This is a genomic window from Chitinophaga filiformis, assembly GCF_021646545.1.
GTDB classification, from domain to species: Bacteria; Bacteroidota; Bacteroidia; order Chitinophagales; family Chitinophagaceae; genus Chitinophaga; species Chitinophaga filiformis_A.
Genome location: NZ_JAKIRP010000006.1, coordinates 1 through 57671, shown reverse-complemented (window position 1 = coordinate 57671; position 57671 = coordinate 1). Strand labels below are relative to the sequence as shown.

General features: G+C 44.9%; 42 protein-coding genes and 1 tRNA gene (1 of these 43 running past the window's edge). 23 read left to right on the top strand and 20 right to left on the bottom strand.

Annotated features, from left to right (window positions below):
- Window positions 1–1674, bottom strand: the 5' portion of a protein-coding gene (locus L3C95_RS16635; RefSeq protein WP_236389206.1) for an amidohydrolase family protein. Its footprint begins 84 nt before the window's first position; the window shows 1674 of its 1758 coding nt (coding positions 1–1674); its start codon is at window positions 1672–1674; the stop codon falls past the left edge of the window.
- Between the two features lie 62 nt (window positions 1675–1736).
- Here L3C95_RS16635 and L3C95_RS16630 point away from each other — a divergent pair, with 62 nt between their 5' ends.
- Both L3C95_RS16630 and L3C95_RS16625 read left to right on the top strand, forming a co-directional pair.
- Window positions 1737–2522, top strand: coding sequence for a patatin-like phospholipase family protein (locus L3C95_RS16630; protein WP_236389205.1), 786 nt, complete (start codon window positions 1737–1739; stop codon window positions 2520–2522).
- Between the two features lie 132 nt (window positions 2523–2654).
- On the top strand, window positions 2655–3422 hold the full coding sequence (locus L3C95_RS16625) for a basic secretory family protein (protein ID WP_236389204.1): 768 nt from the start codon (window positions 2655–2657) through the stop codon (window positions 3420–3422).
- Between the two features lie 151 nt (window positions 3423–3573).
- On the opposite strand, the gene L3C95_RS16620 is transcribed toward L3C95_RS16625, so the two are convergent.
- Entirely contained in the window at window positions 3574–4302 is a 729-nt protein-coding gene (locus L3C95_RS16620) for a hypothetical protein (RefSeq protein WP_236389202.1), read from the bottom strand.
- A gap of 91 nt (window positions 4303–4393) precedes the next feature.
- Here L3C95_RS16620 and L3C95_RS16615 point away from each other — a divergent pair, with 91 nt between their 5' ends.
- The gene (locus L3C95_RS16615) at window positions 4394–6211 is read left to right on the top strand and encodes a glycoside hydrolase family 15 protein (protein ID WP_236389201.1); all 1818 of its coding nucleotides are present in this window, start codon (window positions 4394–4396) and stop codon (window positions 6209–6211) included.
- A 3-nt stretch (window positions 6212–6214) separates the two neighbouring features.
- Here L3C95_RS16615 and L3C95_RS16610 read toward each other — a convergent pair whose 3' ends face one another.
- Window positions 6215–7741 carry a biopolymer transporter TolR gene (locus tag L3C95_RS16610; RefSeq protein WP_236389200.1) on the bottom strand — a complete coding sequence of 509 codons (1527 nt, stop codon included), beginning with the start codon at window positions 7739–7741 and terminating at the stop codon, window positions 6215–6217.
- 150 nt (window positions 7742–7891) lie between these two features.
- The gene (locus tag L3C95_RS16605) at window positions 7892–8818 is read right to left on the bottom strand and encodes a S1C family serine protease (RefSeq protein ID WP_236389199.1); all 927 of its coding nucleotides are present in this window, start codon (window positions 8816–8818) and stop codon (window positions 7892–7894) included.
- A 225-nt stretch (window positions 8819–9043) separates the two neighbouring features.
- On the opposite strand from L3C95_RS16605, the gene L3C95_RS16600 reads away from it, so the two are divergent.
- The 3 genes from L3C95_RS16600 to L3C95_RS16590 all read left to right on the top strand — a co-directional run bounded on the left by L3C95_RS16600 (window position 9044) and on the right by L3C95_RS16590 (window position 11443).
- Window positions 9044–9622 (top strand): Crp/Fnr family transcriptional regulator, encoded by a 579-nt coding sequence (locus L3C95_RS16600; RefSeq protein WP_236389198.1) that lies wholly within the window; start codon window positions 9044–9046, stop codon window positions 9620–9622.
- A 141-nt stretch (window positions 9623–9763) separates the two neighbouring features.
- Window positions 9764–10621, top strand: coding sequence for an SDR family oxidoreductase (locus L3C95_RS16595; protein ID WP_236389197.1), 858 nt, complete (start codon window positions 9764–9766; stop codon window positions 10619–10621).
- A gap of 396 nt (window positions 10622–11017) precedes the next feature.
- Window positions 11018–11443, top strand: coding sequence for a MerC domain-containing protein (locus tag L3C95_RS16590; protein ID WP_236389196.1), 426 nt, complete (start codon window positions 11018–11020; stop codon window positions 11441–11443).
- Between the two features lie 19 nt (window positions 11444–11462).
- On the opposite strand, the gene L3C95_RS16585 is transcribed toward L3C95_RS16590, so the two are convergent.
- Window positions 11463–13502, bottom strand: coding sequence for a gliding motility-associated C-terminal domain-containing protein (locus L3C95_RS16585; protein ID WP_236389194.1), 2040 nt, complete (start codon window positions 13500–13502; stop codon window positions 11463–11465).
- A gap of 146 nt (window positions 13503–13648) precedes the next feature.
- On the opposite strand from L3C95_RS16585, the gene L3C95_RS16580 reads away from it, so the two are divergent.
- Window positions 13649–13733, top strand: a tRNA-Ser gene (locus L3C95_RS16580).
- Between the two features lie 528 nt (window positions 13734–14261).
- On the opposite strand, the gene L3C95_RS16575 is transcribed toward L3C95_RS16580, so the two are convergent.
- The 4 genes from L3C95_RS16575 to L3C95_RS16560 all read right to left on the bottom strand — a co-directional run bounded on the left by L3C95_RS16575 (window position 14262) and on the right by L3C95_RS16560 (window position 18190).
- Window positions 14262–14570: an RNA recognition motif domain-containing protein gene (locus L3C95_RS16575; protein ID WP_149695632.1), complete on the bottom strand. Its 309-nt coding sequence runs from the start codon at window positions 14568–14570 to the stop codon at window positions 14262–14264.
- 530 nt (window positions 14571–15100) lie between these two features.
- Window positions 15101–15991, bottom strand: coding sequence for a helix-turn-helix domain-containing protein (locus L3C95_RS16570; protein WP_236389192.1), 891 nt, complete (start codon window positions 15989–15991; stop codon window positions 15101–15103).
- A gap of 9 nt (window positions 15992–16000) precedes the next feature.
- Window positions 16001–17005 carry an aldo/keto reductase gene (locus L3C95_RS16565; protein ID WP_236389190.1) on the bottom strand — a complete coding sequence of 335 codons (1005 nt, stop codon included), beginning with the start codon at window positions 17003–17005 and terminating at the stop codon, window positions 16001–16003.
- 219 nt (window positions 17006–17224) lie between these two features.
- Complete coding sequence (locus L3C95_RS16560; RefSeq protein ID WP_236389189.1) at window positions 17225–18190, bottom strand: alpha/beta hydrolase family esterase; 966 nt, start codon at window positions 18188–18190, stop codon at window positions 17225–17227.
- A 102-nt stretch (window positions 18191–18292) separates the two neighbouring features.
- On the opposite strand from L3C95_RS16560, the gene L3C95_RS16555 reads away from it, so the two are divergent.
- The 3 genes from L3C95_RS16555 (at window position 18293) to L3C95_RS16545 (ending at window position 20792) form a co-directional block, all read left to right on the top strand.
- The gene (locus L3C95_RS16555; RefSeq protein ID WP_236389188.1) at window positions 18293–18673 is read left to right on the top strand and encodes a winged helix-turn-helix transcriptional regulator; all 381 of its coding nucleotides are present in this window, start codon (window positions 18293–18295) and stop codon (window positions 18671–18673) included.
- A 325-nt stretch (window positions 18674–18998) separates the two neighbouring features.
- The gene (locus L3C95_RS16550) at window positions 18999–19505 is read left to right on the top strand and encodes a hypothetical protein (RefSeq protein ID WP_236389187.1); all 507 of its coding nucleotides are present in this window, start codon (window positions 18999–19001) and stop codon (window positions 19503–19505) included.
- Window positions 19506–19823: 318 nt separating this feature from the next.
- Window positions 19824–20792 (top strand): YihY/virulence factor BrkB family protein, encoded by a 969-nt coding sequence (locus L3C95_RS16545; protein ID WP_236389186.1) that lies wholly within the window; start codon window positions 19824–19826, stop codon window positions 20790–20792.
- 195 nt (window positions 20793–20987) lie between these two features.
- Here L3C95_RS16545 and L3C95_RS16540 read toward each other — a convergent pair whose 3' ends face one another.
- Entirely contained in the window at window positions 20988–21452 is a 465-nt protein-coding gene (locus L3C95_RS16540; protein ID WP_236389185.1) for a hypothetical protein, read from the bottom strand.
- Between the two features lie 457 nt (window positions 21453–21909).
- Here L3C95_RS16540 and L3C95_RS16535 point away from each other — a divergent pair, with 457 nt between their 5' ends.
- Window positions 21910–23925, top strand: coding sequence for a M13 family metallopeptidase (locus tag L3C95_RS16535; protein WP_236389183.1), 2016 nt, complete (start codon window positions 21910–21912; stop codon window positions 23923–23925).
- A gap of 93 nt (window positions 23926–24018) precedes the next feature.
- Here L3C95_RS16535 and L3C95_RS16530 read toward each other — a convergent pair whose 3' ends face one another.
- The 4 genes from L3C95_RS16530 to L3C95_RS16515 form a co-directional block, all read right to left on the bottom strand.
- Complete coding sequence (locus tag L3C95_RS16530; RefSeq protein WP_236389182.1) at window positions 24019–27177, bottom strand: RICIN domain-containing protein; 3159 nt, start codon at window positions 27175–27177, stop codon at window positions 24019–24021.
- A gap of 115 nt (window positions 27178–27292) precedes the next feature.
- Window positions 27293–28903: a RagB/SusD family nutrient uptake outer membrane protein gene (locus tag L3C95_RS16525; protein ID WP_236389181.1), complete on the bottom strand. Its 1611-nt coding sequence runs from the start codon at window positions 28901–28903 to the stop codon at window positions 27293–27295.
- A gap of 11 nt (window positions 28904–28914) precedes the next feature.
- A complete protein-coding gene (locus tag L3C95_RS16520; RefSeq protein WP_236389180.1) occupies window positions 28915–32073 on the bottom strand; it encodes a SusC/RagA family TonB-linked outer membrane protein in 3159 nt (1052 codons plus the stop codon).
- Between the two features lie 626 nt (window positions 32074–32699).
- Entirely contained in the window at window positions 32700–33401 is a 702-nt protein-coding gene (locus tag L3C95_RS16515) for a pectate lyase (protein WP_236389179.1), read from the bottom strand.
- 966 nt (window positions 33402–34367) lie between these two features.
- Between L3C95_RS16515 and L3C95_RS16510 the strand changes: the two genes are divergently transcribed.
- The 5 genes from L3C95_RS16510 to L3C95_RS16490 all read left to right on the top strand — a co-directional run bounded on the left by L3C95_RS16510 (window position 34368) and on the right by L3C95_RS16490 (window position 40625).
- On the top strand, window positions 34368–35255 hold the full coding sequence (locus tag L3C95_RS16510) for a hypothetical protein (protein ID WP_236389178.1): 888 nt from the start codon (window positions 34368–34370) through the stop codon (window positions 35253–35255).
- Window position 35256: 1 nt separating this feature from the next.
- Window positions 35257–35835: a hypothetical protein gene (locus L3C95_RS16505; RefSeq protein WP_236389177.1), complete on the top strand. Its 579-nt coding sequence runs from the start codon at window positions 35257–35259 to the stop codon at window positions 35833–35835.
- A 14-nt stretch (window positions 35836–35849) separates the two neighbouring features.
- On the top strand, window positions 35850–37181 hold the full coding sequence (locus tag L3C95_RS16500) for a hypothetical protein (RefSeq protein ID WP_236389175.1): 1332 nt from the start codon (window positions 35850–35852) through the stop codon (window positions 37179–37181).
- A 34-nt stretch (window positions 37182–37215) separates the two neighbouring features.
- Window positions 37216–38007: a hypothetical protein gene (locus L3C95_RS16495; RefSeq protein ID WP_236389173.1), complete on the top strand. Its 792-nt coding sequence runs from the start codon at window positions 37216–37218 to the stop codon at window positions 38005–38007.
- Window positions 38008–38168: 161 nt separating this feature from the next.
- Window positions 38169–40625 carry an SEL1-like repeat protein gene (locus tag L3C95_RS16490; RefSeq protein ID WP_236389172.1) on the top strand — a complete coding sequence of 819 codons (2457 nt, stop codon included), beginning with the start codon at window positions 38169–38171 and terminating at the stop codon, window positions 40623–40625.
- On the opposite strand, the gene L3C95_RS16485 is transcribed toward L3C95_RS16490, so the two are convergent.
- Window positions 40626–42968, bottom strand: a complete 2343-nt coding sequence (locus L3C95_RS16485; RefSeq protein ID WP_236389170.1) for a TonB-dependent receptor — start codon at window positions 42966–42968, stop codon at window positions 40626–40628.
- A gap of 420 nt (window positions 42969–43388) precedes the next feature.
- On the opposite strand from L3C95_RS16485, the gene L3C95_RS16480 reads away from it, so the two are divergent.
- The 5 genes from L3C95_RS16480 to L3C95_RS16460 all read left to right on the top strand — a co-directional run bounded on the left by L3C95_RS16480 (window position 43389) and on the right by L3C95_RS16460 (window position 49708).
- Complete coding sequence (locus L3C95_RS16480) at window positions 43389–43880, top strand: lysozyme (RefSeq protein ID WP_236389169.1); 492 nt, start codon at window positions 43389–43391, stop codon at window positions 43878–43880.
- A gap of 175 nt (window positions 43881–44055) precedes the next feature.
- Window positions 44056–46434, top strand: coding sequence for an ABC transporter permease (locus tag L3C95_RS16475; RefSeq protein WP_236389167.1), 2379 nt, complete (start codon window positions 44056–44058; stop codon window positions 46432–46434).
- A 636-nt stretch (window positions 46435–47070) separates the two neighbouring features.
- A complete protein-coding gene (locus tag L3C95_RS16470) occupies window positions 47071–47946 on the top strand; it encodes a helix-turn-helix domain-containing protein (protein WP_236389165.1) in 876 nt (291 codons plus the stop codon).
- A gap of 276 nt (window positions 47947–48222) precedes the next feature.
- Entirely contained in the window at window positions 48223–48708 is a 486-nt protein-coding gene (locus tag L3C95_RS16465) for a hypothetical protein (RefSeq protein WP_236389164.1), read from the top strand.
- A 58-nt stretch (window positions 48709–48766) separates the two neighbouring features.
- Window positions 48767–49708: a hypothetical protein gene (locus L3C95_RS16460; protein WP_236389162.1), complete on the top strand. Its 942-nt coding sequence runs from the start codon at window positions 48767–48769 to the stop codon at window positions 49706–49708.
- Here the strand turns inward: L3C95_RS16460 and L3C95_RS16455 are convergent.
- The 4 genes from L3C95_RS16455 to L3C95_RS16440 form a co-directional block, all read right to left on the bottom strand.
- Complete coding sequence (locus L3C95_RS16455) at window positions 49705–50544, bottom strand: SGNH/GDSL hydrolase family protein (RefSeq protein WP_236389161.1); 840 nt, start codon at window positions 50542–50544, stop codon at window positions 49705–49707. The two genes, L3C95_RS16460 and L3C95_RS16455, sit on opposite strands and share 4 nt — an antisense overlap.
- 91 nt (window positions 50545–50635) lie before the next feature.
- Complete coding sequence (locus L3C95_RS16450; RefSeq protein WP_236389160.1) at window positions 50636–51172, bottom strand: adenylyl-sulfate kinase; 537 nt, start codon at window positions 51170–51172, stop codon at window positions 50636–50638.
- A gap of 160 nt (window positions 51173–51332) precedes the next feature.
- Entirely contained in the window at window positions 51333–52295 is a 963-nt protein-coding gene (locus L3C95_RS16445; protein ID WP_236389159.1) for a hypothetical protein, read from the bottom strand.
- On the bottom strand, window positions 52295–52969 hold the full coding sequence (locus L3C95_RS16440; protein ID WP_236389157.1) for an aspartyl/asparaginyl beta-hydroxylase domain-containing protein: 675 nt from the start codon (window positions 52967–52969) through the stop codon (window positions 52295–52297). Before L3C95_RS16440 ends, L3C95_RS16445 begins: the two co-directional genes overlap by 1 nt.
- 144 nt (window positions 52970–53113) lie before the next feature.
- Here L3C95_RS16440 and L3C95_RS16435 point away from each other — a divergent pair, with 144 nt between their 5' ends.
- Together L3C95_RS16435 and L3C95_RS16430 are read left to right on the top strand one after the other, a co-directional pair.
- Window positions 53114–54040, top strand: coding sequence for a helix-turn-helix domain-containing protein (locus L3C95_RS16435; protein WP_236389156.1), 927 nt, complete (start codon window positions 53114–53116; stop codon window positions 54038–54040).
- Between the two features lie 91 nt (window positions 54041–54131).
- A complete protein-coding gene (locus L3C95_RS16430; RefSeq protein ID WP_236389154.1) occupies window positions 54132–55343 on the top strand; it encodes an MFS transporter in 1212 nt (403 codons plus the stop codon).
- 165 nt (window positions 55344–55508) lie between these two features.
- On the opposite strand, the gene L3C95_RS16425 is transcribed toward L3C95_RS16430, so the two are convergent.
- Complete coding sequence (locus L3C95_RS16425) at window positions 55509–57074, bottom strand: glycoside hydrolase family 28 protein (RefSeq protein WP_236389153.1); 1566 nt, start codon at window positions 57072–57074, stop codon at window positions 55509–55511.
- Window positions 57075–57671: the final 597 nt, after the last annotated feature.

Here is a 57671-nt window from a genome sequence, read left to right as displayed (position 1 = left end):
TGTTACTCTTTCCTGATCTATTACTGTATTGCCCATCACCATCCTGTTCACCAGCTGGCAATGTAATTCCTTTGCTTTATCAAACATGGCCGCATACCGTTGCCGCATCTGTTCTTTTCCCTGCATCAGTAGTTTACCGCTTGCCTGGTCGTAGATGGCTATACTATCGCTGTACGGCGCCAGAAAGGCCTCAATATTACGGGCGTTATAGGCATTGAGCTGTTCCTGCGCCAGTACTGCCGGTGTGCGTACGAACAGTTCCTTCGGCTGCAATTGTATGCCACGGTGTATAACGGTCTGTATATCCGTCAGTGCGTTCAAATCCTGTGTAGGATCTTTTTCCAGGATCAGCAGGTCTGCGATCTTTCCTTTCCCGATGCTGCCATAATCCTTGTCTTTTCCGAAGCCCTTTGCCGCATTGATGGTTGCGGAACGGATGATCTCCCGGTTACTCAATCCCGACTGTTGCATTGTCTTTAGTTCGGTGAAAAAGGAGGATGCATGCAGGGTGCCGATATTACCTGCATCAGTGCCTGCTACTACATTCACGCCGGCCTGTTGCGCCAGTTGCAGGTTAATACGCATGACAGTATCTTCTCTTGCAGGGATGATATGACGGGTGCGCAAACTCTTATATTCAAAACCTACAACGCTTTTGTCGATATGCTGCAAATCTGTCAATGTACCTAGTATAAATGGATCTCCATAGGCCAGATCATGCGCGGGGAAATCAAACTGTTGTGTAAAAGCCCGCTTATAACCATGTCTCACGGTGAGGGTAGGAATGTACACCGTTTGTTTGCTTTTCAGCAACTGAAGCATTTCATTGTCCAGCACTTTATCATTCACACTATGTACCAGGATGTCTGCTCCGGCGGTAACAGCCAGTTTAGCGGTTTCATATTCAGTTGCATGAACAGCTACTTTTAATCCGTGCGCATGACTTTCCTCAATCGTTGCCTTCACAATATGTAAGGTACTTTCGGCAGGCATGCCCGGCACCACAATGTACCAGATCTTGATGAAGTCTGGTTTATAGGGCAATTGCTTCTGTACCAGTTCCCGGGCTTCTTCCGGCGTGGTCACTTTCACAATAGGAGGATCTTTTTTGTCCAGGTTGGGTGGAAGATAGGTAGACACCAGGGGACCTGTTACCCAGGCATTGGTAGCCTTTGGATCGGCATTTACCTTGTTGCGGATGGCAAAATTGCTGAATGGTCCGCCAACATCTACCACAGTGGTAATACCACATGCCAGGTAGCGGGCCATCATATCATTCAGATGTTCTTTAGCCCACTGCTGGTCCTTCTCATAAGGATATACAGCCGTGAGGTTCAATCCATCGGGCCGGGTATACAGGCCGCCGGTCTGAAAGAAATGGATATGCGCATCCGTCATACCAGGCATCACATACTTGCCGGTGGCATCTATGACAGTGCCGCCGGCGGGTACCTTCAGTTTTTTTGAAGGTCCGGTGGCTAGTATGCGGTCATGCTCAATGACGATGGTCTGATCTGCCAGTGTCTTATTGCTGTTGACGTCTATCAGGTTAGCATGTGTGATGAATAGGGTAGGAGTTGCATTATTCGCAGGTGATGTGGCCGCGGATTGTGTGTAACCCGGCAGCGCATATATGACGAACGCAGCTGCCAATAACAGCGGGAATTTTTTCATCGGGTTAAATTTGATCGGTGCTAAAGATAGTAGATTTTACTTTCTTTATATATATTAGCCATATGAATCAGGAGTTGAGAGTCCCTATACTGCGCCCTTTTGTCCTTTCTGGTGGTGGCGCCCGTGGTTATGCCCATATTGGTGTATTAAAAGCGTTTGAAGAACAGCATATCTTTCCCGAAGTGATAGCCGCTACCAGTGCCGGCTCGATAGCTGCAGCCTTTATCTGTGACGGGTATACTACAGATGAGGTCAGGGAGATCTTTCTGCATACAAAGATGGGACTGACGGTTGACTGGAAGAACCTGAAAAACGGATTCCTGTCGTTGAAACTACTGGAGAAGGTGCTGACGCAGACATTACGACATAATACCTTTGAATCATTGCCCATTCCCTTATATGTTACTGCCACTAACTTTTCTACCGGGCAGCAGACCGTCTTTAGCAGCGGTCCGCTGATACCGGCAATTCTGGCGGCTTCAAGTATTCCGATGTTGTTCCCGCCGGTGATGATTGACGGTGTTCCTTATGTGGATGGCGGTATTTCCGGAAACCTGCCGGTGGAGCCTTTAATAGCGAAGTATAAATCTATTATTGGCGTGCATGTCAATCCGCTTACGCCTTACAATCCAGCAAGCGGCATCCGGGCCAACATAGAAAGAACCCTGCATATGGCTATTCACGAGCCGGTATTGAAAAATCAACTGCTGTGCAGCCGCTTCATTGAGCCACAGGAACTGGGACGGTTTGGCATGTTCGATTTTAAACGTTTCGATGCTATTTATACCGTCGGACTGGAATACGCCCGTCAGGTGCTAAAGGAAAGCCCAGAGCCGGTTGACGCTTAAAGCGTTGTTTGTCATTCAGATAATGTTAGCGGGAAATATGAGGAAGGTACAGACGTACGAAAATGAAGCTTATTGCGTTTAATTGCAAGAGATCACTGTTTATCTGCCTCCTATTGTAAACCCACTCACAAAATGAGACACTCGCTAAATTATTCCATGATTATTGGTACCCTTGGTATCTTTTTAATGTCTTCCTGTAGCAAATCTGAACTCGTAACTCCCGACCAGCACAAGGACGCCATCAATGAAACAGTCAGCATCGCCGGAGATGTGACAGCAGCTGCTACTACGCCCGTAGGCACCGTTGTGTACACCAGTAATGGTTACAAGGTGACCATCACCAACAAGGACGCTACTTTCGATGATGCTGTACGTCAGAAATTTGTAGACATCTTTTTCAGTGTTTATCCGCAGTTGGTGAACAGGTTCAATACCGGCGCCACCAAATCGGTTACTTTCGTGATAGAGCCAGCTTACAATGGCGTGGCTTACACTTCGGGTACTACCGTTACCTACAGTTCCGCATGGTTCCATAATCATCCGCAGGATGTAGATGTTGTAACGCATGAGATCATGCACGTGGTACAGGCATATACCGGCGGTGCTCCCGGTTGGCTGACTGAGGGTATTGCCGATTATGTCCGTTATAAGTATGGTGTGAATAACGGCCCTGCCGGATGGTCATTGCCTAACTGGTCATCTTCCCAGTCATATACTGATGCCTACCGTGTTACCGCACGGTTCCTGGCATGGCTGGAACTGCGTGTACGCAGCACGATCGTAACAGATCTGAACACTGCATTACGTAACAGGACTTACACAGCCAATACCTGGGTAAGCCTGACCACTAAAACTGTTGACCAGCTGTGGGCAGATTATTCTGCTAATCCTGCATTGTAGCAGTCCATTCATTACTTTCCGGCATTGCCATAATTGAATAATAACCAGGAGGGGATGAACAGTGATCTGCGTACATGCAATGCCGGATAAAGAAGCTGTATCGTGTCAAATGATGCAGCTTCTTTACATTCAACTATCTGATAAAGACAGGTTAATCAAAAAAAGGATCGGGCGCTCTTCTGTCAATATGAAAGGCCTGGTCAAGGTAATAGAGCACTGTTTCCGGCGCTTTGGCCGTGCGTACCAATTCCCGGAGCGGTGTTACTATCTTCGGATATTCATCGATAAATTCCAGTCCCTCCACCGGTGCTAAATGAAATGATTGCATTAGTAACCGGAACCGTTCCAGCTCTGCGCCCCAGTAGCGGATATATTTACTTTCACTGATGCTGAGTTCTATGAGTATGTCCTTTATCTGAAAGAGTATTCCGGCTTCCAGCTGGCAGTCCTGCGTAAGCTCTTCCCGGTATTTTTCCAGTTCATTCAGCACAAACTGTTTCTGTAACAGGGGTGTGGTGACCTGGTCCTCTTCATATATACCATACACGCAGCTTACCTTATCCGGCAGCGTGGCTGCCAGGGCCTGGAATAAAGTCCATAAACGGCTGTTATTAATATTGATCATCGCCTGAAAGCGGTACGGCAGACGGGGATTCTCATTAAGGGTAAGGGCATACCCTTCCACAATCTTTGCCTTTCTTCTCTTGAAGAGGATCTCGTCGATGTCCGGCCGGTAATCTATTTCCTCATCTGAGGGAATACGTACGGTAATGGGCAGTTCTAGCATACTGTAAAGATAAGGTAACAGGAGCTGGGCGACGGTGGATTTCCCCGGGAGCTTTCCGTAGTAACGGGAATCGTATGTTGCTGGCTTGATCATAACGAATCATTCGCGGCAATCGGCTCCGTCAGGTGCCGGGGGGCAACCCCGGTAAGCCATATGTCCGGCATGGTTCATGATAAATACCAGTATGAAGCATCAGGAAAGACCATATCAACGCATTGAAAATTATGGTATTATCGGTAACCTGGAGACTGTTGCCCTGGTTTCCCTGACAGGGTCGATTGACTTCATGTGTTTTCCCCGGTTTGATTCTCCCACCATCTTTGCCGCTCTGCTGGATTCCACCAAAGGTGGTTATTTTTCGGTTGAGCCAGAACTGAAAGATTATACCTCCAAACAATTGTATATACCCGGTACTGCTATCCTGCTGACCCGTTATTTCTCCGACCAGGGTATTGCTGAGCTGACCGATTATATGCCCATTGCCGATGTGAAGAAGGACACTGATTGTACGATCGTCCGCCAGATCAAAACCATCCGGGGTAACATCACATTTAAGGTGAATTGCGTACCCCGTTTTGATTATGCCGCAGCCAGGCATGAAGCTGTACTGAGGAAGCGGAAGAACGAGATCATTTTTACCCCTGTCAACGACGGGAATGTACAACTCCGCCTGATAGCAGATATCCCCTTACAGCTGAAGCATAAGAACGGATATGCAGAATTTACCCTCCGGGAATCGGAAGTAGCGCATATCATATTACAGGCAGTTAAAAAAGACAATAAGGAGCCTTTAGAGGGAGTTGAATACTATACGGATGTCTACCATCAAACAATCGTAAAATGGCGGGAATGGGTAGGCAAATCGACTTATAAGGGACATTATGGGGAGTTGATACAACGGTCGGCCATTACACTGAAGTTACTGACCTCCACAAAATTCGGTTCGGCAGTGGCGGCGCCTACGTTCGGCATTCCGGAAACTATATCCGGCAACCGTAACTGGGACTACCGCTTCAACTGGATCAGGGATGCCGCCTTTACTATGTATGCCTTCCTGAAACTGGGCTTTTTTGATGAAGCGACTTCCTTTATGAACTGGATATTCAACCTGTGTACGGAAAGCAGCCTGCAATTACTGTACAACATTGACGGCAGTAAAGCCGGGAGTGAGCAGGTACTGAAGCACCTGGACGGATATAAGGGCTCTAAACCGGTGCGTATTGGCAATGCTGCCGCCACTCAGCGTCAGACGGACATTTACGGAGAACTGATCGATACGATCTACATCTACAATAAGTCTTACGAGCCCATTACCTTCGAATTCTGGGCGCTGATTAGGAAACAGGTGGAATGTGTGATCAGCGACTGGAAAACGGCCGATCATGGCATATGGGAAATCAGGAACGAAAAACGGGAATTCCTGCATTCCCGTTTAATGTGCTGGGTAGCCATGGACAGGGCTATTAAGATCGCACAACACCGGTCATTCCCCTATCCGGAAACAGAATGGCAGACCGTTCGTGACGAGATCTATAACGACATTTACCATAACTTCTGGAATGAAGAGCTGGAGGCATGGGTGCAATACAAAGGCGCCAAAACAGTAGATGCCAGCGCGCTGCTGATGCCATTGACCCATTTCATCACGCCACTGGAACCGAGGTGGCTTTCCACTATGAAAGCAATTGACAAACACCTGCGCCTGGATGTACTGATCTACCGTTACCGCAACCACCTGGAAAAGATCGACGGACTGGATGGGGAAGAGGGCACTTTCAATATGTGCTCATTCTGGTATATAGAAGCCCTTGCCAAATGCGGGGAACTGGATCTTGCAATGGAGAGTTTCGAAAAAATGATAGGCTATGCCAATCACCTGGGCCTTTTCAGTGAGGAACTGGGAAAAAAGGGCGAGCACCTGGGGAACTTTCCCCAGGCATTCACGCACCTTGCTTTGATTAGTGCTGCCGTTGAGCTCAACAAGCAGATGAGTCGTGTGTAAAGATCATTTTCCTGAAGGAAATATGGGAAACAGCAAATTGGTGTTGCTGATAAATGCGATCCGCTTACTATCGGGCGACCATGATGGCGTATTGATCGTGCCCTGTCCGCCGTACAGGTAGGCAATCACTTTAGCAGGGCCACCAGCTGCAGGCATCAACCGTAAATAAACATGTTTATAGAACGGATGGTCTGACGGTTCTACTTCTTCTTTCAGGAAGGAAAGGAATACGATCCATTTGCCATCCGGAGAAATATGCGGGAACCAGTTATTAAAATCATCATCAGTGATCTGTGTCTGTTCCGAACCATCAGCTTTCATCCGCCACAGCTGCATCAATCCGCTGCGCACAGCGTTGAAGTAAATGTACTTCCCATCAGGTGTATATTCAGGGCCATCGTCCAGTCCGGGGGCAGTGGTCAATCTGACTTCCTCTCCACCAGCAGCGGGCACACGGTAAATATCAAACTCTCCATTGCGTTGCCCTGTAAATACCAGGTACTTTCCATCCGGCGACCATCCATGCATATAGGAAGGACCCACCTTGTTGATGCGCTTAGGATTACCTCCGGTGCGTGGTACCACATAACCGATGGACGCACCGTTTTCTCCATCTCCACTACTGATGGCCAACATCTTTCCATCAAAGGATAATACGTGATCATTGTTGTTCTTTTTCGCATCTCCGGTATTGATCAGGGAAGGGGTTTTCTTCTCCAGGTCAAACTGGTATAGTAGTCCGTCGGCATTATAGATGAGCGATCGGCCATCTTTGTTCCAATTGGGCGCCTGTATGGAACCGGGAACCTGGTATACAATGGTGCTGTTCTGTGTGGCGATATCCAGTATTTCCAGCATGCTGCCGATGTACTGGCGGTAAGGCACCAGTGTGTCAGGTGCAGGCACCGTTATGCGTACATTGCTGAATACTGCTTTTTCAACCACATCCGCATTGTGTGAGCAGACGAACAGGCCTGCATATACTTCATCTCCCAGTGCGAGGTTATCGAGCTTTTCACTGATGAATGTTTGTCCGTTCCTTGCTACGGATAATGTAAATGTATTACCCCTCCGCTCCAGCTGCAAAACATCGGCAGCAGTCAGTGTAGATTTTATTTCTTCCGTATTAGCTCCTGAAGTACGTCTGAATTGCAGAGAGGTTAACCCGTCTCCATGTACAACGCCATTCACATGGGGTGCGCTGGTATCCAGTGAGCTGCGTATCATCAGTCCCCATTTGCGGTGAGCTGCTGTACCCTTGCCGATGAACCGGGCATTGGTACGGAGAATAAAATCGCCCTTCATCTTTTTCCAGACAAAGTGAAATTCGTCACTACCGAACCACATATTTGTACCTGCACCGCTGATGGTGTATTGCTGTGTCTTCGGATCGTATTGCGTAGTACCCCTGTGTTTCACCTTTCCGACATCTGTTTGTCCGTCGAAAATACCGGCTGTCTGCGCAGAGAGCCTGGCGAACTGGCTGAATGCCAGCAGGCTAATGGTGAATAACAGCAATTTCTTACCCATATGTAAATAGTATAACGTGATCAACTGAAGGCAGGTTTGCCGTGGAATCTTATGCTGTCTAATTTACAGATGTTTCCGCGGGAATGAAAGATTTGCGCTGGCAGAGGATGCTATTAATTTACATAGTAAGAGTGCCGGATATTATTCTGCTCAATCCCCTCTTTCTACAGGTGTTATACGCAGTTCATGCTTTTCATTGTTCCGTATCACGTTGATGTACTGGAACTGGCCTATTTTATCGGACGTCATCATTTTAAAGAACTGGTCGGCCGTTTCCACCGGCTGGTCATTGAACTGGTAGATAATGTCTCCGTTGAGAATACCTGCTTTAGCGGCAGGACTATTGCGTTCCACTTTGGAGATAAACAAAGCCTGTTTGTTTTTCAGCTGATGGATGGTACGTAGTCTGGGTACAAGATCGATCTGTTGCATGGCAACACCGATATAGGCTCTTTTGACCTTACCGTAACGGATCAGCTGGTTGGCAATGGCCTTGGCAGTATTAATGCTGATCGCAAAACAAAGGCCCTGCGCTCCTCGGATAACAGCTGTATTTACACCGATGACCTCTCCGTCGCTGTTAATGAGTGGACCGCCGGAATTACCGGGATTCAACGCTGCATCTGTTTGTATCATGGCGTCCATCATCATGCCGTCCTGTCCCTGCAGCGATCGGCCTAAAGCGCTGATCACACCTGCAGTGACGGTATGTTGGAACCCCAGCGGATTGCCGATAGCAATTACCATCTGACCGATCTTAAGTTCGTCAGAGTCGCCCAGTTTGACGGGAGAAAACTCCCGGGCATCAATTTTTAAAAGCGCCAGGTCGGTAGCAGGGTCCTGGCCGGCCAGGATCGCTGGGTATACACGGCCGTCTTGCAGCATTACTTTCAGGCTATCGGCGCCGTTTACAACGTGACTGTTGGTGAACAGATAACCATCGGAAGAGAAGAGGAATCCGGAGCCGGTTCCGGATACTGCTTCCTGGTTACCGCTGGCGTTAAGCCTTTCTATTTTGACAACTGCGGGACTTGCCTTTTCCACAGCGTCAATTATAACTTGAGAATATGCATCCATAATAAAATTGTATCGATTTTTTTAGATTCATCAAATATCTTACCTCGCATGAATCTGGACAGACTGGCAGGGGCGGGTGGACTAAATCTGTCAGAAAGGTTGCTCGCTGTTAATCAGACTGCCAATAAGCGCATGTGAATGTCTAAGGCTAAACTGTATCTCATGTTTATAGATGGGTGAGTGCTCCCGGTCAAAATGTTATCTTTGCGGATATTTAAGCCATCAATGTTCGACGCATTTATACAATACCTGAGGGACAAGATTACACTTTCGGAAGAAGAAGTGGAGATGATCCGCTCTGTAGGTATTTTAAAGAAACTTCGCAAACGCCAGTTCCTGTTACAGGAGGGAGATGTATGGAGATACAACGCATTCGTCGCCAAAGGCTTGTTAAAAACGTTCTCGATTGATAGCAAGGGGCAGGAGCATATTATGAACTTCTCACCTGAAAACTACTGGACGGGCGACCGTGAAAGCCTTATGAATGAAACGCCTTCCCGCTTTAATATTGATGCCATCGAAGACGCTGAAGTGATACTGATAGCCAAGGAGAACTTTGAAACGCTTTGCCAGAAAATACCTCAGCTGAATAACCTGGTGAATGCCATTTTACAAAAGAGTTTCATTGTATCCCAAAGTCGTATCCATGCCAATATCAGCTTATCTGCCGAAGAAAAATATCAAAACTTCCTGGACAAATTTCCTTTCATAGCCAGCCGTGTACCGCAACATATGATCGCTTCGTATATAGGCATCACCCCCGAGACGCTTACGCGCATAAGAAGGAATGCTGCAAAGAAATGAAATCATTTCAAACGCTGAATCAATGAAAACCGCCGCTTAATTCCATTGACATTTGTTTGCTTTTTTTTCGTGTTTTTGTCAATGGAGACAGCCTGCGGCCTGTGGTAATTTTGTTTCATCAATTAATTAAATTCTTAAACGATGAGCAAAATAATCTTCATTACAGGAACAAGCACTGGTTTTGGAAAACTTACCACTATTACGTTAGCAAATGCAGGATATACCGTCATTGCTGGTATGCGCGATATCAAAGGGAAAAACGCAGGCGTTGCCAAAGAATTGGCTGCAACACCCAATGTAGATGTGACAGAGATCGACGTAACCGATGATGTGTCTGTGGCGAAGGCATTTCAGCAGACACTTGGCAAATATGGAAAGATTGATGTATTGGTAAACAATGCTGCCGTAGCAGGCTTCGGCGTGTTTGAGGCATACAGCATTGACCAGATGCGCCAGATGTTTGAAGTGAATTTCTATGGCGTGGTTAGGACTTATCAGGCGGTATTGCCAGCAATGCGTAAAGCCAAAAGTGGTCTGATCATCAATATTACATCCGGTGCAAGTGGCCATGCCTTGCCTTTTATGGTGCCCTACTTCGCATCAAAATTTGGCGTGGAAACCATCACTGAGGGCTTACAGGATGAACTGAAACAATTCGGTATTGAAAATGTCTCCATTCAGCCAGGTGTTTATCCTACCGAAATGAACAACGGTAGTAAAGCCGGCGTACATGCAGACAAAACAGCGATTGCGAAGGAATATGACCCGTTGGCAACAGAACAATTCAATGCGCTTGGTGCAGCTTTATTTGGCAAGATGGAAGCGTTTAACATGGATCCCCAAACCATCGCTGACGGTATCCTGGAACTGATAAAAATGAAGGCAGGTACCCGTCCTCTGCGTTTCCCGCTTGATGCCGTAGCCCAGGGTACTGACATTGAATTTATCAATGCCCGCTCGGAAATAAAGGCCAAATGGCTGGCTAAATATAACGGGTAATGGCCAGTAGTATATACATGGGTATATATGTAAATGTAACCTGTCCCTGATGAGGGGTGGTTCAAACCGGGATGTAACTAGCATATGACCAGGATTAACCTCCGATTATCTTCCGATCAAATCGGAGGATAATCGGAGGTTAATCCTGGTCATATGCTAGTTACATCCTGGTCACATACTCCGGAAAATGACAAACGTAATAAAACTCATCTGTTGGGTACGGTCCCCGGCCCCTTTTTCAGTAAATCCTGCCTGAGAAAACCTGGTGTTTTTATCCAGTCAGTAATTATTTCCAAATACTTTTTGCATCGTTGTTTCATTTATCTATTTTTGTTCCCCGGAAATGCAATGCGTATTTCCGTTGGAAAGGAATTTTTGACAGAAAAGAGGGAAACCATGGAGAAAATTGACAGAATTGCCGGAACAAAACCCGCTTACCAGGTAAAATGGGATGCCATCGGCATAGGAGCATCACTGGCCTGCGCTGTTCATTGTGTGTTGTTGCCTGTTATTTTTACAACCTTCAGCCTGTTTGGGGTAGAGATACTGAAGAATGTCTTTCTGGAGGTTTTGACGGTACTGGTCTCCATGACTGCCGGAGGATGGGCCATTTGGAAGGGATATATGCGCCTGCACAGGCAAAAGGCTGTCCTGGTATATTTTCTGGCAGGTCTTTTACTGATGATTGCAGGCAATTTTGCGGGGGCTGTACCGCTGGAGATGGGCCTTAAGATCATCGGGGCTATCCTGTTGATCACCGCACACATCAGGAACTGGAGAGGCTGCCGGGAATGCGAAACCCATACTTCAGCAATAGCATAACATAAAAACCGTACTGCTACTAACGCAGCAGCACGGCGGTTCCTTTACGGAAGACTTTTTTACCGGTATCTTTTATAGTATAGCGGAGCATCCACACATAACTGCCAACATCGGCTGGTTTTCCTTTTACGGTACCATCCCATTTCTTTGTCCAGTCGGTGGTCTGGAATACCAGTTGTCCCAGTCTGTTATATACGGAAAACTCGAGGTCCACAGCCTTATAAGCGCTCAGCGGATAGAGATAGTCGTTCATCCCGTCATGGTTAGGGGAGAAGGCGGTGGGCACATCAATATAACAGCTCGTCACTGCTTTGATGATATGGTCCACGGTATCCATACAGTGCAGGTTGTCTTCTACGATCAGCCTGATCCGGTAATCCTGTTCCTTGCGAATAGGAAAATATTGTTGCGGTACTGCATCTGGGCCGGTGCTGATAACGCCATTGCCATAATCCCACAGGTAGGAGATAAGATTTCCATAGCTCTCATTTTTCGGAGAGGTGATATCCAGTGGGCAATAAGGTCCCGGATCTACACTAAACAATGCTGCCATTGTCCGTTCCAGGTTGATATCCCTGTCAACAGAGTCTGTGCAGGTGCCATTGGACACAAACAGGAACACATGTTTGACCCCAAAATCGCCGAATATCTTAGTCACGTTTTGCGTATAGCGGTTGTCTGTACTGTCAAAGGTCCAGCGCCAGTAGTTCACATCATTGGCGCCATTATGGGTCAGGCTCAGGGTGCTTATCTTACAATTCCTGTTCAGGCCAAAGTCAAAATCAGCAGAAACGGTATCGACTGTATGAAAGGTTACTGTTTGTCTGAGGGGTACCGGCTGTCCACATTCTCCCAATATTGGAGTGCCGTCGCTGCTGGTAGTGAGCGTGATAGTATAAGATCCTTCTGTCACCAATGGCTGTGCCAGTTGAATGATCAGTGTATCGGTGAGATTATTCACATTACAATTGCCGGTGGCACCGCGGATGACTGCCTGCGGCGTTCCGGTTATAGTAAAATTACTACCGTTGGGCGCAATTGAACTACAACGTACTGGCACTGACAATACAATCTTGAGCTGGTCCGGCGCACAACCTACCGGCGCTATGCCCCGCATTTCCACCGGAGGGGGGACGTCAATGTGGAAGTCGGCACTTTCTCCTTCTGCCAGGCTGTTGCCGCATACATCCAGGACGGTATTACCATCTGTGCCAATCCTTATAGCGATGGTGTAATCGCCGGGCGCTAAGGGTGCGCTTAGCTGCACCAGTAGTGAATCGGTGTCAAAGCCATTGGAGCAATTAGCACCGCTTGCCGCCGTGATGGTACCTGTTCCTCTTGTAAAGGCGAACTCCGTACCCTGAGTAGTTAATGTATTACAAAGTATTTTCTTGGTCAGCTTTATACCGACGGTACTGTTTAAGCAATTGTAAGTAGCTGACTTGATAGCAGGTATTCCCGGGCTGGTGATATCGGCCGTTCCTCCTGTAAACTCCAGGTCGTATCCTGATTGTCCTTCTGACGTAAAGTGACTCAGTAACAACAGGTATTGATGACCTTCTATCAGGTTTGGCATGCTACTCCACAGGGGAACTCCAAGCCCTCCGCATTCTGTCAGGGATGAACCAGCACTGGAAGCACCGGTCACACCACCTTCACCAGACCAGTTCCTGCACACAAAAAGCCTGGGGTCAGTAAATACATCATCGGGTGAACGACCGGTTACATCGAAGAGCTGCCAGTCATAGTCGTCGGACAATACTTTAGGGGTGATCTTAAATCCGAGCGTTCCTGCCTTATAGCAAGTGAATTTATACCAATAGGGGTTAACGTCGGCAAGTCCGCCGTCCTGACCACCAGGACAGGGAGGGCCAACAACGGGGCGTCCGCCGCATTTGGGTACTGACTCCTGACTAAATACTTTGGTGCCACAAACAGGGAATGCAGTGGATGGGTTTTGACCGATCGCTGTGCACGTGCTTTGTTGCGCCTGAATGGTATCAATGTGTATAAACATCAGGCAAATGAGCGGGTACAGGAAAATGAATTTTGAGCGCATGTTTATTCCGTTACTGGGTATCAGTAATACCTAAAAATAGTTTTTTTTTACGAGCAAACCCAACAACACAAAGGATTTTACCAGAATGATATGCGGTATGGAAAAGTTTTTTTTTGAAAATTAAATCAGTTTTATACTTTTGCAGCGGAGAAATGGCAGAGCGGTCGATTGCGGCAGTCTTGAAAACTGTTGACTGTAACAGGTCCGGGGGTTCGAATCCCTCTTTCTCCGCAGAAAATCTAAGCTTTAGCGGAAAAAAATTTAAGCCTTCAGATGATGTCTGAAGGCTTGTTTTTTGCGGCAGTCTTTGATTGAATGATTTTGCATTTGACAATGCAAAAGTCTATAGAAGTATAGTGACTGCGCAGGAACTAAATTGTAAGTTCAATGTGTGGTAAAAAATCACATTATTTCGAAATCCAGCTTAGCGTTTCTTTTGAAACAATGCACTATTCATACAGACCGAGGAACTAGTAAAGGCTAAAGTTTCGAACTCACACAACTAACATGATGATACAAATCTTCATTGTCACCTAATAGAAGGAACCCTGTTGCTGACAGTTCTTGTTATTATATCCCATCCTGGAGGTTTGTTAAGGGTATAATTAGAAAATTAATTGGAAAATTCAGCTTGGGTTGCTACTATTCGGTATATAGAAAAATAAAAGCAACGCTACAAACTACTTAACGTATTCTGCGGCTTTGCTCTTCTGCTCTCTTAACAGATAAAGGTAATAGACGTTTTAAAACATCCGGCTATTAGTATCTGGGTCTAAATCCAGGGCGTGGGCCGGATCTGGAGAAACGATTATTTTCTGGTCTTTCAGGTTTTGGACGAGCCTCATACACCACTATTGTCTGGCCAGCAACTACTGAATTATTCAATTCCTTAATTGCCTGTACTGCATTGGAATCGTCTGGCATTTCAACGAATGCAAAGCCTTTAGAGCGGCCACTGTACTTATCATAAGCCACGTTAATACTATATACAACTCCAAATGGGTCAAATAAAGACCATATCTCATCTTCAGTTGTTCTGTCACTTATATTACCTACAAAAATATTCACAATTATAATTTTAATCAAATATACATACTGATGAAAAACAAGGGATAAGGAAGAAAAAGGAACCCAAACTAAATCAGAAGGGGCCAAATGCAACCTTGCTAAAGGTAGAGCAATAAATTGGGTATTACAGGATTAATTTATAGGGATATTATAAGTGCTTTCGACGCTATTATATTCAGAAACGCCCAAAGACGCGCCATGCACCATTAAATTCGTCAATTTCCGAAATCAAGGATAGCAACTCGACGTAAAAATGCGAGCCCCATTGTAAAATGAACTTATTCTCTCCGGATCTGATAAAAATAAGTTCGAAAGTTGTCCCCGGTAGCCCGCAGAAAATCTAAGTTTTAGCGGAAAAAAATTTAAGCCTTCAGATGATGTCTGAAGGCTTGTTTTTTGCGGCAGTCTTTGATCGAATGATTTTGACTGTAACAGGTCTTACCTGCTTTTACTAATTAACGGCTTAACCTTTATATCTGCCTTTTTTAAATACCCTATATTCTTGTATGCAGTGGGATCCGGGGGCTCGTTTAGTTAAACAAGGTTCGGAACTCCAAGGGTGAAAGGTTGGTCTTCTTCTTGAACAAGGTACTGAATGACTGCGCATGCTCGAAGCCCAATGCATAAGCGATCTCGCTAACAGAAAGGCTGGTTGTAGACAGCATTTCTTTAGCCTTAGCGATCAATTTTTCATGAATATGTTGCTGGGTATTTTGGCCGGTATGGACTCTTAGCAGGTCACTCAAATAATTAGGTGACAGATTCATGCGACCAGCAACATATTTTACGGTAAGCAATTCGCTGAACGTAGCCTGGTTAAAGTGTTCGTCCAATAACTGCTCAAACTTAGCGAGCAGCTGATGATTATTATTTTTTCGGGTAATGAACTGCCTTTCATAAAAGCGTGCCGAATAATTTAATAGCAACTCGATCTGTGTAATGATGATCTCTTGCGTATGTTTATCAATACGGACACACTCTTTATCGATCTTATGTAAAATCGAGATCAGGTCATTCTCTTCATCATCAGAAAGGTGCAGTGCCTCATTTACGGCATAATCAAAAAAGCCATATTTGCTTATCGATGCACTTAGCCGATGCCCCAATAAAAAATCGGGATGAAAGATTAGCAGAAAACCAGAGCCGCATTCCATATGCTGCAAATCAAGATGCTGCACCTGATTGGGCGCTGTAAAGCTTAGCACTCCTTTATCGTAATCATAATGCTGCTGCCCATAGCGGATTTTACCCTTAGCATCACGTTTAAGCGCCACGCAATAGAAACGGTTAACAAAGCCTTTCCAGATATCATCTTCCAGGAAAACGCTTTCTGACAGATCGACAACGCTAACCAGCGGATGCTTAGGTTCCGGTAAAGAGAGCAACCGGTGAAATTGCGACAACGTGTGAATGGCGTTCATTACACAAAATTAATCAATCAGGCCCATACTAAACTCATCATAAGGAGCACCAGTATCTGTTCCCAGTGGCACAATACTTTCCAACTGCTCCATGTCAGTCTGGCTCATTTCGATCTGGGTAGCGGCAATATTTTGCTCTAAATATTTAAGTCGCTTTGTACCGGGAATTGGCACAATACCCTTCTCCATTATCCAGGCCAGTGCCAATTGTGAAGAAGTAATGCCCTTTATGGCAGCCATTGCTTCGATCGCTTTTACCAATTCAATATTCTTTTGGAACTGCTCGCCCTGGAACCTTGGTATAGCACGGCGAAAATCATTCTCGGGTAAATCATCAACGCTTTTGATCTGCCCTGATAGAAAGCCGCGGCCTAAGGGAGAGTAAGCGACAAAACCAATTCCTAATTTATGCAGCGTTTGCAGCACTCCTCTTTCTTCTACTGTCCGTTCAAACAAGGAATATTCACTTTGCACTACCGTAACTGGATGTACAGCATGCGCACGTTTAACCGTTTCAGAAGATACTTCTGACAGACCGATATAGCTGATCTTGCCTTCTTTAACCAGTTCGCTCATGGCTCCTACTGTCTCCTCTATCGGTGTATTTTTGTCAAGGCGGTGCATATAGTAAAGATCAATATGATCGGTGTTCAAATTTTTTAGCGAGCGCTCCACCGCTTTCTTCACATATTCTTTTTTACCATTGATGGCCCAGGTCACCTGATCATCATCATTGATCTCCCAACCGAATTTAGTGGCTACTATATATTGATCGCGCTTATCTTTAATAGCTTTGGCGATCAGCCTTTCATTTTCAAAAGGGCCGTACAGATCTGCAGTATCCAAAAAGTTACAGCCTAGTTCAAGCGAACGATGGATTGTAGCGATTGCCTCCTGTTCATCAGCCGGGCCATACATATGACCATCCTGAAAACCGGTCATTCCCATACAACCTAACCCTATGCCTGGAACAACCAGTCCCTGGCTTCCTAATTTTATATTCTTGATTTCCATGAGGCAAAGATCTACATAGATCATAACCGACATGTATCCAAATCCCCGAATCTGTTCAGCAAATCAAGGATAAGTATTTAGGCGATTTGCTAGAGTCGCCACCAAGGGTGTTTTAACATAAGAAAGAGGCACAAGCTGTCAAAAGGCTCAAATTCATTCCCGACGGGACTGCCTTTCCGGCGGCTAATGCCCACTGACAGAGCGTTTTGAGGTAAACAGCTAAGGGTGGTTAATACCCCAAAAATTGACCGCCTCGCGGGGTGCACTAAAATCTCTATTCACTTTCCCCATAAGTCTCGGAAATTTGGCTAAAGATTGCGGCACGATATGGCCGCCTCCATGTACGGTATATAAGGCAACAAGCTTTTGCTCATCCTGCAACCAGACTTTCCTGTCTGCACTTGTCAGATCATCAGGATTTAAATGTGGCAAGCGGGCAGTTTGTGTTGTCCTTGGTCCGTTGTGGCTTTCAGCAAATGCTTCGGCTGTAGCTAAAGCACTGATGACATTTCCAAGACGCTTCCCGAAAAAGTTAACCTTGCCACCCTCATAGGGAATAATCGGATCTGCGGTACCATTTACCATCAACACGGGTGGCATCGGCGCCCACGGGCTGTCTGTCAGGTTTTCTGGTGTGGGAAGGTTGCTACCCACCGTGGCTATTCCGGCCAGCAAACCGGGCTCTGACATGGCTAACCGGAACGCCATCGTACCGCCATTAGAGTAGCCGAAAACATATACTTGCTGCGGATCTACATGATGGTGAAGCCGGTAACTTTCAATAAGCGATTTAATAAATCCGACGTCATTAATATTCTTCCGTTTTGCAGGAAACGGCGCGTTCTTCCTGATGTCGTTCCAGTTGTGTTTGTAGCCATCAGGGTAAGCCACAGCAAAACCATATTCATCTGCCATCAGGTCAAATTCATACCCTGTCCATGCACGTATTTTTGCACCATCTATACCAGAGCCGTGTAAGACGATAACGAGCGGAACCTTTCTTTTGCTCAACCGGCCGGAGATGTATTTCCAATAAGTACGCTTTTCTGCGCCAATCATCATTTCTTCTCTTGATATCTCTGATAGTAAGCGGGGTGCTTTGGGCGTTGGTGCGTAAGCCCAATATAAAAATAAAGTCAGGCAGGTGATGACCAGAAGGCAGATGATGGCTGTAGCAATTATCATATCTAATGCTTTGGATTTTTAACTATTGGCAAAACTACTTACCTTTAGTTACTAAAATTCAGTAGTTAACAAAAGGTAACTAGTAACCTTTAGGTAAGTTGTATGAAAAACGATGAACAGATTAAGCCGGAAGACCTCAGCTGCGCCGAAAAGTTACAGGCGATGGGCGATTCCCTGTACGTAATTGGTGGCAAATGGAAATTGAGGGTCATCATTGCTCTTTCACAAGGGCACAGCAGGTTCAATGACCTGCAACGAACCATCACCGGAATATCGGGGAAGGTACTTTCGGGTGAATTGAAAGAATTAGAATTGAATGGCTTAGTTAAACGAAAGGTACAAGCCGGCACCATTCCGGTTATCGTTGAATATGAGCTCACGCCATACAGCCAGACCTTAAAAGATGTTGTATACGGGCTTATTAAATGGGGCGTACTACACCGTGAAAAGATTAAGTCGGAAGGTAAGCTTAGCAACGTTTAAAACTTTTTTTTACGGAAAGCCCCGCAGCATTCGTGGTCAAATTTTTTAATTCCTTTCAATAATAATGGTCATTAAGGAATCTATTTCACCTCCTCATAAGCCTGCATGCTAATTGATAAATCCGGTCTAAAGCCCGGGGCAAATTGGTTCGATAATTGTCCCCCCGCTGCCTGCAGAAAACTTAAGGTTAGCTGAAAAAATTTAAGCCTTCAGATGACGTCTGAAGGCTTGTTTTTTGCGGCAGTCTTTGATCGGATGATTTTGACTGTAACAGGTCACGGTGGGCCGAATCACCAGACAGAAGATAATTTTCTATCTTTATTTAATGAAGATCCCTTGCCTGCTTTTATTTCTCTTTCCCGCAATAGTCTTTGGACAGGTTACCACCATTGATACAAATAAAGATGTTTCACACTGGCTTGATTCAATAAAAACGCTACCGCTAACGCAACAGTTATATGCTATAAAACAGAGAGCTATTAGTGATACTAATACGTACGTTTGCTATCGGCAATTTGTTTGCCGTGAGGGATTGAAAGGTCGCTATGTTTATAAAACCCCGGTAATCGGAAATAAAAAAGAGGTAAGTTGTAAACCTTCGTACTGGATAGGCGGATATCCTTTTATGAACGATGACACAAAGAATAAGGATGGCCTTCTAAAATTTCAGCAAGCATTAGAGAAGGTTAAGATTGATACCATATTATCACTCCAGGGGACCGCAGCAGAAGCATTATTGGGCTCAGATGCAGTATGCGGTGCGGTACTAATTGTGGTGAAGGATAAGAGGAGCAGAAAATGGTTAAGCCGCAGCCGATCTGCGAATAAATGAGCTAAACGCAGAAACTTTGAAGACTTGCCCGGATGGGAAATTAAGGCACAATACAATTGGGCAATCTAATATACATGTGGTAAGATTTCCGCAGGCCAAAGCCTAAAACTTGAACATTCAGGAATGGATCAATCTGGAAAATTGCGTAGCTACCGTAGTGATGCATACGCCCATATTATCGGTATTATTTTTGGATATGATATTGACTATTAGCTTGTAACAGCAGTTGTCTATTTGTACAATAGCATGTTTTTATATGTAAGGGCCGCACCCTTACACTCTCACCAGTATTATTAGACATTTCTAACCCCATTTATTATGGCTATTAGAAACTATTTTACAAAGAAATCGTTTAAAGACTATTTTACAATTCTTAAAGCAGCTTTTACTGGTTTTCTCGATGACATGGCACTTAAATTCAGTGCATCACTTGCATATTATACCGTTTTTTCCTTAGCGCCGCTATTGCTCCTGCTCATCTCACTGGCTGGTTTTTTCCTTAGCCGTGATGTGATACAAAGTAAAGTATTTTCAGAAATCAACGGGCTTGTTGGTAATGAAGCGGCCAACCAGATCCAGGATATGATCGATAACCTTAAGACGACTGGAAAATCAACTATCTCGGTAATAATTGGCGTGGTTACTCTTATTATAGGTGCTACTACAGTATTTGGTGAAATTCAGCAATCCATTAATATCATCTGGCAGGTAAAGCCTAAGCCGAAAAAAGGATGGTTAAAATTAATTAGAGATCGCCTGCTATCTGGTTCTATGATCGTTACGCTTGGCTTCTTGCTTTTAGTATCCCTCGTCCTGAATGGTGCACTCGATGCAGTAAGTGAGCGATTAAAAAACTTCGTGCCTGACGTAACCGTAACACTTTTTAATATCATCAGTTATCTGATCAGCTTTATTATTATTTCGACGTTATTTGGTGTAATCTTTAAAGTATTGCCAGACGCTAAAATCGGTTGGAAGGATGTCCGCGCAGGCGCATTTTTTACTGCCATACTATTTATGATCGGAAGGCTGGTAATCGGCATTTATATTGAAAAATCTGCCACGAGTAGTACATATGGGGCGGCAGGCTCCCTGATTGTTATCATGTTATGGGTCTATTACACAGCAGCCATTTTATATTTCGGGGCTGAATTTACCCGCGCATACGCAGATTTTAACGGAAAACGGATAGAGCCATCTGACTATGCGGTGCATGTGGAACAAAAAGAGGAAGAGAAGGATGTAGCTGTGGTGCCTCCTAAGCATGAGATTGGCGATAGCGAATAATTTTATTTCGTTTGGAACAGCAACAAGTAGGCGTCGGGAAAAATGATGGAAACCGCACTATTCTACCTAAATCGCGGGCAAAAAAAGGGCAAATTTGAACCCTGCTTTCTGCAGAAATTAAAAGCCTTCAAATAGGAATTTTTGAAGGCTTTTTGTTTTGTGATAGCATATAACTGTGCTTAGCGTATCAATTTTCTACTGTGGCCTAACCCACAGATGGCTGGAATCAGCGGCTATATCATACACGGTTATTTCACGACTCAAGATGTTGACTGATATAACTTCAGCAGTTGTGAATACTGTTCCTTCTCCGTTATAGGTATCGGCACCTAATCGCACACTTACATAACCACCGTTATCTGTTTTCTCATACCCGTCATACATAAATACAATAGAGCTGTCCTTAACAAAGATCTTCGTCATTTCGTTTGTTGAAAGCTGAATATAACTGCGAATAGTATCTCCCAGCCAGGGAAACTGATTGTTTATCTCAAAAGAAGAGCTATCAACAAGAGTGACTGGCTTTGGCGTCTGATTGGTATCTGAAAGGGAGTCCGGCACTGCTGGTGCTACGGTTGTATCTGAGTGATTACTGATTACATTATTACTATGACAAAATGCAAACAGGGAAATTGACAACACAAAGAAAACTTGTTTCATAGAAATGGGATATATGCATTCTTAAAAAATCAATATATGCAACAAAGAATCAACAGAATTCTGAGCAGCGGTTCAGTAAATATTTCTTTATTTTATTGAGACTAATGATACTGTTTTTACGAAGCGTCTTCAGCTTTGGAGGCACAATAACCGCAGTTATCTATCTTACCATTGTTAAAGTATCCTGTAATTGAAGGCTATCTAACAATAGTCAGGATAACGGCAATTAAACCAATATTATAAGACAAATATAGAAATATAATTAAACATAGTAGGCGTTAGCGATCATCCGGATAAGTTAGCGATGTACCGGAAGCTTACTGTCGTAATTTTGAAAGAAATAGGCGGTTTTATCTGATACCGCGTGAGTAGTAACCATCTTTAGGTATCAGGGATTAGATAAAATATGATATCTTTATTAATCATACAACATCATTTCGCCACAAATCTAATCCATATGAGAAATTGGTTCTTACTATCCGTTTTCTTAGGTTCTTTTGTTGCCTGCCAGCCGCGAACTGAGGAGAAATCCTTTATTGCTATTGAAGGAATTGACTCGACTATCCGGCCGGGCGATAATTTTTATAATTATGTAAATTTAAAATGGTATGATACCGCCCAAATACCCGCTAGCCAGTCGGGGGTAGGAGCATACCGATTTATGAACTACCAGCAACGTCTGAAGTTGCTGGCTATCCTCGATAGCGTATCAAAAAGTACCAATCCCGCCGGCAGTCTTGAACAAAAGATCGGTGATTTCTTTGCCGCTGGAATGGATACCAATAGCATCAATCAGCGTGGCTTTGAGCCACTCAAAACCGGCTTGGATCGCATCAATGCCATCACCACTATTGCTGATATGCTGACATTCATAGCCGAACAAACCAAATTGTCAAACTTATCCCTTATTGATTTTCAGGTTTCGCCTGATCAAGAAAACAGTAGCATGAATATGGGACATATTTATCAAACTGGTATTGGCATGCCTGACAGGGATTATTACTTTAAGACAGACACATCCACCCTTGCTATACAGCAAGCATATAAAAAATACCTCGTAGATCTTTTTGCGTTGACTGGAAGTGATTCTGCGTTAGCACAGAAAAATGCAGCACTTGTTTACAATATCCAAAAGCAGCTGGCAGCATCACATAAAACCAATGTTGAGCTGCGGGATATAAAAGGCAATTTCCATAAAACAGCCCTGGGCGATTTAAATAAGCAACAACCTAACATAGGTTGGACGACTTTCTTCCAACATCTGGGCGCTACCATGGATTCGCTGGATGTAGCCCAAACAGGCTATTATGATAAATTGAACACTCTCTTAAAGTCGATCCCGCTTGAGGATTGGAAAACATACCTGAAAGCCAGTTATATTAGTAATTATGCGGATTACCTCAGCAAACCATTTGTAAATTCATCCTTTGAATACAATAAAGTACTTACGGGACAGACCACGCAAAAAACGCGTGGTGAGGTTATGTCAGGTGTAGTAGACGCCTATCTTGGACAGGCATTGGGTCAACTATATACGAAACTATATTTCCCGGAATCGGCCAAAGCGCGGATGCTGGAGCTCGTGAATAACCTGCAGAAGGCGTTCTCCATTAGGGTCGATCGGCTGGACTGGATGAGTGACAGCACGAAGCAAAAAGCAAAGGAGAAATTATTTGCCATCACCAAAAAGATCGGATACCCCGATAAGTGGCGTGAATACAACAATGTAACAGTAGTGAGGAATAAATATTTTGAAAATGTGGTATCGGCTGCGGCGAACAACTTCCAATATAACCTGGCTAAACTTGGGAAGCCGGTTGACAAGACGGAGTGGTTCACTACACCTTCTACCGTTACTGCTTATAACAATCCTTACGCCAATGAGATCGTATTCCCCGCCGGAATTCTGCAACCGCCTTACTTTGATAATAATGCGGACGATGCGCTGAACTACGGTGGTATTGGTATGGTGATCGGGCATGAAATGACGCATACATTTGATGATCAGGGTGCCCAGTTTGATAAAGACGGTAACGTGAAAAGCTGGTGGACGCCTGCAGACTATGAGAAATTTAAGTCCAAAACACAACAGGTCATCGACCTGTACAGCAAGTTCACCGTACTGGATAGCGTTCATATAAAAGGTGCGCTTACAGTAGGAGAAAACACAGCGGACATCAGCGGGATTGCCGTAGCATATGATGCTTTTAAAATGACCAAACAAGGTCAGGATACTACGCTGATCGGTGGCTTCACACCCGATCAGCGCTTTTTCTTTTCAGTAGCCAGGATCTGGCGGGTGAAAATGAAAGATGAATACCTGCGTTACTGGATCAATAACGATCCGCATTCTCCACCCATGTGGCGTGTGAACGGCCCACTGATGAACATCCCGGCTTTTTACTCAGCGTTTAATGTACAACCCGGGGAGAAAATGTATCTGGACGACGATAAGCGGATCAAGATATGGTAAGCGGCGAGGTTATTTAATTTAAGCCGTCAGACACATCGTCTGACGGCTTTTTGTTTACCGCAGTCTCTGGTTAGATAATGTCATTGAACAATACTATTGTTTAACAAATCTCAACACCTTATACATCCCCTTTGCTCTCAGGTGTACCAAATACACACCTGCCTTTAGCCTATCAACCGAGATAGACGTTGCAAATGTGGATAGCTGCAATTGGCCTGAACTATTATACACGCTAATAGTGACAGGATTTTTAATCCCGCTTATATACAGCGTCGTCATGACAGGGTTGGGATATAGTGAAATGCCGGCTATATCTTTTCTGTTCATGTTACTGGCAATTATAGCAGGTGGTCCTGCCACGAGGCGGCTTAATTTCCACTGACCACTGCTTTGATTTACATCCGTCCATTGCTGAACATTTCCTCCATTAGCAGTACTGAAATTGGAGACCTCCACAAGCTTACCACTGTGTTTAGCAATTATTTTGTAATAATCGCTATCCACAGGCACCATCAGAAATTGCTGGTTTGCGCCATCGACATAGCCCCATTGTTGCACATTGGCACCATCCGCAGTGCTGACCTCGGAAAGGTCCATCGATTTGCCGGATTTGACACAAGTAATTTTATAAACATCATTGCCTATATGTGTAAATGTAAATTGCTGATTGGTGCTACCCATAAAGCCCCATTGTTGGATATTGCAACCATCCTGGGTAATCAGATTATCATCGACATCCATATACAGCCTGCTGAAACGGTTCTGAAGGTAGTAGGTGCCGGAAATAATATTCACTTTCCTGATCTTATTTGTACTCTGCGCCAGGTTTATAATGGGATCTGCAGTAGCACCGTCAAGTGGTGAGTAAATTTCGAGACTCGATTTCAGCAGATTGCCGTCAACCATCGCGTTTATCTCTTCGGCCGTCATACCAGAACGGTAGAAGAGCAAGGTTCTATAGTTTGCTGCCGGAGCATTTGCCCCGTTTAGATCAAAGGTGGTTGTAACAATTTTTTCAGTGATTGAACCTTGTAGCACTTTGTCGATATAAAGGAACGTCCTGCCCATAGCATAGTAATGTGTCAGCGTTACCTTATGCCATTGATTGTCATTAAGAACAGTAGTCCCCGCAATGCCGCTTGATGACGCTGATGAATAATCCATTCTCCCCGAACCATTGATAACTAATTTATTCAGCCCCGCAGCTGTACTCAACTCTGTCACTTGTCCGGTTGATGACGTTTGGATATCATAAGAAACAGTAAAAGAATGGAGGATTTCCTCCGGCTTGATCTGAAGTTTATAACCACCGGCCGGGCTTAAGCTTAACGATGTACCGTCAATTTTATAAGGCTGAGGCTTCCGGGCTTTTAAGGCATCGAATAAGGAAGGAACAATTGCATACCTGAACTCAAGATGGCCGGCATCATTGGGGTGCAAATCGTCACTTTTGTAGCCTGTAGCCCATTTACCCGACCCATTGTCCAGTGCTCCCAGCAAATTTATGCTCGCCACGTTCCAGGTATGGATCAGCAGGTTCATTTGCTTGATAAAATTGTATTCTGTAGCGGTGTAATCTTCACGGACATAGCAATTGGTTATGATGGGCTCAATCCCTTGTTGTCTTGCCTTGTTTATAAGCAATTTCAGATTGTCTCTGAATTGCTCGAACGTTGCTTGTCCGCCGGTAGTAATACCCTCATTTCCCAATGACAGCGCATAGATAACATATTTGCTGCAGAGTGGCAGTAAGTCTTTATCCCACCGGTTTATAACACTAATGGTATTGTTGCCGGGAACTGAAATGTTTGACACATTCCATGGTTGGCCCACTCCACTGTTTGCCCGGGCAGTGAGCAGCTGCGCATATAACTGGGCATACCCCTGATTATTGGTGGCCCCGGTTCCTGATGGAACGGAAGATCCCATAATGGCTATGCGGCTAAGATCCTTTGAAGGACAACCAGGCTCAAAGGCAACGGAATTCACCTCACTCATTTTCATTACTCCCAGGTAGCCAAACGCGCCCTCTGATCTGGTCACTGTAAGGTTTATGTGACCATTATCATCGGGCATTATGATGTCTGAGGAAAGAATTGTTTTCGTATTGCCATGGTAACCTGTTCCCCCCAAATCGGTTCCCGAGGTTTGCAACTTTCCGTCGTAGAACGTAGCGCCCGTTAATGAATAAGTGGTGACCCGTCTTTCAGGATCATTTCTGGTCCCAAACAAATTAAAAACGTATCCTTTTGTTTTGTCCAGCCCTCTTATAGAAAGACTGGAAGATGCGGTCGTGTGAAAGAAATCCTGTGTTGCCGCAGGAATAGCAAAATCAGCTAATAAACCAGGATCTGGTGATAATAAGCCTCCGTTCAGAATACCATTGGAGGAAAAGCCCGCAGTGATTTTGGTGTACGCCCCTGTCGGTACATTCGTTTTGTCTGCCAGATTTACAGGAGAGGCTGCGGTACCCGTATTGGTCACATTGTTCCAGTAATTGCCATTGACGTCGGGACTTGCAGTGGCGTTTCCGTTGACGCCATCATTCGGCCCGAAATCAATATACACGGTTTTTAGAGCGGTAACCGGCAATCTCACTTCTTCAATTTTCAGCGCACCGAGATAGGCGAAAGTACCCTGTTCCCGCTTAACAGTAATGGCTATCTGGCCCTTTGTATCGGGGCTGATAGTATCCGCCACCAGAATAGTACTGTTATTACCATTGTAACCTGTTCCTCCTAAATTGGGTCCGGACGTCTGAAGGGTAGCACTATAGGTCGTTTTGCCGGCAAGTGTATAATTTGACTTGCGTATCTCCGGATCATTTCGGGTAGCAAAAAGATGAAAAATATATCCCTTGCTGACATCCAGGCCCTTTATGACAAAACCGGCAGTATTATCCGTATGAAAATAATCCTGCGTAGCTGTATTGATAGCAAAATCCTTTAAGAGTGCCGCATTAGGTGCTAATAAACCGCCATTATTTATACCGTTCGAGCTAAAGCCTGCAGTAATGTTTACAAAAGTACCGGATGATGTGTTTTTGTTTGTTACCAGATAAAGTGAAGGGGCCGAAGTGCCGGTATTCGTAACATTGTTCCAGTAGTTGCCATTTACGTCGGGGCTGGAGGTGATGTTCCCATTGGTAACATCATTGGGTCCGAAGTCAATGTAAAAGGTTCTGAGGGTTTGAGCATACGTATCAATTGCACCAAGACAAAGAATCAATAAATAAAAAAGTACTTTTTTCATTGTTTTATTTTTTGCTAATGGTTTTTATGGCATGCCAGGCAACGCATTCAAAGTGCTTCTTAAAAAATTCAGGCATAAAAAAAGGGCCGTATCAGATGATACAGCCCCTTTTTTATTATTTATATCCTTCATTCTGTTGCTCACGCAGCAGCGGATTCGCTGCTACTTCATCTGCCGGTATAGGCCAGAGGAATTGAAATTCAGTATATGCATAAGCTTTTACACCACCGGTTGTTGGGAATGTCGGGGGAGTAACGTTATTATAATCTGATCCGTCCAGTTTCATTTGTCCTATTTTCATTTTAGCAGGAATACCATTGCTGCCATACGTAGCATCCAGCGCAAGGCGATGGAGGTCAGGCCAGCGGCGGCCCTCACCTGCAAATTCTATACGGCGTTCCTGCAGGACAGCCAGCATCAGATCGGCAGGTGCTGTTGTGAATTGTTTGTCTGCCGGAACAGAGCGGTTACGCACATCATTCAGCAGCAGCAGGGCCTGAGCCGTATTACCTTTTTTTACGTATGCCTCAGCTACGTTCAATAATACTTCTGCATACCTGATGATAGGTGCATAGTCGGTTTTGTTCACATAGTCTCTGTACTTGTAGTTGAAAGTATATTTCTCTCCAACCACCTGCTTGATCTGCAGCAATGTTCTGCGTAGATCACCTTCCACCCAGAAGGCAGCATTGTACAGAATAGGACTGGTAGCAACAAGGCCACGCGCACCTTTATCCGCAGGTCCGAACATTGAAGGCAAAGCACCATTTGTACCGCCATTTGCAATAGGACCATTGGCAATTGAAAATACAGACTCTGTGTTATTCTTAAAGCTGGTAAAAGGTGTTTCCGGACTTGCAGTCAGGGTATAACCGCCGATCGGGCTGGTAAAATGCGGTGCAGGTTGTTTGTCTGTACCGAGTTTAGCTCCTTCAGCTATTACACCATCCCAATCACCCATATGTTGTTTTATACGGGTCTTTAAGGCAATAGCGGCACCCTTTGTAGCTCTTGACAGTCCCTTAGGCTGTGTAGCCGGCAGGTTTGTTTCTGCATAATCCAGGTCGGCCAGCAGTTTAGTATATGCCTCAGCTACTGTACCTCTTCCCATAGTCAATCCTTCTGCAACATCAGCCTGGCTGGTGATTGCTTTCTCACGATAAGGAACACCGGGTTTGCTACCATTATTATCCGCATAAGGAAAGCTAAAATGGATCAACAGCTCATGGTGTGCCAATGCACGCAGGAAACGGGCTTCCCCCTCGTATGCAGCCGCAACTTCCGCAGTAATAATGCCGTTAGATGCCGCTGCCTGTACACCACGGATCATTACGTTTGCCTGGTTGATCAACGCGTACAGCGCTGTCCACATGTTTACGTTATTAGCAGAGCTGGTGGTATATGTTCCCTCGTAGGTGATCGCATAGAACAATTGTATGTTCAGCATGTCTTCTCCTCTCATTTCATCCTGCTCGATAGCCGCGGCGCCAAAAGGATATCCACGGGCAGCAGCTTTATCACCGTTGTAACTACCCACGGCAGCAGCTTCATACACACCCTGCATGGCCAGTTCGATACTGGAAGGACTCTGGAATGCCGAGTTTTCAGATGGTGAGTTGATGGGTTCAAGTTCCGTATATTTACTGCAGGATGATGTTGCCAGCATGGCTGCAGCCAGTAAAGCTATTATAGCTGATCTGTTAAATGTATATCTGATTCTTTTCATTGCAATTTTTTTTACAGTCCCAGGTTAATGCCGAATGTATAGGTACGTGGTACAGGATTGGTGTTGTAATCAAGTCCCGGTTGCCTGTTTGTTGTCGCATAGGTTGTGGCGCCAATAGCCTGTGCAAACGCGTTCAGTTCAGGATCGAGACCGCTGTAATCAGTGATCACAAAGGCGTTCTGTACCTGTGCATATATTCTCAGGCTGCTTAATCTCAGACGCTGCAACAAGGTTGTAGGCAGCGCATATCCCAGCCCGATATTTTGTGCGCGAAGGAATGCACCATTTTCAAGGAAGCGGCTATTGGTACTACCATTCTGGTTGAGGGAGTTGCCTGCACCGCTACCATAAAACAGACGAGGTACATCAGTAACCTGTCCTTCTGTTGTCCAACGGTTTAACAGCTCCTTACCAACATTCTGGAATTTCATATTGGTCAGGCTCTCCTGACGGGTAACGTTGTATACTTTGTTACCACCTGAGAAGGTCATATTGATGCTCAGATCGAAGTTCTTATAAGAAAAGGTGTTATTGAAACCACCATACCAGGTAGGGTTTGCTTCCCCAAGAATGCGTTTGTCAGCGAAGGACAATGCCGCAGCCGGGGTAGAAAGATCGCCTGGTTTGGATGGATCATAGGTATAGAACTTCATGTTACCACTTGCATCCAGATTACCTTGTACAGTAGTACCATCAGCTTTTTCCCACATGGGGTTCCCATTCGCTGCGTTTACACCTTTGGAAACATAACCAAAGAATGCACCGATGGAATTTCCCACACGGGTGATGTTGTAGGTATCAATGATGTCTGCGTTATTATTCGCCAGTTTAGTCACTTTGTTCTTAACAAGCGTCAGGTTCACGTTTGCATTCCAGCGGAAATTTGCTTTGTTGACGATTAATCCGCTCAGACTGAACTCCCAGCCTTTGTTGTTCATTTCTCCCACGTTCACGTTGATGCTGTTTTTAGGTACACCCAGGGAAGGAGGGGTAGGGGCCGCAAGGATCAGGTTATTCACGTTATTCTGGAAATAGTCAGCAGAGAACTGAAATCTGTTATCCAGTAAGGCGAGATCAATACCAGCGTTGATCTTGTTGCTGGTTTCGAAAGACAGATTAGGATTACCGATCTGTCCATACTGAATGGCATTCAGATCACCATAAGTAACCGCGTTGAACACACCCGCATAAGGATAGTTACCGATTTCTACGTTACCTACCTTTGCATAGCCACCTCGTATCTTCAGATCGCTGATGAAGCTGAGGTTAGCATTCTGGAAGAATGATTCGCGGGAAATACGCCAGCCGATAGACGCACCAGGTAATGTTGCACCCTGATTGCCCCATGGCAGGGAGGAGATTTTATCGCGACGGATTGTAGCCGTTAACAGATAACGTTCATCAAAAGCATAGTTTGCACGCGCAAAGTATGATTCAAAAGCACGTTCTGTAACGCTACCGCCGATGTTCTTATTTCCCCATGCATCGGAGATAATGTTTTGCCCACCGAAGAATACATCAGACAGATTTGTTGCACTGGCGAAGAAAAAGCGGCTTCTTGTTTTCTGATATTCCAGACCACCCACAAATCCGATATTATGTACACCCAGGGTTCTGTTGTAGCTGATCGTGTTCTGCCAGTTATATCTGAACTGAGGCATTGAATATTGTGCAGTGCTACCAACGTCGCCTCTGCCATCACCATGTACGGGATCATAGTACCTGTAATATTCAACGTTGATATTATTGATACCGATCTGACTGCGCAGATCTAATCCCTTGAGGATGGATACATTTACGAAAGCATTACCGGTAGTATTCATACTTTGGTTTCTGAATACGTTATGATCCAGTACATATTTCAGGTTAGTATAGTTGTCATCTATTTCACGGGTGTTTGAACCTTTACCCAGACGTTGCTTGTCGGCACTGAGGTTATATGAACCATCAGCATATTGGGCAGGTACATTCGGGAACAAACGTATTGCGCCACCCACATTCCCGGAAAGTGCGTTTGTACCGGCATTCAGACCGTTATCAGTGGTGTGTGTAACACCAACGTTGATACCGAACGTAACCCTTTCCAGCACCTTTTGTTCCAGTTTTGCACGTACGCTGTACCGGGTCTGATCATTACCAATGGAGATACCATCCATGTCGGCATAGCCTAATGAGAAGTAGTAGTTTGTCTGATCAGTTGCACCGCTGAAAGATAGTGAGTGATTCTGTTGGAAAGCAGTACGTAATATGATGTCCTGCCAGTCAGTATTATAAGGCTTGCCATTAGGATCGAGCGTAGGTTTTGCCGCTTCCGCCAGACCAGCTTTTGTCAGTTTTTCATTTGTGATGGTGATGAACTGGTCAGCATCCAACAGGTCGAACCGTTTAGATGGTGTAGCTGCTGCGAGCCATGCATTGTAAGAAAGGCTGGTCTTACCATGCTTACCTTTTTTGGTAGTGATCAGTACAACACCATTGGATGCACGTGATCCGTAAATTGCTGTAGCAGAACCATCTTTTAATACTTCCACACTCTCAATATCTGCCGGGTTAATATCTCCCAGCGGATTGTAAGATACGGATGCAGAACCACCCTGGTCGCCGGAAATATAAGGCACTCCATCTACCACATACAGCGGATCTGAGCTGTTGGTGATAGAGTTGACACCCCTGATACGAATACGTGCAGGCTGGCCTAATGAACCGCTGGAGACACCTACCTGTACACCTGTTATCTGGCCTGCCAGTTGCCTGTCGAAGCTTGGCGAAGCGAGGTTTTTAAGCAGATCTCCTTTAACGGTACCAACGGAACCTGTTACGTTTCTACGTTCCTGTGTACCATATCCTACGACTACTACTTCACTGAGTGCCTTTTCATCGCCGGTTAGCGCGATTTTCAGTTCGCTGTTACCAGCTACGGGCACTTCTTTTAATAAATAACCAGTAGAAGAAACCTGCAATACAACTGCATCAGACAATACTTTGATGGTGAAGCGTCCTGCAGCATCTGTTACTGTTCCCGTTGAAGTGCTTTTAATACGGACTGTTGCGCCAGGTAATGGCGATCCGTCTCTGGCATCAGTGACATTGCCCGAAACGGTCCGGGACTGCGCCATAGCATGCGCCATGCTCATGGCTATAAACAGCCACAAGAGTAGACTTTTTTTCATAAGTTGCTTTAATTTAAATTTTGGTTGTCGTGTTGATAGATCTTTTTTTGAAATTTTTCGCAATAGAAATCCCGCCCGTCGTCGCATACGGTTTTGTCACCCTGTACATCTGTGGAGATTAAATTGGGTCCTTGTATACTCTTATGGCATCACAATACAGTTCTTAACCGGTTTAGAATAAGGATTTAGGATTTAGATTTTGGATTTAGAATTATTACTTATGCTAAAGATATAAAAATAACATTGAAACTTAGGTTAGAATCCGGTAAGAAAATAGGAGTTATCGATAAGTCTTTGAATTATAATCGATCTGGCCATATGTAGCCGCGAAAATGTTGCATGCGGAGTTTAGGAACGCTTTTTAGGACGATTTGAGAAGCCAAACTTTTCTCGCAGAGAAAGATGGGGCTTATGGATGCAGGCGTGCGTTATGAGTGGCTGCAGGGAATCATAAGAGTCTCTTCGCGCGAGCATATGCAATGGAAGCTTATCCACCTGCAGAGATACTGCTTCTTTATGACTGCCAAATGTAAGGATGGGAGGCATTGGTAAAGAACGATGCATTTGCCTTGAATTCCGATTCAAACGGGTACATATTATGCTCAACATGTACCCGTTCCTCATTCTTAATACGTACTTACCTGGGACGCATTAGGTACCTCCCATAGTTTACTAACGTTGGAAGTCGTAATATTCCTGTACCGTACTCTCAGGTTCACACTCTCCGTACGCACAATGTTTGTACCGCCTGAAAAAGTACCGCCATTGATAGTGACGGTCACCGCATACTGGCCACTACCATTTGTACGCAGTACTTTTCCAAAAGTGGTTGCCCTGAAGTTGTTCAGTATGATAGTCCCGTCTGCATTTATCTGTAGTATCTTATCATATGCCTGTTGTGCAACGCAGTTGGTCAGTGTTACTGTGCCTTTTGATTTAAGCGTCATAGCGTCTTCTCCAACATCCAGCCATTGCACGTTTTCCAGCGTGGCATTTCCATATACATGCACACCGTCGCAACCGGGAGCACCTATCTTTACGTTTTTAAGCACAGCACCATTTTCCAGCCGGAAAATAGGCTTCTGATTCTCCGCCTGACTGCCATCGCCCATACCAGAGGCGATAATTGTATTGCCACCACCATCATAGGTTTGTCCTGCTTTTACAATAATAGTTTGGGTGATAGGTACATTGGCCTTAATGGAAACATCTGTTGCAGCAACAGCGGCATCGTCTTTGAGTTTAGCCGGATCGGTGTGCTGTTCTTTGGCGCAGCCGGCTATCAGCGAGCCGGTTAACATGGCCAGGAATAAGTGGTTTGTTTTCATGTGTGTGAAATTTATAAATGATGAATAGATCAAACGTAGCAAGAACACAATAGTCATCTGCGTAGCCATAATGAAAAGGCTGCAGGGACGCAGTTATACGGTACAATACAGGTCAGTATGTGAAAAAGAAAAAAATGGTAAACTATTCCGGGCTTTCAGTACAAAGGGTTTCTTATAACATGGTTACGCTTCGTTACAAATACGGTCCTTTAGGTTGACACCCAAAAATATTCAAAAACAACAAATCATCCGGCAAAGTGGCCAGGTATATTTACGCAATCGTTACCGATAACGTTTGCGTATAAGTTGTTGTCCAAAATAATGGATGGAAGTGAAATGATAAGACCTGTTAAAAGTGTTATATATTATATATGTCGTATACAGCGCTGCAGAGCAGGTTTTGATATAGATCATAGCAGGTCCAAACAACATACGGTTATCATTATAACTTTTTCTTAAAAAGATTGAGTACTTATTTTGCATTGCAGCGACCCTCGTATAGCTGTCTGCTGTTATTTAATATTTTGATCGATTGCAACGTATAAAGGGAATGCTAAGTATTTTAAACAGTAACACCTATTGAAATAATCATTTACTAGGTCTCAATGGAAGAATATAACCAATCCCTCATTACAATTCCTTCAATACCGTTCACGTAACAACAATTCATGCGTATCTATGGATGACAATATGAAGTTCGTCAATTGGCTCATCAATTGGTTAATATCAAACAAGAATAAAAAAGTAACGATACCGATAATTGGAGTATTATGTCTGGGTTTATTGATGGTTGGTTTCTATCTCTTTTTTATAGATTATGAGGATCCCAAAAAAACAAATGCTCAAAAATGTAAGGAGTTTTTTTGGGGAGTAACGACGACATCCCTTTCTTCCTGCGCTAACATTACTTTGCCCGCTTTTAAACACAATGGCGTACCGATATTTAAAATCCGCTATACGGTGCCCGTGCCCGATTCGGCAGAAGTGAATAAGGAAAACTTTAAGACGACTAGACTTGAAAAGATCGGCAAAGCCCTTCGGGAGGCTGATGCACAACTGGTGAATGCTAATATGCCACCCTATGGGATGAAGTTATTGAGGTTCTTTGAGGAGACGGAAGCCACTGGGAAGAAGATAATTGATATCCTGACTGATAAACACCTGATCTATTTTAATGAATCTATCGATACCATTACATGCAGATATAAGAATGACATCCGATTGGGATTTGCAAACAGTAACGATATTAATGACCTTGTTAAGTACACTGATCTGATCTGTCTTAAAGCCGCTATTGATGATCTGGTTACGAAACGATTGCTCACGGAAAATGAAGTAAATACCTCCTTCCCTGAAATATTCACCTACTTATGTAATCATTGTGCTAATACCCGGACAGTGGCCAGGATGATATCCGAATGTGATGATATCAATAATTGCCGGCAGCTGTTTTTTGAAAAGGGGGGTTATCGGCTTACGCTCTTAAGCACATTAATACTGGATGCGTTATGCAGTCAGCTGCATAAATCTCCAAATGTTAAGTACACAGTTATATTTCAAGGATACACAGATCCTGCCCAGGTAGGAAACATTCCCTATGACGGAATTGCACACGTAACAGATGTAGGTAAGCTATTGCCTGATAAAAATATTCCAGCCAGGGAAATAACAACTATAACAGATAACCTCTCGCTATCCTTTGCAAGAGGGGGAAGTTGCTATGAACATATTACCAGGAAGCCAGGTATGGACCATCTTAAAATATTCTATACAGGGTATGGCGTCAACAATGACCTGGGCCTGGATGATACACATCGGCGGTCTGTAGAAATTAAAATAATTAAAGAGAATTAACATGAGTGAACAGAATAACATTGAGGAGGAATTAGATTTGCAGTTTGAAATAGGAAAGGGGTTTGGTCTGCAAGGAAAGAAAGAACTGATAGAAGAGTATAAGAAGGTAATAAATGATCTGTGGGAACACCTTGAGGCAAAGGAAAAGGAAGGATTTGATAATTATACTGCCAGGATGAATGAGCTTTTTGCTTCGCTTAAAACCTATCGGACAAAACTTGAAGAAGACGTCAGTAAAATTGCCGCTGGAGCAAAGACTGCATTTGCTACCCTGAATGAGTTGTTGGTAGGGAAGGTGGGGCAGAATCCTTTCCTGGAGCAAAAGGCAAAGGAATTGTACGACACCTGGTACAGTAAATTGAAAACAACATTGGAAAATGATGATAGCATAGAAAGGGACTTAAAAGAAAAATTATCAGATGCCGGAGCCCAGCTTACGCAACTTACTCAGCACGTGAAATCTGATCACCAGCAATTTCTACTTGATCTTAAAAGAAGTCGGCTGAAGTTTATCAGGATGGAAGAGGGATATAGGTATGGTCAATCTCAAAATGGAGCTGTTAATGGCATTTTTTCATAGAAAAGTAAGAACAGATGTTTACAGGAAGTAGCTATGAAAATAAAAGGCGGAGAAATGAAAGACGGCGTGTTAAAAGAGAATTAACTGATTTTCTGAACAGGGCCCTCCGAAAGAACAGAATAGCGGCAGACGGAGAGAATTATGTTAGCATTGGGCACAATTTTAACACAGCAGAAGAAGTAGACGATTATAGCAGGCATTTTATTCCTTCCCTCTTTGCTAAAATAAACGGGGAGCTCGATTCATTAAATACACAATATAATGACCTCTGTAAAACTGAGCTGGAGAATTTAAAAAGGGAGGGCGAGGCAATCGCAGCTAAGCTCTCAGTGGAAAACAACAATGGGGAACTGTTTAATCTCGTTGAGAGAAAGAAATACAATCTTGATAAACAGCATGAGTTCAAGAAGCTCGCCACTCAGGAGACTGCTCTATATGATGTTATCGATGGCGGCATAAAGGCGGCAGATAGAAATCTGAACGAAGTGATAAGCGGAAGCAAAGACGCTGCATTTTTAGCAGGTATCCTAAAGCAAAGGCAGTTTTTTTCACTGCTGGAGATGACAACCTCAAAACTCAAAGACACTATAAAGAAAAACAGATCCTATGTACATACCCGGCTTTATCCTCCTACCTGGACAGTTGTTATATCGCTTTTATTAATTGCTGGTATATTTTCAGTAGGAGAGATCGGATTATCTCTGCGGATTATGAGGCAACTGGTGAATGATGTATTGGGAAATGACTTCGCAAAGTGGAGAACGCAGATTGATCTGTGCTTTTCGGCCCTGTTTTGTATCGCCATTACACTTTCTTTTGCCTTTTTCTGGGATTTTACCATGGACCGATTAATGCATCGGACCAGGAGAAGGACCTTTATTATAACGCTTATTTTCTTTTCCGCAGTTATTTTCCTATCCTATATGTACTCTACAAAATCCCGGGAAAGAGATATATTGAAATATTTTTCCCACGATGGTATTTTAATTGGCTTCTTCTCCGTGACGATCGCATTTGCAAATGCAATGGTATTAAGAAAGGCCGCTTATTTGTTCCATCAGATACTTGAGACAAAGAAAATGGGTCGGCTAAAACCACTTGAAAGAAGAATAAGAAGATTTCGCAGCAAATGGAATAACAAACTACAACAGATAGAAAAAGATAAAGTATTTATTCAGGGTGAGATAGATTCCTTTGGTAAGGAGTTTTTGACACATCTGAAAACTCAGTTGTCGAGCGTGGAAAAAATGTGTATCTACAAAGTTAGACAAGGGTTTAAATCAAAGAAGAATACTCCCCTTCCAAACTCTTTGATCATCAGACAAGATCACGTGAATCAATCATGAGCTTAATATGAACTATAGAAATCGAACTACCGGCATGAGTAGATGGCTGCTTTTGTTTATAATGACAATGGCATTTTCTCATTGTACGCCTGTAAACAGCTATAAAAAGAAGTATATTTTGATATGTGATGATGTAGATAAAACACTGATAAGCTCATTAGAACATCTCGAAAGTAAAGTGGTGCAATACCTGCCTGATTCCTGCTCAGATTTAGATGTAAAGATTTACTTAACCAGGCCGGTTAATGACAAAACTGAGTTTTCCGCCTTTTTTTCATCCTCGGCCGATTATGAATACAGGGAAAAAACCTTGCTGGATCTTATTGATACATTAAAAAATTATGTCAGAACGGGGGCTGATTATGAAGAAAAGGCCGTCATAAATTGCCTCGGTGAGGCCTTGTCGAGGGAATTGACCGATTCTACCATGTTTTATGAGTTGGTAATGAACACAGACCTGGTTGAAAATGCTGGTGCATACAGCAGCGATGATACGGATAATGATTCCTGGGCGAGCTGTTATTTTCGTTTTATTAAAAATAATGGTGAATGTCAACCGAAAGAGTTAAATGAGGTCAAAAGGCAATTGGACGATCCTTCCAGTGCGCTTTACAGAACTATCATCATGCCCAGGAATTACGGGGGAAAGCATTGGAACATCCACCTTACGTACACCAAAAAAGTGCCGATGATACTATCAATGAATGCAGGCTGCGATAAGAGGGAGATCCAGCTTTTTTGGAGGAATTTGTTTAATAAAATTGGGATCACATCGTCCGCATATTTCACCCAGTTGGATGAAATACCTTTTTTTAAACAAGATTAGTCATCACCTATCCTTGCTTGTTGTTAGCCTGTACAAAAATATCGTATGCGACGGTGTTTAAAGGGACTTATACATGTCCATTATTGCCTTAACTTCGGACCACTTTTTTTATAGCCAACAAAATTATCAAGAGCGTTTATCAAACAGAAAGGAACTAAACTATGGCGCACCGTATCTATCTGTACAATTTCAACAATACAGCACCCCGTACCCCAACAACACCCAACAAAGGAGGGATCCTGTCAAAAATTTTGCCCGCTATCGGTAACAATAACAATGAAACACTGCTGATGATGGAATGGGGGTATGAGTTCCCTTTCTTCCTGCATCCATTGTTTGTGGAGAGTCCTTTCCTGGCGCCACCGCTTTATAACGGAGATAGTGGGGGAATATATGCAGATGCCGCACCAGGCATAGCGGCGCTGAAAGCTTTCTATTCATTCATTGACCAGCATGCGGACCAGCTCACCGACAATCCGGAGGAGTTTCGGGCGCAAAAGGAAAAGATCTTCAATTTCCTGGATAAGAAAGCCCGCTTTAACAGTTTCCACCTCGACGCCTGGGATGTATTCAATATGAGTGATGCCACACATCAGGAACAGGCGAAAGAGCTGCTGGAGCTTATCCAGGATACCAATGCCTGTATACAGGGGGCGATCAATGCTAATGATCCGGGACTACTGGATCAATGCCCCGATGTACAGAGTAACCCTTATCAGCTAAAAACTTTCCGTCAGTTCTTCAGTAACAGTGCTTACGGGTATGGCTGGAACGTGATCCAGTCAGGGTATTTTGAGGATGAAGAGGAAGAGGAGGTATCCTTTATCGAGAATGGTCTGATGGGACTGAAGGATAGTAATGGCAATATCCTTATCCCTGCTGAGTATGACGAAGTGTTTATTTTCCCCGAAGAAGAATCTTTTGCAGTAGTAAAACGTGGTGGAAAATACGGATATGTAAATCGTAGTGGGCAGCCTGTTACTGCACTTAAATACGATGATGCGTTCGATACATTCAAAGGTTATGCAATAGTGGAAACTGGCAAAAAGCAATTCCTGATACAACCAGGTATGCCGGAACCTGCAACAGGTTATGATGACCTGCAGCTGATCTCCGAAGTACCGCAGCTGTATGCTGTCGGGAATGATGGCAACTACGGTGTGATCGACACCTCGTTGGCGTTAAGGCTGCCATTCACATTCAGGGCGGATATGGACATGATACATGCCGGAGAGATGTCGCTGTTGTCTGCATATCATACCTCTGGTACGCGGCATTTTTATACGCCGGCATTTACAAGGATCGGCGACGACAGTATTGATAATGTAACATGGGCAGGTACTTTCAATGATGCCCCACTGTTGTGTATCTCACAATTTTATGATGATAAAAAACTGAGACGGAGTGGCCTGGTGACTGCTGATGGCCGGGAGCTGCTGCCTGTCATTTACCAGGATATCTCACATGCACATGATGATGTAGTGATCGTTAAGAGTAATAGCAAATATGGCTTGTACTCAGCCTCTAAAGGCTGGCTGCTTGAGGCGGAGTATAATCGCATCACCCTGCTCACCGAAAAGGCGTTTATATTAACTAAAGCTAAAAAAGAAGGACTTTACCTGGCGGATAAACCGGTGATATCTGCTACCTTTCACAAGATTATCGGAAATGTACGCTGGAATGATGACAATGGCTGGGAGACGCTGGCTCTGAATACAGACGCCGCTTTCCGTATAGATCATCTGGGTAATATATTGCAATTGTCATCCGCTGAGGTGGCAGACAGGCTAGCAGAAAACATGCGTTATCTGTACAGCGAAAAGGAACTGAATTTGCTCTTAACCCTGGCCGGTGACGATATTCCGTCAGATATGCTCTACCAGAAAGGATTTGACGCCTTCGAAAAACAGCAGTATGAGGACGCTATCCGTTATTATAAACTGGCGGCTGAAAAGGGGCATGGCGGGGCTATGAACGATCTCGGTTATCTCTACGAATCTGCTGATGGTTATATAAACGAAACAGCTGCATTTGAGTGGTACCGTCGTGGTACAGAAGCAGGCTCGCCTCATGCTGCCAACGGACTTGCCAATTGTTATATCAATGGAATGGGTACTGCACCAGATGTCAATAAAGCGTTGGAACTATACACACAGTCTGCTGCGAAGCATGTTCCACATGCCCACTACAACCTGGGAATGCTCTACTTCAATGGCGAACACGTGGAGCAGGATGATAAACAAGCCCTGATGCATTTGGCATGTGCGAGCAGGATGGGGTATGAATGCCATAATGATGTGGGTATCTTATCCGAGCGTACCGGCGACTATAAAAATGCACTGGAGGCTTACAAGGCCGGGGTCAAATATAATGATACTGACTGTGCGTTCAACCTTGCCAGAATGTACGAAGGGGGGTGGGTCTACAAACCTGATCCGCGGAAAGCTATTCATTGGTACTTAAAGGCGGTTGAATTAGGGGCTGCAGATGCTCACCTGGAAATACGCCGTCTCTATCTGTATAATGACGAGGTGAAAGATGAAGCAAAGGCAATGGAGCATGAACAAATGGCCAGGGATGCAGGACTGGAACGCGGCTTTCTCCGATTAAGAGATTGATTAATAATTCACAGCTATTCCAATATTAAACGCTGCTCCTTTCCCTTTGGAGTAGAATCCAGGTATCATGAACCACTGTGATCTTGCAGGGAAATAGTCGGCGTTAAAGAGGTTTTCAATACCCAGGGTAAGCGTTGTGCTGCGGGTAGCGCGGTAACAGGCATTCAGGTTGAACAGGTTGTATGCCTTTACGATGCCTTCGTTGCCTTTGTATAGACCGGTGGACAGCTTTTCAAAACGGTCCCGTTTCATGATACCGGAATAATGCAGCTGTACTTCCAACGTGCTCAGTGGTCTGTATTGGATACTACCACCGATCTTAGGCGCTGAAATTCGGCGGTTATTCAGATAGACATTATAATTACCTGTACGGCCGGTATCAGCTTTGCCTTCTACATAACTGAAGGAAGCGCTCAGGTCTAGATTCGGTAGCGGATGATACTGTGCAGAAGCTTCGAAGCCATAAACACGCTCCGGTGTCCTGCTTACATTGAATAAGTCGGTAGAGGCGTCATACACCATTTCCGAACCGAGCTTTGAAGTGCTTATAAAGCCAGTGAGCTCGAAACGGAACTTTTGCATTTTGCTTACAAAGCCCAGCTCATAGTTATTTACAAGTACTGCTTCGGTGTTGATCTTTTTGATATCATCAACCTTCGCATCGCGAAGCGCCAGACCTACATCAGATACCGAGAAACCCTGTGAGAAGCTGGCATATGGGGAGAACAAAGGGAAACGGTTATAACGGATACCGGCATTGAACAGCGTAGCGGTGTATTTAAGGTCGCCGCCTTTTACGTCAAAGCTCGGCGTAACAGTTGCTCCGCTGGCGTTGGTGATTCGCAGGGTCGTATAATCATCCACACCGACGTTGACCTTCTCTATACGGATACCACCTTTTACAATCAGATCGTCCATCAATGTCCATTGTGTTTCCGCGAATGGCGCTACGTTGAACATATCCATTTCCGGCACCCATACGCGGCCGTCCACCAGTGGTTGAGAGGTAATGTCGTTCACAAGGTCTGTACCGTAAGACAAGGTTCCTGTGCGGCCCAGCGGTGAGGTGAACATGAAACGGAAGCCTTTTTTCTTCGATAGTGTATGTGATTGTCCGTCGCCACCCTCGAAGCGCCCGAAAGACACATAGAACACATCATCACGGGATTCGTAATAAGCATCGGTCTGGAGGCTGGTACCACCAATAAGACTATCAGCGCGCCAGGAGAGCTGCAGGTTATGGTTACCATTGATGCCGGTAGGTTTTCCTGCCTGTTTTCCTAATACGCCTGTAGCTGCCTGTCCCTTCAGGTAGTCGCCATTTACCAGCGTGTAGTTGGAATTCTGCTGACTGTTATAGTAGTTGTACATCAGCTGGATGCGCTGTTTGCGGTTGGGTGTGAATCCAAGCTTTACGAATGCGTTATAGCTATCAGTTTCTCCCAGGCTGTAATTGGGGCCGACTAGTTTGCCTTTGGCATCCTTCCATTCGCCGGTACGCTCGTACACGCCATTTACGGCATAATCAAATTTACCCAGCTTCCCGTGTAGTAGTTGCCCCAGGCGGCCACCTACACTGCCTTTCAGGCCTGCAAGTGAACCGGTAAGGTTCATCGTGGTGCGACCGGCAATAGCTGTTTCATCTTTTGGTGTAAGCGTGATATAGTTGATCAGACCTCCGGTAGCACCGTTGCCGTAGATAGCGGTCGCTCCCTTGATGACGTCTATACGTTCCAGTACGCCGGGGTCAATAGAACGGAGATCCACTTCGCCGTTGCGCAGCGGTGTGGACTGTGGGATACCGTCTACCATAATAAGTACGGATCTTCCGCGAAAAGACTGGCCCACGTTACTGTTGGTCTGGCTGGAAGGAGCGAGGCCAGGTACTTCATTGGCAAGTATCTGTGTGATATCAGTTGTAACAGCCAGGTTGTCTTCCAGTGTTTTTCGATTCAATACCATTACCGATGATGGTATATTGTCCAGTGTTTCCGGTCTGCGGCTGGCAGATACCACTACTTCACCCAGTTCGCGGGATAAGGGCGTCAGTTGCCAGTCAACCGTCTGTTCTCCGCCTGCTTGTATGGTCCTGGATTGAGATGTATAACCTGGCGTCGTAACAGTCAGCACCAACGTTCCCTGTTGATTTGTTTCAATGTTGTATGTCCCCTCTTTATCTGTGTAAGCTGCAGCAGGCGTGCCTTTGATCTGAACGGTGGCATACCTGAGTGGGCCTTGGCCGGACCGTACGGAGCCTTTGATAATCGTTTGTTGTGCTGCTACAGTTATTGAAAAGAGGCAAAGAAGGAGTCCCCAAATTGTAATCCTGGCTGAAAATGTCATATTGTTCACTAAAATTTCCGCAAAATTATTGCAGTAAATATATAGCCCTGCTCGGATCCGGAATTTATTTTGTCTAAACGGGAAAATCCCGAGGGACGGGGCTCAACCTGAAAGGTCGTTATGGTTGGTTAATGATGCGTTGCTATAACCACCGGCATCCCATGTTGGGTTAGGGTTATAAACGCCATGTCCCGGGGGTATAAACACCATGTTCAGGGGGTATAAACATCATGTCCAGGGGGTATAAACATCATGTCCCGGGGTTGAAACCCCGGGCTACAAACACTGGACTCCTGACGGAGTCCTATCATGTTTTGTTAATGACGCGAGCTTCTTCGGCTTTTCCATGGACGGACTCGTGATATGATATATTTATTATATCTTTAATGCTTAAGAATCTAAACTTTCAATCTATACACTATGGAATTAGGCTCACAAGGGGAGAAGCTGATTAAGCATTTCGAGAAATGCCGTCTCACAGCATACCAGGACAGTAAAGGCGTTTGGACAATTGGCTGGGGTAACACCGTTTACGAAGATGAGAAGCCGGTTAAAAAAGGCGACGTCATCACACAACAGCGTGCCGATGCCCTGTTTGCCAACATTAAGAAAGGATTTGTGACGAAAGTAAATAAGCTGACAGCCGGTATACCGCTGAAACAACAGCAGTTTGATGCCCTCGTATCTTTTGCGTACAACGTTGGCGCAGACATGAATAACAACGGTATCGCCGAAGGACTGGGAGACAGCACCCTGCTGAAGGTGGTAAAGGCAAACCCTAAAGACCCCGCTGTTGTCATAGAATTCCTGAAATGGAACGTATCCGGAGGAAAGGTGCTGGACGGACTAACCCGCCGCCGTAAGGCAGAAGCTTACCTGTACATGTCAGGAGAGCTGGAATATTTTGAATAGCAGCTACCTGTTCCCGCCATTGCGTTAATGTAGTGCCCCTGTCCGGATATGAACATTGCTTATGTTAAAAACGAACAAAATAGGTAACCCCTGACTGTATAAGTTGTTGAAAATAAGTATGTTTATATTGTGGTATAGTATTCATTGATAATGATCTGGATCAAGATCTTTCCTGATGCTCAGAAACTATATAAAAATCGCCTGGCGGAACCTGCTCCGCAATAAGATATTTTCCACCATCAATATGTCGGGCCTTGCCCTGGGCATGGCCTGTAGTATGCTGATCATTCTGTGGTTGCAGGATGAGCGTGGCGTGGACGGCTTTCATGCAAATGGTAACTATCTGTACCAGGTGTATGAAAGCCAGTTTTACGATGGCAAAGTCGGTTCAGGCTATACCACACAGGGCTTGCTGGCAGAAGAACTTAAACGGGTGATCCCCGAAGTGCAATACGCCAGCGGACTGGAATACGTAGCCCCACCCGGTACCGCTAGTACTTTCAAAGCAGGTGAGCAGGCCGGTAAAATGGAAGGCTATTATGCCGGTGCCGATTTCCTTCGCATGTTCAGTTACCCATTGTTACATGGTAATCCCCTGACCGCATTAAACGGCCTTACTGATATTGCCATTTCTCATAAGATGGCTACATTCTTTTTCGGCAGTCCCGAAAAGGCAATAGGCAAAACAATACGCTTCGAAAATAAAGAAGACCTGCAGGTGACAGCGGTCTTTCAGGATGTGCCAGCAAATTCCTCCCGGCATTTTGACTTCCTCCGTAGCTGGAGAGCTTTTGTGGCCGTAAATAACTGGGTAAATAACTGGAGTAATACCAGTCCGGCTACGTTTGTCCAGTTACGTCAGGATGCTGACCCTGATAAAGTAGCTGCGAAAATGAAGGATTTTATCTACAGGTATAAAACAAAAGCAGAAGGAGAGCGCATTGAATTGGGCATACAACCTTATCCTGAAACCTATCTTCATTCAGTATTTAAAAACGGTGTACCTGATGGCGGACGCATTGAATATGTAAAACTGTTCACGCTTGTATCTATTTTTATTCTGCTGATAGCCTGCATCAATTTCATGAACCTGACCACCGCCCAATCGGCTAAACGTGCGAAAGAGGTGGGCCTGAGAAAGGTGATAGGTGCAGGCCGTTCTTCGCTGGTCAGCCAGTTCATGGGAGAAGCGATGCTATTGACCGCATGTGCCTTTGTTGTTGCCGTACTACTGGCATTATTGCTTTTACCGGCGTTTAACACGCTGACAGGAAAGCACTTGTTATTACCTTTTACAAAACCACTGTTCTGGTTATCATTACTCGCATTACTGCTTGTGACAGGTGTTGTTGCCGGTAGTTACCCGGCCTTGTTTCTTTCTTCGCTGAACCCGGTACGTGTACTGAAAGGCGGATTGAAGGCAGGTGGAGGGACTGCCTGGTTGAGAAAAGGATTGGTAGTATTTCAGTTTGCACTTTCTATTATACTCATGGTCAGCATGATTGTGATATACCGGCAGATGAATTATATACAGACGAAGAACTTAGGATATGACAGGGAAAACCTGGTTTACATTCCTATTGAAGGAAATCTGATCGGCCACTATGCGCATTTCAAGGAGGAGGCATCGAGGCTGCCAGGTATCCTTAGCGTATCAAAAATGAGAAATACCCCGACCATCATTGAGCATCATACGGGAGACGTTGCATGGGCAGGTAAAGATCCGAATGATCTAACATCTTTTGCGGATGGGGTGGTAGGGTATGATTTTGTAAAGACAATGAAGCTGCAGCTCCAGGCAGGGCGCGACTTTTCCAGGGAGTTCGGTGCTGATTCAATCGCTTATCTGCTCAATGAAACAGCCGTGAAGAAGATCGGATATAAAGATCCCATTGGTCAGATGATAACCTGGCGCGGTCAGCCAGGCCCTGTTATAGGTGTACTCAAAGATTTTCATTTTACCTCAATACACCAGTCGATTGATCCGCTCATCATCCGCTTGGATGAGAACTGGTCATGGGGCACCATCCTGATCCGGACGAGGGCAGGGCAAACAAAAGAGGCCATTGCCGCGCTTGAAAAGTTGTGCGGATCTTTGAATCCAGGATTTCCTTTTACCTACCAGTTCTCTGATCAGGAATATACGAAGCTGTATAAAAGCGAACAGGTAGTAAGTTCGCTCTCTAACTACTTTGCCTTGCTGGCTATCTTTATTTCCTGCCTGGGACTATTTGGACTGGCCACTTTCACTGCCGCACAACGCACCAAAGAAATCGGTGTACGAAAGGTGCTCGGCGCTTCCATACCTAATATCACTGCGATGTTGTCAGGCGATTTCCTCAAGCTGATCCTGGTGGCAATGGTACTGGGATTCCCCGCTGCCTGGTTGTTGATGAACAACTGGTTGGAGGGATTTGCGTATAAGATTGATATCGAATGGTGGATGTTCGCGCTGACGGGTGTTGTAATAGGGTGTATTGCCTTGCTGACGGTGAGTTACCAGAGTGTGAAGGCTGCGTTAATGAACCCGGTAAAGAGCCTGAAAATTGAATAAAACGTGTGTGGATCGGTGATCCCTTAAGCACCGGTTGTAAAGAATCCGACGTATACTCAACAAAACGCAACAGGACTCCATTAGAATCCTGTTTTGTAGCGCGGATGCAACCCGTGACGCGTGTTTGCAACGCGATTTCAACCCCGGGCGGACAATAAACCGGGCAACAAACCACCAATCGGCTCCGCTAGGTGCCGTGTGTTTGTAGCGCGGGGTTTCAACCCCGGGACCGTGTGTTTGTAACGCGGGAATTTCAACCCCGGGGATGTGTGTTTATTGCGCGGGTGCAACCCCAGGATGATTTCAACCCCGGGCGGACAATAAACCGGGCAACAAACCATCAATCGGCTCCGCTAGGTGCCGTGTGTTTGTAGCGCGGGGTTTTCAACCCCGGGACCGTGTGTTTATTGTGCCGGTGCAACCCCGGGACCGTGTGTTTGTAACGCGGGATTTTCAACCCCGGTACCGTGTGTTTATTGTACCGGTGCAACCCGGGATGATTTCAACCCCGGGGACATGTGTTTGTAATTTGTGGTGCCCCCCCGTGAATGATAATGCCCGACCCCTAACCTCCGAAACCTCATCAACATTCCGAACGGACGGAAATTCATTAATTTAGCCCCAAGATTTACCAGCATGGCTAAAATTCCGGTTTATGATGTAGGTGCAATATCAGGGGTAAAGGAAGATGATATTCAGATCAGCAGATTTGCGCCGTATCTGCGTGTGCATGAGAACCTGCGCAATGCGCATAAACACACCTTTTACCATGTCATGCTTTTCACGGAAGGGGCGGGCACGCACACCATTGACTTCAAATCCTTTCCTGTGAAGCCTTACCAGATCTATTTCATGATACCGGGACAGGTACACAGCTGGCAGTTTGAAGGGCATGTAGATGGTTATATCCTCAATTTCTCCCATACATTTTTACACTCACTGCTGCTGAAACCTGATTACCTGGAACAGTTTCCGTTTTTCAGCGGCAATGTTGACGAAGCGGTGATAAATCTGCCGGAAGAGCTGCATAAGCCAGTAACATCTGCCTTTGAAGGATTGATCAGTGAGAGTGAACAGCGGGAGCGTTTGTCGGTGGATATGATCCAGGTATTGATGTTGCAGCTGTTCATACTGGTAGGCCGCCTTAGTTTTGATAAGGATTCATCCCATGCGAACGCTTATAACTATGCGTTGGTAAAGAATTTCCAGAAACTGATCGAAAGGAATTATCGCACCTTAAAGCTGCCTAAAGATTATGCAGAGCGGCTATTTGTTACGCCCAATCATTTAAATGCCCTTTGTAACAGTGTATTGGGCATGTCGGCGGGAGAGGTGATCCGCAACCGTATCATCCTGGAAGCAAAGAGACTGCTCACCAACCAGGATTCTACCATTTCTGAGATAGCTTACGAACTGAATTTTGCAGATAATTCTTACTTCACGAAGTTTTACAAGAAGTACACCGGTCAGACGCCCGAAGAGTTCAGGAAAGCCCTGCGGCAATTATCTTAAATGGTCAGTAAAAAGGCAGCGGCTACAAGTATAACAGTCAGTATTACTTCAGCCCATATTTTGCGGCTCATGCGCTTTTCTTGCGTGGTGGCAGACAAGGTCGTAGTATTCATAATGATGGAATTGTAATAGAAACAACTTACGATATAAGTTTATGAATATAGGGAAAAAAAGCAGAAATGAGTAGAAAATGAGCGTTTTTTAGAGTAAAAGGTCGGCTTTTTGGACTAAAAAGAGCCTTTTTAGCTATTTTTAAGAAGGACAATACTATACCAAATGAAAAGCATCCTCCTTTCCTGTATTGGTTTTTGCATCATTCTTTTCATCTCATCCTGTGCCTGCGTGCCGCTTAGAAAATACCACGATAAGCGTCTTACCAAATATATCAACAGAAATCTTCCTTCTATACATGCGCTGGGCGACAGTCTGCTGGTATTGGCCCATAACAGTAATTACGACTACCCGCATTCGAAAGACACTTTAAAGGGGCTGCAGTTGAATAAGGACATGAATGCGCTTGGATATGGGGCTTCAGTATATTTTAAACAGAAATATGCGTCTGACGACTGTAAAGAGGTTCCATGCGACAGTGTGATCATCTTTAAGCAAATTTCTATTCTGTTGGGGGTGAGAGAAATCATCTACGATTTCTCCGCGAATCCTAAGTCGTACCCGCAGGACTTGCATTACAGAAACTTTTATAGCTTCAGAAAGGTGGCGCCAAACATCTATATAAGAAGAAGCCCTATCCCGATGATGTAGCCATGCAGATAGGATTATCTGGCAAATCGGCGTAACTTCACTGCCATTTGCTATAACTATGAAACAAGTTTTTTTCTGCCTGCTTTTGAGCCTGGGGATCATTACCAATTGCTCCGCGCAGGACGGAGACCTCGAAAAGAAGAACCTGAGCGATACTATTTTACTGCCTACCCGCACATTGCAGGTGAAGGGAAGTTTCGACGATCTTAAAGTCTTAAAACAGTTATTCCCGGGTAAATACTATGACCTGTCATCCGGCAAATACAAAAACCAGCTGATCAACTGGGAATGTAAGACCTGCAAGCCGAAGTCTTATATAGACGTGAACGAGGGCAGCAGCTATGATTTTCCTTACGCAGAAGGAACAGCGACGCGCTTACTCAAAGCTTACAGTTACAGAGATTCTTCCGGAACGCAATATAAAATGCTCACTTTCAATCATTCTGAATTTGATCCGGATGGCACACAGATATCCCGTTTCACCGGAGGTACGATCGGATTTGCCAAATTTACACTGATGGACAGTGCATGGACATTAAAATATTTTCAGCCTGCGGCTGGTGCATATGGCGCGTTTTCTCAGTGTCCGACGCCAGAGTTGCTGCTGATAGGACATGATCAGTATGCATTTATGATCAAAAGTTCGAACGGCGGGGCCGGAGGACCGTTTTATGGTAACCTGTACCTGATAGCTGGCACTGAAGGAAGTTATAAAGTGGTGTTATCTGCTGATTGGGTGGAACGGACCAATGTTGACGAAAATATGTCCGCCTGGACCTGTACATACAATGCCCCGGTTAGCAACAAACGGTTTTTCCGGGATATCATTGTAACGATCAAAGGCAACTATAACGCGGATGACTTCGAGGACTTGCCGGAGGAAGTAAAGCCCTATGCGAAAAACAATAAAAAAGGCAGGTTCACGCTTGCGAAGCGTTACGTGTATAAGTGGGGGAAAGGGTATCAGTTTCAGGCACCGGCTGGTGTGACAGTTGATTAGTTGTTCATCCAGGACAACCATTTTTCCTTTAGCAGCTCAAAACCCTTAGAGGCAGGATGTATACCATCATAGAGGAGATCCTCCACCGGCGTCGTTTTTGACTCGGCCAGGAAATATTCGTTATAAGGGATAAACGTTGTTTTATAATCTCTGGCCAACGTTCTGACCACCTTCCGGTATTCATGCAGATTGGCCTGCATCGTTTCATAGTTTTCTGCATTGGGAAGAGTGAATGGTTCGCATATAATGATCTCTGCGGCTGGCAATTGCTGTCTTATTTTGGAAATCAGTTGCTTATAGAAACCGTAGTAATGAAGCGGCGCATGATTATTTCTCAGATCATTTACACCAATGAGAATACTGATCACATTGGCATTGATTGTTAAAACATCTGCTTCAAACTTCAATAAAAGCTCCTCAGTTACATACCCGGAATAACCACGATTGTAAATTTCTAAGTTTGCAAATTTACCTGATCCTAATAATTCTGTACTTATTTGACGCACGAATCCTTTTCCCAGCCCCGCTTCTTCATTGGGAGCAGTTATATTCCGGTCGCGGTTAAAATCAGTAATAGAATCCCCTATGAAGAGCAGTTTGTCGGTGGCCGATAAATTGAATTTTCTATCCAATGTGATGTTTAAAATACTTTCACTCGTGTCATAATTGTCCACTTCTTTTTGTTTACGACATGCACTTAGAAGGCCAAAAACAAAAAAAGTCCTTTTAAGGAAAGTTCTGCGGGATAAAGGCATTTGGCAAGGGCGAATCGCGTTTTCAGATTCGAATATAAAAATAAGGTAAAAACCGCCATATTCACATATTACTCCTATCAATCCTACATTAATCTTTGTATATGGCTCCTTATTCGCCCTTTAATAGAAGATTATACACCTTCGATAATTTCACGTGGCCTGTTCGCCAATATTAAATAAAATGTGCCATTTGCGTTTTAAGGAAGGTAATTGTTGTGGTAAGGCAGTCTTCTACACTTAAGCTGCCTGTATCCAGGATGAGATCCGGATGTAGTGGCTCCTCAAAAGTATCATTCAGGCCGGTCAGGTTATGGATCTTCTCAGGGTGCGAGTCGGGCAGCAGGGCTTTCCGGTACAACCCTTTCGGGTCACGCTGTATCAATGCCTGCAGACTGCATTTCAGCCAGATAAGTGCAGCGCTATACCTGACCTTCAGATTATTCCTGCCTTCTTCGTAGGGATTAATAGCCGCAATGAAGACATAGTCATAGTCCGCCGCTATAGCCGCGGCGTAAGCCCCCAGCCGGGAGATGTTTTCCAGTCTGTCGGCCTTACTGAAGCCCAGATCTTTACACAGCGTTTGCCGGTAGATGTCGCCGTCTATCAGTTTAATTTTTATACCATGAAGATTACCCCATTCCAGCAAGGCGCCAGACAGCGTTGTTTTACCTGTACCTGATAAACCCGTGAATTGAATGATTTGTCCCATTGAAACCTGCCAGATAGATGAATTAAAGATACGTACCGTTAAAGCTTTCAGTTAGGTTGAATTGAATGGTACGTGCCGTTAAAACTGTTCACATAGATTGAATTAAATGAAATGTGCTGTTACAAACTGTCAGACAAATTGAAATGAATAATCCGTTCCGTCAGACAGTTGATGTGTGCAAAGACCTTAATTGTACGTATGCGTCGTGTGTATGCTGAAAAAAGAAGCGCTCCCTGTTGTCGAACGATTCCGGTTTAAATACTTCCTGTGCCGCCTTACTATGATACTTCAGGCGATGATGTACCTGTTCCTCATCTTTTATGACCACCCCTGAGAACGTGCTAAAACTTGCCATCATTTCCTGAACACCATCTGCATAATCAAAAAAGCAATTATAGGCATGATTAAGCCCAAGAATGCTTTGCAGTTTCAGATAGAATTGTTGTAGCACCTGGGCGGTATAACGGTTAAAATCGCCCCCAAAATGCGCGGGATCATCAATTCCGAGCAGGGCAGGAGAGACCATACCGGGAACTGCATGAATACCCCTGCGTTTATCGTGCGATGCGATCACCTCATCCGGTTTACGGTAGAGGAAGAAAAAAGGCGTATGTGGATACCATTCTCTCAGCAATTCGTAGAAATGAATATGCCAGCTGTCTAGTTTGATGATATAGTGCTGCTCTTTAAAATTGCGTTGTTGTCCCATCAGCATAACCGCAGTGCTGAACCACGTCTTAAGTGTAGATAAAGAAAGGTCCGGCTGATGTTCCCGCGCTCTTAAAATCTCATCCAGCAGCGGTGCTTCTGCTACTACAATGTTTTCCTCCGGTGCTGAAAATGCCTGTGATAGCAGGGTAGAGCCACAGCGGGATACATGAAAGACGAAAGCTGATGGCTCCAGTGCGGGCAGGTCTTTACTGACATCAACGGCCAAATCCATTGTAGACATACTTTCCAGACGGGAGCGTTCCCGTTGTTTGATCCGGCACACCTGGATGGTCTCATCGAAAAAAGGAAGGATCATCCGCTTGTCTGCCAGGTCCAGCCATTTTACGATCCATCCCTGTGGAGTATAACTCAGTTTGTAAGGTATCCAGTTTGTAATGAAGGATGTCTGCATTAGCTTTCTGCTTTTAGGCTGGCGATAATGTTTCTGGCCACGTCTGTGTCAATTTTTCCCAACTCTTCAATCATCCTGGCTTTCGTTGCTGCATCATATGATGGTGCCTTTTCTGCAAGGTCAAAGCCATGCGCTGCGAATAGTTGATCGGTCCATTCGTTGCGTATACAATCCATGATCAGGTGAATTCTGGCAGTATTACCACGGTTGATGATACTATGCGTCTGACTGAAGTCCATGTACCAGCATTCACCTGCCTGCAGATGCAGTGTTTCATCAGCCACGGTAAAGTATACCTCAGGATTGGTGATGATGGGAATATGAATTCTGAAATTGCCGTGACGGTATCCACAGCCCATATCCTTATGAGGTTTAATCTCGCTACCGGGCGCGAGGGAAAGTAATCGTACGGCCTCCTTTTCACATTGCCATGTGTCCAGTATCTGTTGTACATAGGGCATTATTGCCAGGGCCGGGGTATTTTTATATGCCACGTCTGCCTGGGCATAGATATCGTCGTTCCTGCCAGTGGCAGAACGAAGGGAGATGCTACGCCAGTCGCCGTTAAAATCTTTGGTGTTGAAATGCAGTGGCCAGTCCTGTTGCAATACCTGCTGGAGTTCAGCAACAAGTAAGGCTTCGTCGTAGGTATCGGAGAATCTGATATAATTCATTGAAAATGCGTAAGGTAAGGCTAAGATAGGGTATTAATTGATTTGGAAAAGATGTTTTTATTAATAAATTTCAGAATGTGTAATTGGTGGCCGCCCCGGCGGGCCCCTTCCTGTCATTCCCATATTTTCTATACCTTTGCGTCCATGAGCCAGCAATTGGAGACATTGACCGACTTTTACCGGGAAAGATCACATATCAACTTTCCATTAAGTAATAATGATCTGCAAAGTGGTAAGTCTCATTTTAATGTAAATACCCGGAAATATTGCAATTTCAAATCGCCTTACAACAGGCGTGATTTTTATAAGATCACGTTGATACTGGGAACAGGGGAACTGTGTTATGGAGGAAACTCCATTATTATAGACAGGCCTGCCTTATTGTTGCCCTGTCCTTCCGTTCCGTATTCCTGGACTAGTTTATCTGACGACCAGGATGGTTATTACTGCCTGTTTAACCAGGAATTCTTCAACGAACATTACCAGTTTGATATTTTTAAGCGTTCGTCACTGTTCAAAGCATGGAGTGAGCCTGTTATATTCCTGGACGACAAACAGCTGGGGCTTATAACGCTTTATTTTGAACAGATGATGGAGATGGCGCATAGCGATTATACCTTTAAGTATGAGGCGATACGCAACCTGTTGTGCCTGTTGATGCATTCGCTGCTGGTAGACCAGCCCGATGGTAACTATACCAGCGAATTGCCTGCATCTTCCCGTTTGCTCAGGATGTTCGACGAGCTGTTGCATCAGCAATTCCCCCTGGATTCCCCGGCTCATCCGCTGACAATGAAAACTCCGGCCGATTTTGCCCGGGCGCTGAACGTGCATGTCAATCATTTGAATTCTGTAATCAAGAGTACCACTGGCAGCACAACTACCGCCATTATTAAGAGCCGGGTACTGGAAGAGGCAAAGACCCTGCTGCAGAATACGCAATGGGATATCTCGCAGGTGGGCTACTGTCTGGGATTCGAGGAACCCGCTCATTTCAATCATTTCTTCAAGAAAGCGATGGAAATCACCCCTTTGCAGTTCAGGCAGTCAAAGCTCAAGGCGATTCTTTGATTTAGACAATTATTCCTTTGAATTACATTACCCCTGATCTTCACACCTGATATACCTTTGTTGTGTCATTCACAAAAAAGGTATATAGGTTATGTTAAGAAGCGCATCAGATAGAAGAAAGAAGATAGCGACAATACTAGCTTTCATTTCAATTCCCTTGTCGGGGTTTGTTACAGATATTTATTTACCGTCTTTCCCTACAATGGCCAACGACCTTGGGGCGGCGGAACATGATATACAGCTCACGCTTACATGTTTTTTCCTTAGTTATGGTATTTCCCAACTGTTTGTCGGCAGCCTGCTGGACAGCATTGGGAGGTTTAAACCAGCGATGTACGGATTAGGCGTGCTGATTGTATCCTCATTACTGATCGGTATTACGAAGAATGTTGAGCTGATCTGTTTCCTGAGGATTATACAAGGTGTAGCCGTGTCATTTGTAGTGGTTTCCAAGCGTGCTTTCTTTGTTGATCTTTACTCAGGTGATAAGTTGAAACACTTCCTTAGTTTCTTCACCATTATCTGGTCGCTGGGCCCAATAGTAGCGCCTTTCCTCGGAGGCTATCTGCAAAAATTCTTTAACTGGCAGTCAAACTTTTATTTCCTGGCGATATACGCGTTCCTCATGCTGGTGTTTGAATTGATCTTCAGTGGTGAGACTATTGCAGAACGTAAGAAGGTGGATCTGGCGAGGATAAAAGGGGATTATGCCATGATGCTGGGCAATACAAAATTCCTGCTGGGTATCATTACATTGGGCATGGCTTATTCTGTGGTGATGGTATTCAACATAGCAGGTCCGTTTGTGATCGAGAACAGTTTTCATTTCGATGCTGTTGTGATCGGATATTGTACGCTGATACTGGGATTTTCCTGGATGATAGGCGGGATCATCGGCAAACGTCTGATTGCGCTTGATTTCAACAGGAAAGCGGCTACTGCCGGTATCGTGCAACTGACACTGATCACCGTGCTATTCCTGATAGGTTACGGTTATCAGCAGTTATGGTGCCTGATGTTATTCGCTTTCGTTATTCACATCTGTTCGGGATTTCTGTATAATCTCTTCTTCACTCAGGGCATGTTGTATTTCCCACAGAATGCCGGTATGGCAAGTGGATTGCTGGGAGGACTGGTGTATGTAATGACATCCATCTCCAGCTTTACACTTTCCCGGACAGGCAGCATAGTGACTCAACAGGATATGGTGCTCCGTTACCTGGTGATGTCGGTGATATTGACTGCGGTGATCCTGTATTCCGTTCGTGTGAGAAGGACTGCAGCTAAACTGGTCGTAGCGTAAAAGAACGAGCCTGTATCAGGCGTTGAAATGCCCCGAAAAGGTCTAACTTTTCGGGGCATTTCAACGCCTGATACAGGCTCATTTTATTCAGATATCTGATGAACGCAGGTGCTCATTTAGCAGCATCTCGTGACGCCCGTTTGTTCCTGATGCTTTCCCGTTTCTTTATTTCCTTTTCCAGCTATTGGTTTCCCAGCCTTCCGGTCTTTGCGGAGTGGCATTCTCGAACCGGATATTGTCAGTAAGATCGCCGGACAGATTGGTGACGATCTTATTGGATGGATTGACGAAACGTACCTGCCGGAAGATGATATTCCTGCTGTCGGTGAATGTTAACAGTGAATCCGGACTGTAGATAGTAGCATTCGAGATCTTTATATCAGTCGCATCTGTGCTCTGGATCAATTTGCTGCAATGGGCTTCTACATTTTCAAGATTGAAGCCGGTCATAGGAGATTCCGGTATACCGTCTACTCGCACAAGCGCTCTGGCGCTATCAACAACAATGTCTTTTGCATGTATGTTCCTGTAAACGGGCGTTAGTTTGTTGACAGGCAAGGCCGGCAGCCGGTCGGCCAGTGCACCTACATACATTCTGGCGCCCAGCATATCCCAGCGGAAGGCGTCCAGTCGCAGGCGCATACGTATACGCTCATAGTACAGGTTTTCACCACCACCACCACGGGGACGCCTGGTTTTAAAGCGCAGGCCTGCCTCTGTATCGTCAAACACTACATCGTGTACATACAGGTTCCTGATCATGGCGGCCGTTTCGCTGCCAACCGTAATACCTCCATGTCCCTGGCGCGCCAGACAAAAGCGGATGACTACATTCTCTGTGGGCATGCCGATGCGTAATCCATCTTCCCCGCGGCCGGCTTTCAGCGTAAAGCAGTCGTCGCCACAATTGAGCGTGCAGTATTCTATCAACACATTCCTGCTGGATTCGATATCGATACCATCCCCACTGGGAATACCCACAGAATTGACCGTAATCCCCCTTATAATGACGTTATCGCAATAAATAGGGACAATGTTCCAGAAAGGGGTGTTTTCGAGCTGTATGCCCTCTAAAAACACATTTTTGCAGTTGACAGCAGAAACAAACATGGGGAGGTAGACCGGACCGCCGTTATGGCCATCGTATACTCTCTCTTTAACTGGTTTATTGGCGGCCACCACATTCTCGATCACATCCTGGCGCATCACCTGCTTCCTGACAGGGCAATCGCGGGGCGGGCCTACCAGTTTTCCTTTTCCGGTAACAGCGATATTATGTTGTTCGTTGGCGTAGATACAGGCGCCGAGGGACATAACTTCCACGCCTTCCGTGCGGGTGAACACAACCGGGAGGTAATCGGCCACTTCTCCGCTGAAATTAAGAACAGCGTTTTCCTCCAGATGAAGATTAACGTTTGATTTTAATATGATGCGTCCGGTATGCCAGTTGCCGGCAGGGACGATCACTGTTCCTCCGCCGCGCTTGCTTACCGCGTCTATGGCTGTTTGGATTTCCTGTGTCTGGGTGTTTGCTTTTCCTTTGATGGTAATGGTGTATGAGGGGAATGCGGGCTTTTGAAAGGCCGGCATCGCAAAGGGGGCCTGAACAGGAGCAATGGTTGCCGGCAGTTTTGCAGGCCCGACTTCACCGATCGTTGGAACATGGGTGGATACCTGTGCAGTGGCGGTTAGACCGATACAGGACAGGCAGAGTATCAGGAGTTTTTTCATCAACGGGAAATAATTTGGAAGGTAATATAGGGAATTATTAGTGTTTGTTTGACAATTTAATGAAGGGTGGTTTATCAGGCATTCCGGTGTTGCTGTGTGTAGGGAGTTTGGGCTTGAAATCGCCTCTTGATAACGGCGACACTGTACAACCGATCATGAGGACATATATCCCGGACGAAGACTGCGTTGAGATGGCTTTTACTTACGTTTCAATCTACGTTCAAAGACGTAGGGGGACGTAAGTAAAAGCCATTTCAAAGCCGTTTGTAGTATAGTCGTACCGGGGTGGCTCGCCTTACTTTTATGTACTTGAGATATAGTCAAGGTTCGGTCGAGGTAGGCTCATCCTCCCTTCATCTTCCGTTCCGGAACGGAAGATGAAGGGAGGATGAGCCTACCTCGACCGAACCTCGACTGAACCTTATCCCTGGATTTTGACTTTCTGAACCGCGGTTTCGGTTCGTACAGATTGTATTAATTCAGGATTGGCTTTACATATTTGGTAAGAAGCGTAAGCTAAATTAAATTACTAATTATGAAAAAGAAAGCCATGGGCCGCCCAGCGGTGTATGAAGCGAGTTTTAAGGTAAGTATTGC

What these genes read in the sequence shown, in the direction of transcription:
- L3C95_RS16500 (WP_236389175.1), top strand. Translation starts at nt 35,850, where the DNA reads ATGTTTACAGGAAGTAGCTATGAAAATAAAAGGCGGAGAAATGAAAGA.
- L3C95_RS16425 (WP_236389153.1), bottom strand. Translation starts at nt 57,074, where the DNA reads ATGAAAAAACTCCTGATACTCTGCCTGTCCTGTATCGGTCTAACCGCC.
- L3C95_RS16590 (WP_236389196.1), top strand. Translation starts at nt 11,018, where the DNA reads ATGGAGAAAATTGACAGAATTGCCGGAACAAAACCCGCTTACCAGGTA.
- L3C95_RS16450 (WP_236389160.1), bottom strand. Translation starts at nt 51,172, where the DNA reads ATGGGACAAATCATTCAATTCACGGGTTTATCAGGTACAGGTAAAACA.
- L3C95_RS16570 (WP_236389192.1), bottom strand. Translation starts at nt 15,991, where the DNA reads ATGAACGCCATTCACACGTTGTCGCAATTTCACCGGTTGCTCTCTTTA.
- L3C95_RS16545 (WP_236389186.1), top strand. Translation starts at nt 19,824, where the DNA reads ATGGCTATTAGAAACTATTTTACAAAGAAATCGTTTAAAGACTATTTT.
- L3C95_RS16600 (WP_236389198.1), top strand. Translation starts at nt 9,044, where the DNA reads ATGTTCGACGCATTTATACAATACCTGAGGGACAAGATTACACTTTCG.
- L3C95_RS16435 (WP_236389156.1), top strand. Translation starts at nt 53,114, where the DNA reads ATGAGCCAGCAATTGGAGACATTGACCGACTTTTACCGGGAAAGATCA.
- L3C95_RS16470 (WP_236389165.1), top strand. Translation starts at nt 47,071, where the DNA reads ATGGCTAAAATTCCGGTTTATGATGTAGGTGCAATATCAGGGGTAAAG.
- L3C95_RS16520 (WP_236389180.1), bottom strand. Translation starts at nt 32,073, where the DNA reads ATGAAAAAAAGTCTACTCTTGTGGCTGTTTATAGCCATGAGCATGGCG.
- L3C95_RS16560 (WP_236389189.1), bottom strand. Translation starts at nt 18,190, where the DNA reads ATGATAATTGCTACAGCCATCATCTGCCTTCTGGTCATCACCTGCCTG.
- L3C95_RS16460 (WP_236389162.1), top strand. Translation starts at nt 48,767, where the DNA reads ATGAAACAAGTTTTTTTCTGCCTGCTTTTGAGCCTGGGGATCATTACC.
- L3C95_RS16490 (WP_236389172.1), top strand. Translation starts at nt 38,169, where the DNA reads ATGGCGCACCGTATCTATCTGTACAATTTCAACAATACAGCACCCCGT.
- L3C95_RS16480 (WP_236389169.1), top strand. Translation starts at nt 43,389, where the DNA reads ATGGAATTAGGCTCACAAGGGGAGAAGCTGATTAAGCATTTCGAGAAA.
- L3C95_RS16620 (WP_236389202.1), bottom strand. Translation starts at nt 4,302, where the DNA reads ATGATCAAGCCAGCAACATACGATTCCCGTTACTACGGAAAGCTCCCG.
- L3C95_RS16440 (WP_236389157.1), bottom strand. Translation starts at nt 52,969, where the DNA reads ATGAATTATATCAGATTCTCCGATACCTACGACGAAGCCTTACTTGTT.
- L3C95_RS16625 (WP_236389204.1), top strand. Translation starts at nt 2,655, where the DNA reads ATGAGACACTCGCTAAATTATTCCATGATTATTGGTACCCTTGGTATC.
- L3C95_RS16505 (WP_236389177.1), top strand. Translation starts at nt 35,257, where the DNA reads ATGAGTGAACAGAATAACATTGAGGAGGAATTAGATTTGCAGTTTGAA.
- L3C95_RS16445 (WP_236389159.1), bottom strand. Translation starts at nt 52,295, where the DNA reads ATGCAGACATCCTTCATTACAAACTGGATACCTTACAAACTGAGTTAT.
- L3C95_RS16430 (WP_236389154.1), top strand. Translation starts at nt 54,132, where the DNA reads ATGTTAAGAAGCGCATCAGATAGAAGAAAGAAGATAGCGACAATACTA.
- L3C95_RS16495 (WP_236389173.1), top strand. Translation starts at nt 37,216, where the DNA reads ATGAGTAGATGGCTGCTTTTGTTTATAATGACAATGGCATTTTCTCAT.
- L3C95_RS16530 (WP_236389182.1), bottom strand. Translation starts at nt 27,177, where the DNA reads ATGAAAAAAGTACTTTTTTATTTATTGATTCTTTGTCTTGGTGCAATT.
- L3C95_RS16615 (WP_236389201.1), top strand. Translation starts at nt 4,394, where the DNA reads ATGAAGCATCAGGAAAGACCATATCAACGCATTGAAAATTATGGTATT.
- L3C95_RS16605 (WP_236389199.1), bottom strand. Translation starts at nt 8,818, where the DNA reads ATGGATGCATATTCTCAAGTTATAATTGACGCTGTGGAAAAGGCAAGT.
- L3C95_RS16550 (WP_236389187.1), top strand. Translation starts at nt 18,999, where the DNA reads ATGAAGATCCCTTGCCTGCTTTTATTTCTCTTTCCCGCAATAGTCTTT.
- L3C95_RS16585 (WP_236389194.1), bottom strand. Translation starts at nt 13,502, where the DNA reads ATGCGCTCAAAATTCATTTTCCTGTACCCGCTCATTTGCCTGATGTTT.
- L3C95_RS16565 (WP_236389190.1), bottom strand. Translation starts at nt 17,005, where the DNA reads ATGGAAATCAAGAATATAAAATTAGGAAGCCAGGGACTGGTTGTTCCA.
- L3C95_RS16630 (WP_236389205.1), top strand. Translation starts at nt 1,737, where the DNA reads ATGAATCAGGAGTTGAGAGTCCCTATACTGCGCCCTTTTGTCCTTTCT.
- L3C95_RS16555 (WP_236389188.1), top strand. Translation starts at nt 18,293, where the DNA reads ATGAAAAACGATGAACAGATTAAGCCGGAAGACCTCAGCTGCGCCGAA.
- L3C95_RS16525 (WP_236389181.1), bottom strand. Translation starts at nt 28,903, where the DNA reads ATGAAAAGAATCAGATATACATTTAACAGATCAGCTATAATAGCTTTA.
- L3C95_RS16475 (WP_236389167.1), top strand. Translation starts at nt 44,056, where the DNA reads ATGCTCAGAAACTATATAAAAATCGCCTGGCGGAACCTGCTCCGCAAT.
- L3C95_RS16485 (WP_236389170.1), bottom strand. Translation starts at nt 42,968, where the DNA reads ATGACATTTTCAGCCAGGATTACAATTTGGGGACTCCTTCTTTGCCTC.
- L3C95_RS16515 (WP_236389179.1), bottom strand. Translation starts at nt 33,401, where the DNA reads ATGAAAACAAACCACTTATTCCTGGCCATGTTAACCGGCTCGCTGATA.
- L3C95_RS16610 (WP_236389200.1), bottom strand. Translation starts at nt 7,741, where the DNA reads ATGGGTAAGAAATTGCTGTTATTCACCATTAGCCTGCTGGCATTCAGC.
- L3C95_RS16465 (WP_236389164.1), top strand. Translation starts at nt 48,223, where the DNA reads ATGAAAAGCATCCTCCTTTCCTGTATTGGTTTTTGCATCATTCTTTTC.
- L3C95_RS16535 (WP_236389183.1), top strand. Translation starts at nt 21,910, where the DNA reads ATGAGAAATTGGTTCTTACTATCCGTTTTCTTAGGTTCTTTTGTTGCC.
- L3C95_RS16595 (WP_236389197.1), top strand. Translation starts at nt 9,764, where the DNA reads ATGAGCAAAATAATCTTCATTACAGGAACAAGCACTGGTTTTGGAAAA.
- L3C95_RS16540 (WP_236389185.1), bottom strand. Translation starts at nt 21,452, where the DNA reads ATGAAACAAGTTTTCTTTGTGTTGTCAATTTCCCTGTTTGCATTTTGT.